This is a genomic window from Allobosea thiooxidans (assembly GCF_900168195.1).
In the GTDB taxonomy this organism is placed as follows: domain Bacteria; phylum Pseudomonadota; class Alphaproteobacteria; order Rhizobiales; family Beijerinckiaceae; genus Allobosea; species Allobosea thiooxidans.
In genome coordinates, this window is sequence record NZ_FUYX01000023.1 from 1 (window position 1) to 50,461 (window position 50,461).

Below are 50,461 nucleotides of genomic sequence, written 5' to 3' on the forward strand. Positions count from 1 at the left end.
TCTTGTTCACCGTCATGTGCGGGAACAGCGCGTAGTTCTGGAAGACCATGCCGAAGCCGCGCTCTTCCGGCCTCAAAGGGTCGATGCGCTTGTCGTCGAGCCAGATGCCGCCGCCGGTCGCCGGCAGCAGGCCGGCGATCAGGTTGAGCGTCGTCGACTTGCCGCAGCCCGAAGGCCCGAGCAGCGCGATGAACTCGCCCTTGCCGATCGTCAGCGAGACGTCCTTGAGCGCGTTGTGGGTGCCGAAGTCACGGCTCAGGTGATCGAGCCGAAGCTCGCGGAACGAGGCTGCGTTGATGGTCATGGCTTCCGGATTCTGCAGAACGGTGTCGAAACGGCAGGTGGCGGGCTTCGAAGTGAGACAAGCCTGCGATCACACGGCAATCAGCCGTACGACACATGATTTGTCAGACGGGTTTGCGGGCCTCGACGGGGCAGTCGATGTCGCGGCTGTCCAGCAAGCCGATCGGATCCCCACAGAACCTGGCATGCGCAAAGCGTATCCTCCCGAGAGGTCATCGTTCATGTGATCCGACTGGCGGCCGGAACGTGTTTCAGGGGCGGCTGGTCGTCAATGCGGCGCCTCTCTCCGAGGATCATATTATGAGACTTCATAAAGCCGCGGCCGAATGGCTCTCCCGGTACGCCAGGATGATTTCCTCCATGACGTTCGATATCGGGCGATCCCAGATGGCTATTCCTCCGCTCGTTCCAACAGAAGAGACACACCCCAGAATGTGAGACATGATCGTCGGACGCCGCCCCATGGCCTCCACTTATAATACGCGGCCATGGCAATCTTTGACACGCGCCCGATCTCCCGGCAGTGCGATGGCTATCCGGGGGGCACATGTTCTGCACCTTTCCGGCTCGCCCTCGCCAGGGAACCTCTCCGATTGTGCGAGGCCCGAAAATTCAAGCCCGGGTGGCGGCCACTCCCCCACGGCCTGGGTTGAGAATGTGGCGAGGGAGGGGTGCTTGAATAGCAAAAGACGTGAAAGGAACGGGCGACAGCGCGCGATAGGAGCCGCCTCGCATGCGACAGGTCAGCCTTTGCCCGTCTGCGCCACCAGCAAATGGCCGGATAGCGGCGCTTTTTCCAGGACCTCGCGGGCAAGGTCGATCCGGGCGGTGGCGACGTAGACCTTGCCCTCACCGCCGAAGGCAAGGCCGGTCGGGCGCGGAACCGGCAGCGGCAGCACCCGCTCGATCTCGCCATCGGGCGTCAGCCGCGCGATGCTCCAGCCGTCGTAGAGTCCGACCCAAAGCCGGTCATCGGTATCGACCGCGAGGCTGCGCGGCTCGCCCGAGACGGGTGGTATGCGGGTGAAAAGCCTGGGCGCCGCCGCCTCGCGCCCAAAGAGATAGATCGTGCCGTTCTGGGGGTCCGAAGCGAAGAGCGTGCCGCTCGCCTGCGACCAGGCAAGCGCGCCGATCCGTTTGCGCAGGGCCCAGGCGACTTCGAACGTCCCGTCGGCGCCGATCCTGCCGATCCGGGTCTCGTCGCCCTGGTACACGGCGACCCATGGCTGCCCCGCGGCATCGGTTGCCATCGCAGTGGCGCCGGCGAGCGTGGGGACGGTGCGATCCAGGACGCATTCTTGTTTGCTGATCTTCAGAACACGCCCGCCGAGCAGCAGGATGACGTCGCCTTCGGGCGTCACCGCGAGGCCATCGATCGGGGCGCCGGGCTCCGGTCGGATTGTCGCGGTCCGCCCCTCCGACGTGATGTAGAGGGTGGGTCCGAGCCGGTCCGCCCAGACGAGGGACGAGCGTTCCGGGTCCCAGACCGGGTGAGCGCCGTAGAAGACGGGCTTGCCGTGCGGGTCATGCGGCTGCCAGGGCATGCCGGCTTGCGATTGCCGCGCCGGCGCACCCTTGAGCCCCAGGCCGATATTGCGAGCCACGTTCGCAATCTCGGGGCCGAGCTGCGCCACCCTTTCGCTGGTCAATCGATAGACAGGCCCGGCAACGCTGATGGCCGCGATGGGCCGGCCACTGGAATCGAACACCGGCGCGCCGACGCAGCGGTTGCCTGGCAGGATTTCCTGGTCTTCGACCGAATAGCCGCGGGCCCGCACGATACGCAGTTGCGCCATCAGCGTTTTGGGATCGGTGATCGTCTGCGGGGTGAAGCGCTCCAGAGGCTCCTGGCCGAGCAGGGCCTCGGCCTCCGATTCCGGCAGAAAGGCCAGGATCGCTTTTCCCTGGCTGGTGCAGTGCAGAGGCTTGCGCACGCCCAGGCGTGCGGCTGAGCGGATATCGTGCGGGCTTTCGAACTTGCCGAGTGCCAGGACCGTGCCGTCATGGGGCACAGCGAGATAGGCGGTCTCTCCGGTCATGTCGCGGAGGCGCTGCAACTCGACGCTGGCGACGGTGGCGAGATCGGGCGCGACCCAGACATTCTGTGCCAGCTCGAGCAGGCGATAGCCGAGCGTATAGCCTTGGGATTGCGGATCGAGGCGAACGAAGCCATGCGCCGTGACGGAAGCGAGAATCCGGTAGAGCGTCGCCTTCGGCCACCCCGTCGCGACGGCAAGCTCGGCCGCCGAGATTTGCCCCGGGGCGGCGGCAATCAGATCGATCAGCCGAAAGGCCTTGCCGATCAGGGCCGTACCGGCGACGGCCGGCTGGTCGCTGCGATCGTCCGGCATCCATCGGATCGCGTCCGCTTGTGGCTCTACCATCGAGTGATTCCATATTGTGGGACTGATGGCGCGAGAATTCGGCCCCAAGGCTTCCCGAGGATCAATATGTAGGTCAGAAAGGTCAAGGCCGAGGCCGCGAACGACTGCGCCATCGGCTTGAAAGCGAAATTCCTTCGGCCGGACAGCGATTCATGATCTCACCCACGCAACATCCCGTCGCCGTCCCGCAGGAGGTGATCGACCGGCTGAAAGCGATCAGCAGCGGATCGCTCACCACCGAGCTGTTCCGCCGCGGCTTGCGCCAGTGCTTCCTGGTCGGGTTGAAGGCGCTGAACCCGAACGCCGCGAAATTCGCAGGCGAGGCCTTCACGATGCGCTTCATCCCGGCCCGCGAGGATATCGACACCTACGCGACCCTGACCCCGTATCCGAATCCGGACAACCTACAATGGGAGGCGGTCGAGCAGATCGGCCCAGGGCAGGTTCTCGTCATCGACAGTCGCGGCGACATTTCATCCGCATCGGCCGGCAACGTCCTGCTGACGCGCATGATGGTGAAGGGCGTGGCCGGGATCGTCACCGACGGCGCCTTCCGCGACGGCCAGGAGATCGCCGCGATGCCGTTCCCGGCCTATGCCCGCGATGTGGTCGCCTCGACCCGTCTCTCGACCCACCACGCCGCCGATCTCAACGTACCGGTCTCCTGCGCCGGCGTAGCCGTCTATCCCGGCGACATCCTCGTCGGCGACGGTGACGGCGTCACCGTGGTACCGCGCCGTTTGGCTGCCGAGATCGCCGATGCGGGCGAGAAGCGCGACATCCTCGAGGGCTATCTGGTCAAGCGCATAGCGTCCGGGGAAGGGCTCTACGGCGTCTATCCGCCGACGCCGCAAACCCGTGCCGATTTCGAGGCCTGGCAGAAGGCCGGTGCCCGCGAAGAGGACATTACGCGCATTCGTGCGGAGACCGCCAATGGCTGAGATCACCCCCGCCTTCATGGAAAAGGCGATCCGGCGCTATTTCGAAGCCTGTAACGCTGGCGACTACGCCATGCTCGTCTCCTGTTTCACGCCCGACGCCGTCCATTATTTCCCGCCCGGCCTGCCCGAAATTCCCTGGCGGACCGCCGATGTGATCGCCCGCAAATGGGTCTGGTGCGTCGAAAACCTCGGCTCGCGCTGGACCATCGAAAAGATCCTGTGCTCTTCGACCGCGCCCGAAGCCGTGATCGAATGGACGCATTGGAAGCCCCACGCCAAGACCGCGCTACGTGGCGACGAATGGTACGTCTTCGACGAGAAGAGCGGCCTGATCCGCGAAATCCGAGCTTATTACGCCTCGGCCGCCGACGGCAGCCTGCCGATCAGCGAACTGGTCGAGTTCGACTATGCCGGCCGCGGCTACCACCTCGGTCCGCGAGCCTAGAGCATTTTCGAGCGAAGTGGACACCGGTTCGCGTGAAGAAAATGCGACAAAACAAAGACCTGGAGCAATTCCGCGTTTCGGAGAATTGCGGAATTGCTCTCGCCAGCGAGATCGGCGGGAATGGCTGAAACCATGGAGCTTCTTCCGGTATCGCCTGAGGACACGAGGCCGGCGGTCCCGGGCAACGAGGCCGAAAGGCTGGTGCTGCGAGCCGGTGCCCTGGAGGCAACCCTCTCGCCCACCGAAGGCGGGCGCCTTGCCACGCTTCGCGACCTGTCCGGCACGCCTGCGCGGGATCTCGTCGTGCCCTTGCGCGCCTGGCCGGCCGAGCCTCGACGCTGGCCGAAGGGCGGGGCCTATCCGCTCATTCCCTATTCCAACCGCATCGCCGATGGCCGCCTGCGCCATGCCGGCCGCGTGTGGTCCGTCCGATCTCACCCTGACGCTGCTCCGCACAGCCTTCATGGCCCGGTGCATCTTCGCGAGTGGGAGGTCGAATCCCACGCCTCGACGAGAGCCGTTCTGACACTCGCCGCCGAGCCCGATGGCGACTGGCCCTGGCCCTATCTCGCTCGGCAATCCTTCGCGCTCACGCCGGAGACCTTGCGCATCGAGCTGAGCATCGAGAACCGCGGGGCGGAATCGGCCCCCGTGGGACTCGGCTGGCACCCCTATCTACCTTGGTCCCCCGGTGTGCAGATCCGTCACGACGCCCGACGGCGTTGGCTGCATGACAAGGATTATCTCGCGACCGGTGAGAGTGCTCCGGCCGACGCCGTCGAGGATCGGACCTGCTATCTTTCGAACTGGACCAGGCTGGAGGTCGGGTATGCCGACGGACACTGCGTCCATATCGCGGCGGCCCCGACACTCTCTCATCTGGTTCTGCATCGCCCGGACGACGACGCCTATCTCTGTGTCGAGCCGGTCTCCCATGTCGCGAACGGCTTCAACCTCGCGGCGGAAGGCGTCGTCGGCACCGGCACGCGCCTGCTCGAAGCCGGCGCGAGCTTCAGCGCCTGGGTCGAGATCGGCCTTGGGCGAAGAGGCGCATGGCCGGCCGCTGACCGGGAGATCGATCCGTGACGAAGACCATCCTGGTGACCGGTGCCGGCGGCGTCGTCGGCCGGGCCATCCGGCCCTTGCTGCGGGGTAGCTATCGCCTTCGCCTGTTCGATCGCAATGCCATCGCCGATCTCGGCGAGAATGAGGAAGCCATCCTCGGCGACATCGCGGACCGGAATGCCCTGGCCCGGGCCATGCACGGCGCTTCGGCCGTGGTGCATCTCGCCGGTTGTACCACCGAGGCCGGGATCGAGGAGCAGATCACCGGCAATGTGCAGGGCGCCTGGAATGTGTTCGACGCGGCGCGGGCTGCCGGGATCGAGCGCGTGGTCTTCACCAGCTCGCATCATGTCGTCGGTCACTATCCGCGCCACAGGCGGATTGGTTCCGATGTCCTGCTGCGCCCGGACAGCCGCTATGGCTTGACCAAGGCCTTCGGCGAGCAGGCGGGCGCCTTCTTTGCCGACCAGTTCGGGTTGCGAGTCCTAGCCATCCGGGTCGGCTTCATGGGGGATCGGCCGGTCGACCGCCGCCGCCTCGCCATCTGGACGAGCCCGCGCGATCTCGCGCAATTGGTCCGGATCGGCCTGGAGCACGAAGCCCTGCGCTTCGCCGTCGTCTACGGCGTCTCCGACAACGCCCGCAGCTTCTTCGACAACGCAACGGCGTGGCGCCTGGGCTATCGGCCGCAAGACAGCGCCGACGATTATGCGGAGGCCGTCATGGCAGCAGTCCCGCCGGAGGATCCCGACCGGCTCGCCAGCCGCGTCATCGGCGGCACGATGGCCGAAGCGAGCTTCGTCGGGGACATCGCACGCATCGAGGATTGGTGAGGCGGCGCCAGGCCGCATCAGCCGAGCAAGAACGATGGCGCACAAGACGCCGCGCAGCAGGGCCGCCCCGGCGGCAACCATTGGGAGGACGACAGAATGAAGATGACAGCCCCATCTCGACGCCAGTTCCTGGGCGGTGCGGCAGGCCTTGCCGCCATCGCACCCGGCCTCGCGCAGGCACAGCTCGCCCTGCCGAAGGCCCCGGTCAATCTCAATATCGTCGATGTCGCGGGCAATCTCGCGCTGACCCAGAAGGCTTTCGAGGCCTATCGCCGGGCGAAACCGGAGCTGGTGTCGCGGATGACCTTCACCAAGGCCCCCGCCCCCGAACTGCCGGGCAAGATCAAGGCGCAGCAGGCTGCCGGGCGCATCGACATCGATCTCGTGCTGACCGGCACGGACGCCCTCGCGGCCGGCATCGAGCAGAACCTCTGGGTGGACCTTCTCTCTGCCCACAAGGCGGCGCTGCCGAATCTCGACGAGATCTACGAAAAGGGCGCTGCCATGATGCAGGGCCTGGCACGCGGCCAGGGCGTGGTCGTCGCTTATTACCCCTCAGGGCCGCTGCTCGAATACCTGCCGGCCCACGTCCCGACTCCGCCCGGCTCGCTCGAGGAGCTGCTGGCCTGGGCCAAGGCCCACCCCAACAAGTTCATGTACGCCCGACCTGCCAATTCCGGCCCCGGCCGCACCTTCATCATGGGGCTGCCCTATATCCTCGGCGACAGCGACCCGAAGGACCCGATGAAAGGCTGGGACAAGACCTGGGCCTATCTGAAGGAACTCGGTCGCTACATCGAATATTACCCGACCGGCACCTCCGCGGTGATGAAGGAGCTCGGCGACGGCACCCGCCATATCATCGCCACCACGACGGGCTGGGACATCAACCCGCGCGTGCTCGGCGTGGTCCCGAAAGAAGCACGCATCGCCACCTTGAAGAATTTCCGCTGGGTCATCGACGGCCAGTACATGGCGATCCCGAAGGGGCTGCCCAACGAGAAGATCGCCGTCCTGCTCGACCTGATGTCGTTCATGCTGACCAAGCCGGCACAGGCCTTCACCTATGACGAGGGCTATCTCTATCCGGGGCCGGCGGTGAAGGACGTCCCGCTTTCGATGGCGCCGCCCGAGAGCCAGGCCGCGATCGCGGAATTCGGCCGCCCCGAATATGCGAAACTGATCGCGGAAACGCCCTTCGAGCTGCCGCTCGAACCCGACCAGATGGTCCTGGCCTTCCGCCGCTGGGACGAGGAAATCGGCCGGAAAGCCTGATCGCCTTTCGAGCCGGGCCGCGGGCACCGTGCCCGCCCCGTCCGATCGCGGCCGCCCATGCTCGTGCAGGGCGGCCGCACCCTGCCCACTTCACCGGGACGGCCGCATCGGCCGGCCTTCGACCTGATGAGAAGGCCATGTCCGATCCGATCACCAAGGTGGAGCCGATTGTCCTGCGCATTCCGTTCGACGACGGCGGCAAGGGACAGGGCATCACGCCGACCCGCTGGAGCAATCTCGACATCGTCCTGGTCCGGGTCGAAACGGGATCGGGTCTGATCGGCTGGGGTGAAGCCTTCGGTTACATGTGCCAGAACGCCACTGCCGTCGCGGTTCGCGACCTCGTCGCACCTGCCGTGATCGGGCGGGATTCGCGGGACCCGCAAGCCGTCAATCTGGCAGCCCAGCAGGCCCTGGCCCTCTTCGGCCGCTATGGCATCACCATGTTCGCGATCTCGGGGCTGGATATCGCGCTGTGGGATATCGCAGGCAAGCGCGCCGGCCTGCCGCTATCCCGCCTGATCGGATCGCCCCACCGCGACCGGATCCGCGCCTATGCGAGCCTCGTCCGCTATGGCGAGGCCGAGCGCGTCGAGCACTTCGCCGCCGAGGCGGCCGCGCTCGGATATGACGAGGTGAAGCTGCATGAAGTGCTGCCGGAGACGATCTGGGCCGGCCGCCGCGGCGCGGGGCCGAGGGCGCGCCTGACCGTCGACGTCAATTGCCAATGGTCGCTGGAGCAGGTGCGAGCCATGCTGCCCGTTCTCGCCGAAACCGAGGTGAACTGGCTCGAGGAGCCGACCTTTCCGCCCGAAGATCCCACGCCCTGGCGGGCGATCGCGGCCGAGGGGATCGCCATCGCAGCCGGCGAGAATGCCTGCACAGCGATGGAGTTCGGCCGCCTCGTGCCCGCGCTGGACGTTGTCCAGCCGAGCGTGACCAAAGTCGGCGGCGTCACTGAGTTCCTCAAGGTCGCGCAGGTCGTGCGCGCCGCGGGCAAGCGCCTTGCGCCGCACTCACCCTATTTCGGACCGGGCTATTGGGCGAGTTTACAGCTCGCGGCCGCCATCGGCGCCTTCGAGGTCTTCGAATTTCTTTATGTCCGGCCGGAAGCCTGGTGCGGCCTCGATCCGGTCTTGCCGGTCGATGGAGTCATCCGGATCCCCGATGCTCCAGGCATCGGTTTCGAGCCCGATATGTCCGCCATCGAACGTTATCGGATCTAGAGCGCTTCCAGTTTAATCCGGGTCATATCCTGCAGCTCTGAAGAAGTTTGCAGGCGCGCGTGGAGGCGATCCGTGCCCATCACGAGGCGCGGGAGTTTCGGCACGCAGCAGCAGAGACCTGTGCCCTTTGGTCGGCTGCGAACGACTACGTTCAGACTGCGGCTCCCTGGTCAGCGCTCAAACACCACCTCGGTGCGGCAGTTGCGACTCGTACCGCTCCGCCTCATCGAAATCTGCGCCACGGTGGCCTGGAGCCACATTCCGGATCTCGCGATCCTCGGCCATTGCCGCAGTAGGTGGAACGGCGAGCGCAAGCCCGCCCGTGTGGCCCGACGATGTCGAGGGCCAATTTCTCACTGGTTGAAGCTCAGGGACAGTTCTTCCGGCGTCATACGAAATGCGTCGGCTGCCCGCTTAGGGCGGGTTGGAATGTCTGGATTCGGGCACCGGGTTAATGTCCGGAATTGGCGCTGCGCGGTTTGGCGTCGCGGGCGCGGCCGCCTTTGGTCGCTCATGTGACCGATAGACAACACCAGAACCTCTGAAGCTTGACACTTCACGCATTCCACGTTTATCTCAATTAGAGACATTAACGGACATTTCTTTAAATCACATGTTCGAGCACAAGTTCATCAATGCCCGCATCATGGATGGCACGGGCGCGCCTTGGTTTCGGGGCGAAGTCGCGACGGTGGATGGCCGGATCGCCGAGGTCGGCCGCAGCATCACGGGCCAGGCGCGCGAAATCGTCGATGTCGGCGGCCGCGTGCTGGCGCCCGGCTTCATCGACGTCCACACCCATGACGATCTGGCGGTACTGCGCGACGCCACCCATGCTCCGAAGCTGCTGCAGGGGGTGACCTCGGTCGTGCTCGGGAATTGCGGCTTCGGCGGCAGCCCGTCGAGTCCGGCGCGCCGCGACGATCTGGTGCGCTATGCCGCGCCGGTGCTCGGCCCGATGCCCGGTCCCGGCGCGTGGGACGCGTTCGGCGACTATCTCGACGCGCTGTCGGGCGCGCCGAGCTCGGTCAATGCGGTCTCGCAGGTCGCCCATGGCGCCGTGCGCATCGCTGTGATGGGCTTCGAGAACCGCCCTGCCACGCCGGCCGAGATCGAGCGCATGTGCGCCCTCGTGCGGGAGGCCATGGAGGCGGGCGCCATCGGCCTGTCGTTCGGCCTGCTCTATGCACCGGGCTGCTACGCCGATCGCCGCGAGCTCGTCGCGGTCGCGGCGACGGCGGCGCGTGCCGGCGGCATGCTGAACTGCCATATCCGGACCGAGGGCGACACGCTGCTCGACTCGCTGACGGAGGTGATGGACATCGCTGAGGCGGCCGGAGCGCCGCTCCATGTCAGCCATCTGAAAGTCGTCGGCAAGCGCAACTGGGGCACGATCGGCCGGGCGCTCGACCTGATTGCCGGCCGCCGCGCGCGCGGCCTCGACGTCACCTGCGACATCTACACCTACACTGCCGGCAGCAGCACGCTGCTCTCGGTCCTGCCGCCCTGGGTCTCGGCCGGCGGCGCCAAGGAGGTGCTGGCGCGCCTCGCCGATCCGGCCGCGCGGGAACGCATCCGCCGCGACATGGAGGGCAACCTGCCTGGTTGGGACAACTTCGCCGGGATGCTCGGCTGGGACCGCGTCGTCATCTCGGGCGTCGATACCGAGGCCAATCGGAGCCTTGAAGGGCGCAATATCGAGGCGATCGCCTCGGAGCGCGGCCAGCACCCGGTCGACTGCATGCTCGACATCCTGCTGGAGGAGAACGGGCGGGTCACGATGATCCTGCACCAGATGTCGGATGAGGACGTCAAATCGGTGCTGCGCTCCGATTTCGCCATGGTAGGCTCCGACGGCATCCCGCTCGAGACCGGCAAGGTCCATCCCCGCCATTACGGGACCTTCCCGCGCATGATCGCCCATTATGTCCGGCAGGAGCGCATCATGCCGGTCGAGGAGGCGGTGCGGAAGATGACGGCGATCTCCGCTCTGCGCTTCGGCCTGGCCGAGCGCGGCCTGATCGCCAAGGGCGCCTTCGCCGACCTCATCGTCTTCGACGACGGCAAGATCGAGGACATCGCGACCTTCGAGGATCCGCGGCGCTATCCCGTCGGCCTCGACCGCATCTACGTCAACGGAAAGCTCGCTGCCGAGGAGGGGAAGCCCTCGGCCGAGCGGGCCGGCCGCCTGATCAGGCATCGCTGCGCCTGCTGCGGCCCGCAGACATCCCTGGCTTGCAACTGAAAAAATCATTCGGGAGGAAACGATGAAGTTCGGAGGGATCACCCGCCGCTCGGCCGTCGCCGGGCTGGCCGTTGCACTCGGCGGCGCCAATCTGCCCGCGCTTGCGAAGCCGAAATCCGGGGGCGTGCTCAATGTCGCGATCACCGGGGAACCGCCGACGCTCGACGCGCATCACTCGACCGCCTTCATCACGCAGTCTGTGGGCTGGCACATCTATGAGGGGCTGTTCACGCTCGACGGCAAGTTCAACGCCGTGCCTATGCTGGCCGAGAGCGCGACCTTCGACGAGAAGCGCAACACCTACGTTATCAGGCTGCGCGCCGACGTGCCGTTCCATGACGGCTCGATCCTGAGCGCCGACGACGTCGTCGCCTCGCTCGAGCGCTGGGGGCGCAAGTCCAATTACGGGCGGATGATGTTCGCCAATGTCAGCGCCCTGCGCAAGGTCGACGGGTTGACGGTCGAGATCGCCCTCAAGGAGGCCTCGCCGGTGGTGCCGATGATGCTGGCCTTCCCGAACCAGCAGGCGGCGATCTATCCGAAGAGCGTCATCGACAAGTTCGGCGACAACGAGATCCGCAGCTACATCGGCACCGGGCCCTTCCGCTTCAAGGAACATGTGCCGGACCGCCATCTGATCCTCGCCCGCTTCGACAAATATGCGGCCATCGCGGCCGAGCCGGACGGCATGGGCGGCCGTCGCGTCGCGCATTTCGATGAGCTGCGCCTGGTGCCGACGCCGGAGGTTTCGGTGCGACTCGAGGGCGTGCAGACCGGCCTCTACGACATTGCCGATCAGGTGAGCCAGGACATGCTCCCGATGATCAAGATGTACCCGACCATCGAGCCGCTGGTGACCAAGCCCTATTGGTGGACCATGGCCGTGTTCAACAAGAAGCGGGCGCCCTTCAACGACGCCCGCATCCGCCAGGCCTTCGTGCTCGGCCTCGCCAACAAGGAGGTGATGGGCGCCGCCTTCGCTTCCGAGGAGTTCTACCGGCTCGATCCCGGCATCCTCTTCCAGGAGCAGGCGCAGTGGTGGAGCAAGGCCGATGGCGGGCTCTACAACAAGCATGACGCCGCACGCGCCAAGGCCCTGCTGAAGGAGGCGGGCTATGCCGGCCAGCCGATCAAGTGGCTGACCACGCGCGAATACGACTTCATGTACAAGAATGCGCTCGTCGCCACCGAGCAGCTCAAGGCGGTCGGCTTCAACATCCAGCTCGAGGTCGTCGACTGGGCGACGATCGTCCAGCAGCGCAACAATCCGCAGGCCTACGACATCTTCAGCGGCGCGACGACCTTCACGCCGGATCCGGGGGTCTGGCCCTGCTTCGACGCAGCCTGGCCGGGCTTCTGGGAGGACGCCCGCAAGGACGAACTCGTTCGCAAGCTCAACACCGAGATGGACCCGAAGAAACGCTACGCGGTCTGGGAGGAGCTGCAGAATCATTTCTGGCAGCAGGCTCCGATGGCCAAGTTCGGCGATTTCTTCATCCTCGGCGTCAAGAACGCCGATCTGAAGAATGTATCGGCGACGCCGTTCCCGTTCTACTGGAATGCCTGGAAGCAATAGGCTCCGGGTCGAGGCGTACCTCATGGCAGTTCGGATCAAAGTCGGGCTCATCGCGAATACCGAGTTCAGCGAGCCGCTCGAACTCGCGTTGCGCGATGCGGGGTCGAACATCGACTTCGAGGTACGCTTCTACGATCATCAGGACGAGGCGGGCCGCCTCGCCCATGAGCTGGAGGGGATCGTCGACGCGATCCTCTTCTCCGGTCCGGTGCCTTATTACGTCGCCCTCGCGGAACGGCCGCTGACGGTCCCCGCTTCTCATGTCGTCTTCGACGAGGCCTCCCTGGTGAAGGCCTTCTTCGACCTCGTGCGGGCGGGCGTCGATCCTGCGACCATCAGCGTCGACACCGTTTCCGACGATGTTGTGGTCGACGTCTGCCGCGAGCTGGAAATCGACCCGAGCGGCATCAGGAACATGCCGCTCGTCGACGGCCGGATCCATGACGACTTCACCGGCTTCCATATCGAGCACTACCGCGCGGGACATACGCGCCATGCCCTGACCTGCCGCTCCATCGTCAAGCATGAACTCGCGGTGGCGGGCGTGCCCTGCCACTTCATGTTCTGGACGAAGCACACGATCCTGAAGGCGCTCGACCTGCTGGTCTCGAACCTGCTCCAGCAGCGCTATCGCGGTTCGCAGATCGCCATCGGCCTGCTGCGGGTCAATACGCCCCAGTTCAACGGCGCGATCGCCGATGTCCGCCGCCACGCGCTGGCGCTCGAGACCTATCTGCTGGCCTTCAGCGACAGGCTCGGCGTCAACCTGCTCGATATCGGCAGCGGGCTTCACCTGTTCTACACGACCTATGGCGCGCTCCGGCGGCAAACCGAGGAGTTCACGGTGGCGCCGGCGCTCGAGCCGATCCCGCTGCCGGGCTTCTCGCTGCAGATCGGCATCGGCACCGGGGCGAGCGCTGCCATCGCCGAGGACGGCGCGCGCAAGGCGCTGCACCAGGCCGAGCAGCGCAACGGCGACGGGCTCTACATCGTCTTCGACGGCGATCGCCTGGTCGGCCCTCTCGGCCAGGATCGGACGCGGCTGATCCGCGTCGAGGATGCGGCCATCGTCCAGCTCGCGGAACGCACCGGGGTCACCGCCGCCAACCTGGCGCGGATGCTGGAGACGGTCGGAGACGACAAGTCCCGCGCCTACAGCGCCGTCGAGCTCGCCGCCATTCTCGACTCCACCTCGCGGACCGCGCGCCGCGTCCTGACCCGGCTGACCGAAGCCGGATTCGCCGTGCCCGTGGGGGAGAGCACCCCGATCGGCCATGGACGGCCATCCACGCTCTACAGGATCGATCTGACCGTGCCCGGAAACCTTTCGTCATGAGCATGGCCGTACAGGAGCAGGCGGGCCGGACCGAGCCGCGCAAGCCGCATTTCCTCGCCAAGCTGTTCTCGCGCACCAATGTGATCATCGGGACGATATTGCTCGTCGTGGTGCTCGCCACGGCGCTGTCCGCCGATCTGCTCGCGCCGGCCGACCCCAATGCGCTTGCGGTGCAGAACCGGCTGAAGCCGCCGGGGCCGGTCCATCTTCTCGGTACGGACGAATTCGGCCGGGACGTGCTGTCGCGAGTGATGCACGGCGCCCGAACCTCGCTGATCATCGGCTGTGCCGTGGTCTTCGTCGCCGTCGGGCTGGGCTCGGTGCTCGGCCTGCTCACCGGCTTTTATTCACGCCTCGACGCCGTGCTGTCGCGTCTGCTCGACGGGCTGATGTCGTTCCCCGGACTGGTGCTGGCGATCGCCATGGCCGGCGTCCTCGGCGCCAGCAGCTCGACCGTCATCATCGCGCTCGGGACGGTCTACATGCCGCGGGTGGCGCGGGTGGTGAGAAGCTCGGTCCTCGTCGTCAAGGAACTGCCCTATGTCGAGGCCTGCATCGCTGTCGGCGGCAGCAGACTCTACGCCCTGTTCCGCCACGTCCTGCCCAATGTCCTGTCGCCGATCATCGTCCAGGCGTCCTTCATCTTCTCCTATGCCGTTCTCGGGGAGGCCGCATTGAGCTTCCTCGGCGCGGGCATCCCGCCGACCCAGCCGAGCTGGGGCAACATGCTGGCGGAAGCGCGCACCTTCGTGGTGATGGCGTGGTGGATGGCGTTCTTTCCGGGAGTTGCAATCATGATCACCGTCCTCGGCCTGAACCTGTTCGGTGATGGCCTGCGCGATGCGCTCGATCCGAAGATGCGGGAGCGTTGAGATGGCCGCGATGACCCTGACCTGCGTGGATTGCCGCGCCTCCTATCCGGCGACGCTGCTTTATGCCTGCGAGGCCTGTGGCGGTCTTCTCGAAGTCACCCGCCCCGGCACCGAGCCCCCGGGCCTCGACGCGCTGGTCTCGCCGGCCGTGACGCTGGGCGAATGCGGCACGCCCCTGCTGCCTGTACGGCCCGGCTCGCTGCCGACGCCGGCGCGCGCGCTCTGGTTCAAGGACGAGACCCGCAATCCGAGCGGCTCCTTCAAGGACCGGCTGGTGAGCGCGGCTCTGACGACCGCGCTCACCTTCGGATCGAAGGGGTTGGTCTGCGCATCGAGCGGCAATGCCGGCGCCTCTGCGGCCGCCTATGCCGCGCGGGCCGGGATTCCCGCCGTCATTCTCGTGCCGGAGCGGACGCCGACCGAAAAGATGGCCCAGATTGCCGCCTACGGCGCCCTGCTGGTCAAGGTCGCGGGGCATTACAGCAACTCCTACGCCATGGCGCTGGCGGTGGCGCGCGAGACCGGCTTCGTCAATGTCACCACCACCTTCCTCAACCCCTACGGCACCGATGCGCTGCGTCTGGTCGGACATGAGATCTACGACCAGCTCGGCGGCCAGGTCCCCGACTGGGTCTTCGTGCCGACCGGCTCCGGCCCGCTGGTCAAGGGCGTGTTCCAGGGTTTCGCCGACCGGGGCGGGCGCATGCCGAGGCTCGTCGCCGTCCAGGCCGAGGGCTGCGCACCGATCGTGAAGGCGTTCGAGGAGCGGGCCGGCGAGGTCCAGGCCTGGGGCGAACCGAAGACGATCGCCTCGGGCATCTCCGACCCGCTGATCGGCTATGCCCGCGACGGGACCTATACGCTGCGCCTGGTGCGCGAGAGCGGCGGGTGCGCGATCGCCGTCAGCGACGACGAGATCCGCCGGGCGATGCGCGTGCTGGCGGCGGGCAACGGCATCTTCGCCGAGCCGACCGGCGCGAGCTCGCTCGCCGCCGCGCAGAAGATGCTCGCGCGCGGTGATATCGGCCCGGACGAGCGCATCGTCTGCATGGTGACCGGGCACGGCTTCAAGGATTTCGGGATCTACCGGCAGATGCCGGTCCATGAAATCCGCGTCGAGGCAGACGCGTCCGCGAGCGTGATCATCCAAGCGCTGGAGGGGATGGGACCGCCGGAGAGGGTTGTCTGATGGCGCGCTTCATCCTGCAGCGGCTCGTGCTGCTGCTGCCGAGCCTGCTGGTTCCGCTGTTCCTGGTCTTCGTGCTGCTGCACCTGGCGCCGGGCGATCCCGCGGCGGTGATGCTCGGCGCCGACGCCACCGCGGAGCGGATCGCGGCTTTGCGCGAGCAGCTCGGGCTGAACGAGCCCTTTGTGGTCCAGCTCGTCGTCTGGCTGAAGCAGATGTCGACGCTCGATCTCGGAGAGTCGATCTTCCTGCGCATGCCGGTGACGCAGGCGATCCTGCAGCGGGTGGAGCCGACCCTGATCCTGACACTCTACGCTCTGATCATCGCGGTCGGCATCGGCATGATTTCGGGCGTGGTCTCGGCGGTCAACCGCAACGGGCCGGCCGACCAGGTGGCGATGGGCGTGGCGATGCTCGGCGTCTCGATGCCGGAATTCTGGTTCGGCCTGATGCTGATCCTGCTCTTCGCCGTGGAGTTCCGCCTGTTCCCAGTGGCCGGCTACATCCCGCTTGAGCGCGGCTTCTGGCAATGTCTGTGGTCACTCACCCTGCCGGCGCTGTCGGTCGGCCTGGTCCAGGCCGCCTTCATCGCCCGCATCACCCGCTCCAGCATGCTCGACGTGCTGGGGGAGGATTTCATCCGGACGGCGCGCGCCAAGGGCCTGCCGGGCCATACCGTCATTGCCCGCCACGCCCTGAAGAACGCCCTGATGCCGATCATCACGGCGATCGGCATCACCTTTGCCGTCCTGATGGGCGGCGCGATCGCAATCGAGATCGTCTTCAACATCCCAGGCGTCGGGCGGTTACTGATCAATGCGGTTTCGCGGCGCGACTATCCCGTGATCCAGGGCATCGTACTGTTCATGGCACTGACCTTCATCATCGTGAACCTGCTCGTCGATGTGCTCTACAGCCTGGTCGACCCTCGCGTCGGCAAGTAGGGAGGCGGCGCTCGACAATGACAGAGATGGCGAGCCCATAGAACGTATGGCCTGCTGCCACCTGCCGCGGCCGGGCGGCCCCAACTACGGTTGCGCGGTTCATTGCCAAATCGAGCGACCTGAGACCGGACGCTCTTAACGTCGGGAGGAGCCAGTCTCAGTCGCAATGCGGGCTCGCGGCCGATGTCTCACAAGGCAGCTCGCGCGCCTTCTGTCGGACCACTTCAAGCCCTTCGCGCCCCTTCGTTGTGGCGCGGTAAAGGCGTTGATCACGGGTCTCATGTGTCGGGCCAACGGATAGGTCAGCTGCGCTTCCGTCTATTTGATACTGTAGGAGACGGACGCCTGCTGAACGAGCCTGACACCCGGTCCGTTATATATCCGGTGACGCCCGCAATATGGTGCGCCGCTCGGCCCGGAGCATCTTTCGCCTAGGTTGACGAGTGTCCGCTGTGGGGCAAAGCGCCAGCTTCCGCTTATGACGCCCGCCGGGCAGAAACCGGGTGTCGGCCATCGTGCGCGTGAGCTCTATCGGCGGGCCAAGCCTCCCAGGAGATGCGCCATGGAACTCAAAGAGAAGACGATCATCGTAACGGGCGCGAGCAGCGGCATTGGCGCCGCTGGTGCGGAGCTGTTCTCGCGGGAGGGGGCCAACGTTGTATTGGGCGCTCGTCGCTCTCCTGAGCTTCGGGCGCTGACCGACAGGCTCAGGTCCGGTAACGGCAGGGCCGTTTTCCTCGCGGGTGACGTGCGGGACGAAGACTATGCCGAGGCGCTGGTCGAGCTGGCGGTCCGAGAGTTTGGCGGCCTCGATGGCGCATTCAACAATGTCGGCATCGTGGGGAAAATGGCACCGGTGCCCGATACGGATAAGGCGGACTGGGACGAGGTGATCGCCATCAACCTCACTTCGGCCTTCCTGGCGGCGAAAGCGCAGATCCCCGCCCTCAGGAAGCGTGGCGGCGGGTCGATTGTGTTCACGTCGTCATTTGTGGGCTTCAGCAATGGCGGGATGCCGGGCATGGGAGCGTATGCCGCGTCCAAGGCTGGTATGAACGGGCTCGCGCAGTCATTGGCATCGGATCATGCCGCCGAGGGCATCCGGGTGAATGCGCTGTTGCCTGGAGGCACGATCACGCCTGCGGGTGGCGAGGGCAATGCCGAGGTGCTGGGCTTCATTGCGAACCTGCATCCGATGAAGCGCATGGCCAGCGCGAGGGAGATCGCTCAGGCGGCGCTCTTCCTGCTGTCCGACCGCTCCAGCTTCGTGACGGGAAGCCCGATGATCGTCGACGGTGGCATGTCGGTGCGGTTGCTCTGATGTTTCGGCTCGCGCTCTGGAATCGAGATCGGTTTGAGCGGCCCCTGGTTGGCCTCAATGTCGGCTTTCAGGCGTGGACCTAAAGTCAGCGGCTGGCGACACACGAGCGGCGGAGCCGCTATAAGAGTTTCGGATGCGGCGTCCTCTGATGGCGATTTGCGTCAGCTCTCCCGGGACGGCGCGCCGGAATGCAGCGTGGTCACCCAGATCGCGCGAGCGACCGTCTGCTCGGGGTTGTCGAACATGTGCGGCACGATGCTGGGGAAGCAGACACTGTCCCCCGCATCGAGCAGATGAGGCTCATGCTCGAGCCAGATCCGGATCCGGCCGGCGAGCACATAGACCGCTTTCTCCCCGACATGCTGGACGAAGTCGGCGCCTGACGACGCGCCCGGATTGAGCGTCAGCTCGTAGATCTCGAGCGCTCCGCCCTGGGCCGGTGTCAGCGATTCCTTGAGCACGCCGCTCGCCGTCAGGCGCAGCAGGCGCCGGTCGTTCCGGCGCACGATGTATTGCGACGACGGGTCGGGTGCGTGCGGCTCGAAGAAATAGGAGATCGGCACGCCGAGCGCGATGCTGAGCAGCCGCAGGGTGCGGATGGAGGGCGAGGCGAGCGCCCGCTCCAGCTGGCTGATCATGCCATTGGAGAGCCCCGTGCGCTGCGCCAGCTCCTGGATCGAGAGCCCGGCGCGCTGGCGCAGCAGCCGGACCGTCTCGCCGAGCCGATGCTCGGCATCCTCGGGCACGACGATCGCCTCGCCCGTGCCCTTCCCCGAAGCGCCCGTTCCCGTGGCGTTTCTGCTCATCGATCGCCTCTCAAGCCAGTTTCCCGAAGCGCCCAGCACTACCGCTCCACCTTGGCGCGCACGGCAGCACATGTCAGCACGATTGACAGGCTATTTTAGCCGTGTTGAATTCATCATAACAAAAGTTAAGGGGATTGAAATCCCGCCTGCCCCGCGACGTGAGAACACGCCGCGGATCCGCGGTTTCATTGGGAGCGAGCACATCATGTCCGACGGATATTCTGGAGTCACGGGCCCCACGCGCCGCGGCGCTCTGGCGATGGGCATGGGTCTTGCCGCCGGCATCGGCCTGCCGGCCTCGCTGCGGGCGGCCCAGCCGCCTGCCGAGCCCAAGGGGCAGGTCGTCGCGGGCCTGTCGCAGGAGCCGACCGTCTTCCACCCGCTGATGCCCGGCATCGAGGTCGACCAGGGCGTCTGGTGGCAGCTCTTCAGCACGCTCTGGTACATCGACCCGCAGGGCCGCTTCCAGCCGGACCTCGCCAAGGAGGTGCCGACCCTCGAGAATGGCGGGCTGTCCGCCGACGGCCTGACCTGGAAGGTCAAGCTGCGCAACGACGCCAAATGGCATGACGGCACGCCCTTCACCGCCGAGGACGTCAAGTTCAGCATCGACCTGATCAACAACAGCGCCTTCCGCGCCCGTAACCGGGTCGGGCACAGCCTCGTCCACGACATCAAGGTGGTCGCGCCGGACGAGATCCACTGGCGCATGGAGAGCGCCTATTCGCCCTATATGTCGATCCTGTCGCTGTTCTTCATCGTGCCCAAGCACGCGCTGGAGAAGGCGTCCGATCCCAATGCCTCACCCTTCAACAACGCGCCGATCGGGACCGGCCCGTTCCGCTGGGGCGAGCGCGTGCCGGGCGACCACATCCAGCTCCTCGCCAACAAGGCCTATCACGGGCGCGGGCCGTTCCTGGAGCGCGTGATCTTCAAATACGTTCCCGACCTGACCGTGCTCTACACCCAGTTCCGCACCGGCCAGATCGACTACACCGGTATCCAGGGCGTGCTGCCGAACTTCGTGAAGGAAGCGAAGACCCTGCCGGGCCGCAAGATCTCGGTCTCGCCGATGGCGTCGATCGAGCACATTGCGCCCAATCTCGAGTTCGGGCCGCTCGCCGACCGGTCGGTGCGGGAGGCGCTCTATCTCGCCATCAACAAGAAGGGGCTGATCGACGCGCTCAACTACGGGCTGCCGACGCCGACGGAATCCTTCGTGCCGCAGCAGGCCTGGTCCTTCAACAAGGACCTGCCGGCCCATGCCTACGACCCGGCCAAGGCCAACTCCATTCTCGACGCAGCCGGCTGGAAGCGCGGCTCCGGCGGCGTCCGCGAGAAGAACGGCGTCCGGCTGGAGTTCAGCAACTCGACCACCAGCGGCAACGCCGTGCGCGAGCAGACCCAGCAGCTCCTGATGCAGGACTGGAAGGCGATCGGCGCCTCGCTGCGGATCAGCAACATGCCCGCCGCCGTGATCTGGGGCGAATTCTGGCAGCAGTCGAAGTTCCAGTCGGTGATCGTCGGCGTCAATTTCATGCTGGGCAGCGACCCGGACGTGACACCGCGCTTCGGCTCCGGCGCGATCCCGGCCAAGGGCGGGCGCGGCTACAACACCTATCAGTACCAGAACAAGGAAGCCGATCGGCTGCTGGCCGAGGGCGCGGCCCAGTTCGACCTCGCCGAGCGCAAGAAGAGCTATGGTGCGCTGCAGAAGCTGGTCCGCGACGACCTCGCGATCCTGCCGCTGTTCCAGTCGGCCATCGCCGAAGGCACCAAGGAGGGGCTGCAGGGCTTCGCGCCCAACATCAACACCTCCTCGAACTGCTGGAACATGCGGGAGTGGTACTGGGCCTGACGGCCGCAAGAGCGAGATCGCGCCGCGATGCTTCCCTATCTCATCCGCCGGCTCGGGCAGGCGCTGGTGCTCCTCCTCATCGTCTCGATGCTCGGCTTCGCCATTCTGCATCTGGCGCCGGGCGGGCCGCTGTCGCAGTTCGCCCTGTCGTCGCAGATGTCGCCGGAAGATATCGCGCGGATCTCGCGCCAGCTCGGCCTGGACCGGCCCCTGCCGGTCCAGTACGCGGACTGGCTCTGGCGCATGCTGCAAGGCGACTGGGGCACCTCCTATCGCGACGGCAGCGCCGTGCTCTCCGTCATCGGCTCGCATCTCCGGGCCACCTTCGAGCTGATGGCAACGGCGACGCTGATCGCCTGCCTGCTCGGCTGCTGGATCGGCATCCTCGGCGCGATCCGGCGCTATTCGCTGTTCGACACGCTCGCCACCGTGGGGGCGATGATCGCGCTCTCGATCCCCACCTTCTGGTTCGGTCTGGTCACGATCTACGTCTTCTCGGTCACGCTCGGCTGGCTGCCGGCCGGCAACCGCCACACGGTCGGCGACGATTCCGTGCTCGACCTGCTGCATCATCTGATCGCCCCCGCCCTCGTGCTCGCGCTGGTCGAGACGGCGATCTGGGCCCGTTTCATGCGCTCCTCCATGCTCGATGTCATCGGCCAGGACTATATCCGCACCGCCCGGGCCAAGGGCCTGCCGGAGTGGAACGTCCTGTCGCGGCATGCGCTGCGCAACGCGCTGCTGCCGATGATCACCGTCGCCGGCCTGCAGTTCCCGACCCTGCTCGGCGGTGCGCTCGTCGCCGAGACGGTATTCACCTGGCCCGGCATGGGCCGGCTCTTCCTCGATTCCATCGCCTATCGCGACTACCCCGTGGTGATGGGCATCCTGATGCTCTCGGCCACGATGGTGATGCTCGGCTCGCTCCTCGCCGACCTGCTCTATGCGGTGGTCGACCCGCGGATCCGGATGGAGTGAGGCGATGACCATGCAAGCCGCCTCCGTTTCGGCCGAACCGACGCCCGTCGCCTCCACGAACACAGCCTGGCGGCGCTTCCGCCGCCACCGGCTCGCCATGGCCGGCACGGCCACGATCCTCGTCCTGGCCTTGGGCTCGGTCTTCGGCCCGTTCCTGCTGCCCTTCGACGACACCCATATCGACATCCTGCAGCGCTTCGCGCCGCCGCTCTCTGGCGTCCATGTGCTGGGCACCGACGAGCTCGGCCGTGACATCCTCGCCCGGCTGATGATGGGCGGGCGCATCTCGCTCGCGATCGGCTTCCTTGCCATGGCAGTCGCGATGGCGATCGGCATCGCGGTCGGCGTGGTCGCCGGCTTCTATGGCGGCTGGCTCGGCTCCGCGCTGATGCGCTTCGTCGATGCGGTGCTGTGCTTCCCGGCGATCTTCCTGCTGCTGGCGCTGGCGGCGCTCACCGAACCGGGCATCGTCGCGACCACGCTGCTGATCGCCGCGACCTCCTGGATGAACGTCGCCCGCATCGTCGAGGCCCAGATCCGCTCCCTGCGCGAGCGCGACTTCGCCGTGGCGGCCCGGTCCGTGGGCGCAAGCAACCTCTACATCATGTTCCGCAGTCTGCTGCCGAACGCGATGGCGCCGATCGTGGTGGCGGCAACGCTCAACGTCGCCAAGGCGATCCTGCTCGAATCCTACATCAGCTTCCTCGGCTACGGCATCCAGCCGCCAGCCTCGAGCTGGGGCAACATGCTGAACAACGCCCAGATCTACCTGACGAGCGCACCCTGGCTCGCGCTCCTGCCGGGCATCGCGATCACGCTCGCCGTGACCAGCTTCAACTTCATCGGCGACGGCCTGCGCGACGCGCTCGATCCGCGCCTGGACATCAACTGACGCCACTTTTCACTGCCGCTGCGGCCGTCCAGGCCCGTCTCAGGAGCATCTCCATGTCCCCGCCGGTCAACCGCATTCCCAGCGACGAGCGCCTGCCGGAAGCCGTCGACGTCGTGGTCATCGGCGGCGGCGTGATTGGCGTCTCCAGCGCCTATCACCTCGCCCGCAAGGGGCTTTCCGTCGCGCTGGTCGAGAAGGGCCATGTCGCCGGCGAACAGTCGAGCCGCAACTGGGGCTGGTGCCGCCAGCAGGGGCGCGCCCGCGCCGAGATCCCGCTCGCCCGCGAAGCGCTGCGCCTCTGGGAGGAAATCCAGGAGGAGGCCGGCGCCGATACCGGCTTCCGCCGCACCGGTGTGCTCTTTCTGACCAAGGACCCCAAGGAAGCGGCCGACTGGGAGCGCTGGGCGGGCATCGCGCGCGAGCAGCAGGTCCATTCCACCTTGCTGACGCCGGCGCAGGTCGCCGAGACGCTGCCCACCAACGCCGAGAAATGGGTCGCCGGTCTCCATACCCCGAGCGATGGCCGGGCCGAGCCCTCGATGGCGGTGCCGGCGCTCGCGCTCGCGGCGCGCAAGCGGGGCGTGACCATCCATCAGGGCTGCGCGGCCCGCGGGCTGGAGACGACGGGCGGCGCGGTCAGCGCCGTCGTCACCGAAAAGGGCGCCATCCGCACCCAGGCCGTGCTGCTCGCGGGCGGCGCCTGGTCCTCGCTGTTCTGCCGGCGCCACGGCATCGACCTGCCGATCGGGCTGGTCGACGCCACCGCCTGTCGCACCACCCCGGCACCCGAATTCACAGACGGCGCGCTCGGCACGACGGCCTACTGCATCCGCCGCCGGCTCGATGGCGGCCTGACCCTGGCCCTGCGCGGGCGCGGTACCGTCAACCTGACGCCCGACATCCTGCGTTACGCCAAGGCATTCTGGCCGACCTTCAAGCAGCGTCGCGCCGGGTTGAAGCTGCGGCTGGGCACCGACTTCTTCAAGCAACTCTTCGGCAACGCGAACTGGCGCCTCGACCAGCCCTCGCCCTTCGAGGCCGTGCGCGTGCAGGACCCCGCCCCCGACATGGAGCTGGTCAACGCGGCGCTGGCCGCTCTGATCCAGGGCAATCCCGAGCTCAAGGACATCCGCATCGCGGAGGCCTGGGGCGGCACCATCGATTCCACGCCCGACACCGTGCCGGTGATCTCGGCCGTCCCAAGTCTGCAGGGCTTCTTCCTCGCCACCGGCTTCTCCGGGCACGGCTTCGGCATCGGCCCGGCGGCCGGCAAGCTCGCCGCCGACATCGTCCGGGGTGACACCCCGCTGGTCGACCCCGCCGCCTACAGCTACCAGCGGCTGGTCGACGGCCGCCCGCTGGCGCCCGTCGGGCTGTTCTAGAGTCGCCGGCATGACCATCCTCTACAAGGCCAGCGCCGAGCGGGCGGGGCAATGGGCCGCGGCCTTCGCCCGGCAGGCCCCCGGCGTTCCGTTCCGCATCTGGCCGGATATCGGCGACCCCGAAGCAGTCGAATATCTGCTGCTCTGGCAGCCGCCGGAGCGGATCGCCGAGACCTTCCCCAATCTGAAGATGGTGTTTTCGGTCGGGGCCGGCGTCGACCAGCTCGACTTCAGCAAGCTGCCGCCCGGGTTGCCGGTCGTGCGCATGCTTGAGCCCGGCATCGCCGAGAGCATGGCCGAGTTTGTCTGCATGGCGACCCTGATGCTGCACCGTGACATGGTCGCCTATCTCGACCAGCAGCGCCGGCGGCAATGGCGCGAGATCCAGGTCCAACCCGGCGCGCGCCGCCGCGTCGGCATCCTCGGGCTCGGGCAGCTCGGCCAGGCGAGCCTCGCGAAGCTGCGGCCCTTCGGCTTTCCCCTCTCCGGCTGGAACCGCTCGCCGCGCCAGATCGAGGGCGTCGCCTGCTTCACCGGAGCGGACGAACTGCCAGCCTTCCTGGCGCAGACGGACATCCTGATCTGCCTGCTGCCATTGACCGAGGCGACGCGCGGCATTCTCAACGCGCGGCTGTTCGCTGCGCTGCCGCCGGGCGCCGCCATCATCAATGTCGGGCGCGGCGGCCATCTCGTCGAGGCGGATCTCCTGGCGGCGCTGGAAACCGGGCAGCTTTCGGGCGCGATGATCGACGTTCTCGATCCCGAGCCGCCGCCGGCGGAGCATCCGTTCTGGCGGCATCCGCGCATCGTGATGACACCCCACATCGCCAGCATGACGCGACCGGAGGGCGGGGCCGCCTTCGTGCTCGAGACGATCGAGCGCCACCGCAGGGGGCTCCCGATCGAGGGCCTCGTTCCGCGCGGTCAGGAATACTGAACGCACGACTCCTGTTAACGGCCGACCGCCCGTCCGGGCCTTTCCGTACGGGCTTTGTCACGATAACTGCCGGCGGATGCGTAAAGGTGCCTATGGTTTGATGACAGGCTCCGACGTCGACTGACCCGTGGCGACTACCCGCCGTGCCCGTTTTGCCGTTCCGCCGACGGTGAGTTTGGATCGGGAGCCCGATGTCCCGTCTCGGAGTCGCTGGCGTCCGCTTCCGGGCAAAGCACCAAGGTCAGGTTGTGGCGCGTCGCGGCTGTGTTGAACCTGCTCGATAAGTTCTTACCGCGCAGCGGCGTGCTTGACCGCTTCAATGAACAAACGAGCCGTTCGAGATAGCGCGACGTGCCTTGCATGAATTACGCGCGGGAAGATCTTCACGCTTGGCAAGAATTGCTTTTGAACCGCGAGCGGAAATATCTCTGACACTCCCATCGGCTCGACGATGGCGACGCCGCACCCCTTCATCGCAAGCGCACAGGCACTGATCGTGTAATTGCTGCCGATCATGACGTGCTGATTCAGGTCGACCGACCGAAACGCCTGTCCGAGCAGCTCATGGATGGGCTCGCTCTGGATATTCGTGATGATCGCCTCGCCCGCGAGGTCGCTCGGCTCGATGACGGAGCGGCCCGCAAGCGGGTGATCGGGGGCCATGACGCAGACAAGCGCGGTTTCGAACAGAGGAAGCGTCGTGACGCCCGCATGGTCGCCCGGCGTGAAGATGACGCCGAGATCGATTTGCCCGCTGGCAGCCATCGCCAGAATCTCCTTCGTCTTGGCGACTTGAAGCCAGACGCGGACGCCGGGATGCCGCTGTCTGAACTGTGCGATCGCATCGGCGACGAAGCTGCAGGACAATGTCGGCGTGCAAGCCAGTGTCAGGACGCCCGAGCGGCTCTCCTTGAGATCCCGCGCATATTTTTCGACCACGCCGACCGAGTGAAAGACCTTCTCGACCTCGCGATAGAGATTGAGCGCCTCCGGGGTCGCCTGAACCCGGCCCCGGCCGCGCTGGAACAGGGCGAACCCGACCAGATCCTCCATGCGGCGTACGGTCTTCGAGATCGCGGGCTGTGACATCTGCAGATGACGGCCGGCGGCAGTGAGGCTGCCGGCCATCATGACGGCCCGGAACACTTCAAGTTGGCGCAGGTTGAACATCAGTCACCATAACCCACGGTTATCGGCTGCGCATCAATGAGCGCTCGACGTCGTGGCGGGGCTCCTCCAGTCTCAACTCACGAACAGCGCGATAAGGCGCGGCGCGGAGGAAATGTCCGACGGAACGGGCGGCATCAAGATGCCGTGCGTGCCCGCGCGTCCTCCCGCTCAAGGAGTTGGCGGGATGGCGCGATTTTCCACGCGGGCGATCGAAGTTCACAGCGGCTATGTCTGGAATTTCGACTGGGTCCGCAAGACGATCGAGTTTGCGCGGCGCCACGACATGACCTCGCTGGCGCTCCACCGCAACGACATCGTCGACATGGTGGTCTATCCCGGCAAGCTGTTCGGCGCATCCGGCGCCGGGACGAATATCTTCGAGCGCTATCGCGAGATTTTCCCCAAGCTGTACAAATACACGCCCACGCGGCGCAGCGGCCCCTATCAGCGCCGTGACTATCTGCGACGGGTGATCGATCTGGCCGCGCGCAACGGCATCGACGTGTGGTTCGAGAACAAGGAGCTGTCCTTCCCCGACATCCTGCTCGAGCTCAATCCGCAACTCGTCAAGAACGGCACGCTGTGCCCGAACGACCCTTTCTGGTGGGATTTCGTCGATACCAAGTACACCGAGCTCTTCCAGGACCTGCCTGGGATCGCCGGGATCATCACCGCCCCGGGCACCGGCGAAAGCCGCCTGGCGATCTCCTCCAACCGCTGCACCTGCGAGGCCTGCCGCGGCAGCACGCCGCAAGGCTGGTACCGCAAGCTGATCATGGCGATGCACAAGCCGATCCGCGCCGCCGGGCGGGAGCTGGTCGTGCGCGATTTCGTCTTCGACAAGAAGGCGCAGACGGAACTGGCCGAGACCATCGCCGGCCTGCCTTCCGACGTGATCGTCAGCCTGAAGAACACGCCGCACGACTACTATCCGACATTTCCCGACAATCCGCGCCTCGGCGATGTCGGCGACCATCGGCAATGGGTCGAGTTCGATACAATGGGCCAGTATTTCGGCTGGGGCATCGGGCCGGCGGTGATTACCGACGACTATCGCCGGCGCATGGAGACGGCACTGCGCCATGGCGTCGTAGGCATGATCCTGCGCACCGACTGGGAAAGCTTGGACGGCCACTCCTGCTTCCACACCCCGAACCGGCTCAACCTCCATGCAGCGGCGGCGTTGGCGCTCAACGCCGATGTCGGCGACCGTGAGATCCACCGATCGTGGCTGACTGAGACGGGCATGACGGAGCCCGGCGCCGCGAAAGACGAGCTCGACGCCGCGGCCGATTGGAACGTGCGCCTTTTCGCGAATTCGTGGGAAATCGTCTCGAAAAGCCTGTTCGTCAACGATTGCGTCTTCTCGGATTCCAGCAACTACCCGATCAGCCTCGATCACGCCTGGTGGCTTGCCGAGGAGAAGAACAGCCTGAAGGATTGGGACCCCTCGAAGGAGAACGCCCTCGAGACCTCGGAAGACAATATCCGCCGCATTCTGGCCGAGAAGGACGAGGCGTTGAGGCTGGTCGAATTGCAGCCTGGCCTCGCCCGTGAGCGGCCGGCGGCTTTGACCGAAGCCGCCCATCGCGATCTCGTCGGCCGCATGGAGACCTTCAGGCTCTACGTCGCCGGCTGGCGGGCGGCCGTCCGCGCCTGCATCTTCACCCGGTTCCTGCTCGATCACCCCGGCCGCGAGGATGCGTTCGGTATCGAGATGCGTGCCGCATCGGAGGAAGCGTTCGATCTGTTGCGGACGCTGGCCGACGAGATGAGGAGTTACGCTGCCGCCACCGACCAGCATTTCTCAGCCTACAACATGCTGGGTTGGGAGCGGCTTTTGACGCTCCGGGACGATCTGTCCGGGCGCCTCGCGGCCCTGTCAGAGCGCGCCCCGGATCCCGTCCCAGCGGAGTAAAGGCCTTGCAGAAGACTGATCGATCAGGACAGTCGCCGTTTCTCGTCCAACTCGTCGTGGCGGTCGCCCTTTTCGCAGGCTGCGCGCTCTACCTGTATGCGGCGCTCGGCTTCTCCTTCGGGACCTGGAGCAATCCGCGGGCCGGGTTCCTGCCGAGGATCGCCGGTTGCGTCGGCGTCGTGCTGGCCCTGGGCAATCTCCTCCGCGTCTGGCGTGCGCGGGACACGACATCCGCCGATCTGGGTCTGCAACCGAGCCGTGCGCTGGCATTTCTCGTGATTCTGGCGGGCTACGCCGCTCTGCTCGGTCGCCTCGGTTTCCTGCCGGCGACCTTCGGCGCCACATTGGCTCTGCTCATGGTCAGCAGGGGCATGCGCGGCCCGGCCGTCACTGTCGGGCTCGCGGCCGCGTTCTCGTTCGGCATCTGGTTGTTGTTCTCCCGCGCCCTCGATCTGCCATTGCCATGACCTCGCTCGACGCTCTCATCCAGGGTTTCCAACTCGCCGCCACCCCGACCAATCTCGTCGCTGCCGGGATCGGGGTCCTGCTCGGCACCTTCGCCGGCATGCTGCCGGGGCTCGGCATCTCGGGCACGATTGCCCTGCTGATCCCGATCAGCTTCGGCCTCGATCCCCTGACTGCGCTGGTCATCTTCGGCGGCATCTACTACGGCGCCGCTTATGGCGGCTCGACCACGTCGATCCTGCTCAACGTGCCGGGCGAAGGCGCATCGGTCGTCACCTGCGTCGAAGGCTATGCCATGGCCCGCCGTGGCCGCGCCGGTGCGGCGCTCTCCGTCGCCGCGCTAGGCTCGTTCTTCGCGGGAATGCTGGGGCTCGTCGTCCTCGTGCTCTTTGCGCCGACCATCGCGGGCTGGGCCCTCGCATTCGGCCCTCAGGAGTATTTCTGTATCGCGCTGCTCGCGCTCGTCGTGCTTTCCGGTATCAGCGGCCAGTCGATGGTGCAGTCCGGTCTGATGGTCGTCGTCGGCATCATGCTCGGCACCATCGGCATCGATCCGATGAGCGGGGTCGAACGGTTCACCCTGTCGAGCGACATCCTGCTCGACGGCATCTCCTTCATCATCGTCGTGATGGGCGTCTACGGCATGGCCGAAGTGCTGCAGACCGCCTCTGATGGCGATGCTGCGGTCTCGGCGCCGCGCGTCGCCTTCCGGGATCTCTACCCGACGCGCGAGGAACTTTCGCGCTCGCTGCCGGCGATCGGCCGCGGCAGCCTCATCGGGCTCCTGATCGGCCTCGTCCCCGGTCCGTCCGGCACGATCTCGACCTTTCTGTCCTATGCGATCGAGAAGCGTTTCAGCCGCGGTCGCGACCAGTTCGGCTCGGGCGCGATCGAGGGCGTGGCCGGGCCGGAGTCCGCCAACAACGGAGCCGATACCTCGACGCTGATCCCGCTGCTTTCGCTCGGCCTGCCGTTCAATGCCGGCGCAGCCCTCATGCTCAGCGGCTTTCTGATCCATGGCATCACGCCTGGTCCCAACCTCGTGAACACGCGCCCCGACCTGTTCTGGGGCCTCGTGGCGAGCCTTCTCATCGGCAATGTCATGCTCCTGGTGATCAATCTGCCATTCGTCGGATTGTTTGCTTCGCTGCTGCGCATCCCGCTCGGCATCCTGATGCCCCTGGTCGCTATCGTGGTGATGAGCGGGACCTATTTCATCAACAACAACCTGTCCGATCTCTGGCTGGCAGTCGCCTTCGGCCTGGCCGGCTGGCTCCTGAAAGGAGCGGGATACAGCGTCGCGCCGCTGATCATCGGGCTGTTCCTGGGCCCGCTCATCGAGAAGGGCTTCCTTCAATCGATGGTGCTCGCGGATGGCAGCTTGCTAGTGCTGATGTCGCGGCCGTTCAGCGGCCTCATGCTCGGAACCGCTGCCCTCTTTATCCTGGTTCGCATCGGTCTGGCCCTTCGCAGCCACTTCGCCCGTGCGCCACTGGTACCCGTCCCGCCTCGATGAGCGTGCGAACGATGAAAAAACTGAAAAAAGGGAGAGAAATCATGACCAACGCTGCCACACGCCGCCTCGCGCTCGCCGCTTTCGGTCTCACTTCGGTCGCGATGGCATTCCCTGCCTTCGCCCAGACCTATCCACAGAGGCCGATCCGCGTGATCGTGCCGTTTCCCGCCGGCGGCGCCACCGACATCATGGGCCGCATTGTCACGAAAGCCGTCGAAGCGCGCCTCGGCAAGCCCCTGATCATCGAGAACAAACCCGGAGCGGGTACGATGACCGGACTGAACGAATTGGTCGGCGCCCGGCCTGACGGCTACACGATCGGCATGGTCACCAGCACCATGGTGCTGCAGCCGCTCTATGGCGGGTCGCGCCACGACTATCCCACTGCCCTTCAGCCCATCGCGCAGATCACGGTGACGCCGCCTGTGCTGGTCACGGGTGCCGACACGCCCTGGAAGACGGCCAAGGTGCTGATCGACGACGCCAAGGCCAATCCCCGCAAGATCAAGTACGGCATCACCGGCTTCGGCAATTCGTCGCATATCGGCCCGACGCAGCTCGCCCGCGCCGCCGGGATCGAGATCGAGCCGGTCTCGTTCGATGGCGGCGGCACGCTGCTGACGGCGCTGCTCGGCGGTCATATCGCGGTCTCGGCAGGCAGCACCGTCGACTACAAGCCCCATATCGAGGCAGGCAAGTTGCGCCCATTGCTCAATTTCGGGCCGGAGCGCAGTCAGGATCCGCTCTACAAGGACGTCCCGACGGCCAAGGAGCTCGGCTACGATGCCGAGATCGTGTCCTGGACCGGCGTGGCGGCACCCAAGGGTGTGCCGGCCGACATTGCCGGCAAGCTCAACGAAGCGTTCGCGGCCGTGATGGCCGATCCCGAGGTCAAGGCCGCCATCGCGAAACTCGGGTCCGAACCCGTCCATCTCGATGCGGCCGGTTTCGGAGCCCGGTGGGGATCCGAAACGACGAAGCTGCGCCAGGTCGTCACCGAGACCGGCATCCTCGAACTCGTGAAAAGTCAAAAGCAGTAGGCGCAATCGTCGTCGACGACGAATGCCAGCCACGTGCGAGGTTCGGCGGCTCGAGCGGCTGCCTTCTGCACATGATCCAACGGCGCACAGTCAAAGCTAGCCCTTACCCCGGGAGGCTACAGGTGCCGTGCGCCCACGGACTTGGCAGCTTTTGTCATCGCGTCGAGCAGCCAAGTGTTCAGCCTCGTCCGCTGCCAATTTAACGGCACCGCGATCCGATGTCGTGGTTCAAGCTCAACCAATCGGCCGTCGGCAAGTAGCGGATAGCCCATGGCAACGGGGCCAACGACCAACCCAGGCCGGCGAGCGTCAACTCCAGCATCCCGCGGGCCGCCGGTTCGCATGCACCCCAATCTGGCCGGCTTGTGCCGCAGGCAGGTTGAAGCCCTGCGCGAGGTTTCGGCAGACGAGGAGACGCGCACGGAAGCGCCAGGGACTCTTCGATCGCTGATGGAGATCGTCCTCAACCATCCGATCGAGGGCGGTTACGAAATCAAGCTGGTCGGTGAGATCGCCAATATGGTCGACGTCACGGAAGACTCCGCCAACAAAAAAACCGCCCCTGGAAGGGCGGTTCTTGCTGCCGAGGATCGGCGTTCGGTAAAGTTGGTTGCGGGGGCCTGAAGCTACCGAGAGTTGTCCGGTGGTTGCCACCAGAGCGGCGCCATGCGTTTTGCAAGCGCCCACATCCGCGTCGCGCCGCAAGCAGAGCTTGAGATCCCGCCGAAAGCGGACGCTCACCCGTCGGCCCGATCGTGGGCTTCGACCGATTGGTATCAGAACGGCATAGCCCCGCTTGGAGTAGGCCGTCGATACGCGCAAAGAAGGGCCGGCGTCCCGCAGGGAGCCGGCCACGAGGAAGTGTGCGACGCTGTACCAAAAGCCTCGACAGGCGCTTAACTTGAGGCGGCTCGCGTGCAATGGGAAGCAGCATCATCTCACGAGAACAGTCGCGGCCTCACCCACTCTTCTGCTGCGTCTTCCATTCCTGGTATTCGGCTTCCGCGTCCTCGGCGAGAGGGTAGTAGCGACGAAGATCGCCGCCTTTCGAGAGCATGAGGCGGGAGAAGTCCTCCCATTCGGCATGATGACTGCCGACCTCGAGCAGCCTCTCGGCATAGGCGATCGGCACGCAGATGGCTCCGTCGTCATCGGCAATGATGATGTCGCCCGGTCTGACATAGGTGCCGCCACAGGCGATCGGCACGTTGACCGCGTGGGGCATCAGGGTCGTCTGAGTGTGAAAATTCGGCGTAACGCCACGCATCCAATAGCCGATATCGAGAGCGAACGCCTTCGCGGCATCGCGGATCACCCCGTCGATGACCATCCCCGCCCCGCCCTTGCCGGCGAAATAGGTCAGCATCATCTCTCCGAAGATTCCGCTCTGCATGTCGCCGCGGGCGTCGACAACGACAACGTCGCCGGCCTCGACGTGATACAGCGCGTGCCTGTGAAGCTGCTTCTCGCGATCGGCATATTCGTCGTCGCCGTAGAGGTCCTCACGCTTCGGCATGAACTGCAGGGTAAGGGCCGGTCCGGCGACCACCTTGCCGCGCTTGTGCGGTACCGCGCCCGCGATGAAGGGATTGCGAATGCCCATCTTGTAAAGCTCGCTCGACGCGGTGGCCGTGCCGATGCTGGCGAGCCCATCGAGAAGCGCCTTCGCCGGACGGGCGATCTTGGGGATGTCGAACATGGTTATTCCTGATGGTTGGCGGCGTGATCCGGAGATCGTGAACGCCTCTCCGGAGCGATGCGGTTGCGGGTTTTCAAACCCCGCCGACGACTGGATGCCAGTCCGGCCGGTACGGGTCCTGATGGAAGCGGGCGTAGTAGTCGCCCTTCTCCTCGTAGAGCGCGCCGTAGTGGCGCATCTTGTCCTCGTCGAGCGAGACGCCGAGACCCGGCCCGGTCGGCACGCGGATGGCGCCGTCCTCGTATTTCATCAGCCCGCCTTCGATGATGTCGTCTGTCAGGTAGTGGTAATGGGCGTCGCCAGCGAAGCTCATCTCGGGGATGGTCGCCGCGGTGTGCAGCATCGCGGCGAGCTCGATGCCGAACTCGGCCCCGGAATGCATCGCGACGCCGAGCCCGAAGGTGCGGCAGACCGCCGACAGGTCCTTCACCCCGCGCGGACCCTCCCAGTAGTGGATGTCGGTGAGCACGATATCGACGGCGCCGAGCCGGATCGCCGGGCCGAGATCGTCGAACTTGGCCGGATACATATTGGTCGCGATCGGGATGCGGACCGCCTTGCGTACGGCGGCGTTACCCTCGAGCCCCCAGGCCGGATCCTCGAAATACTCCAGGCCGACGGCTTCAAGCCGCTGGCCGATGCGGATGGCCGTCGGCACCGACCAGACGCCGTTGGGGTCGATCCGCAGGCCGAAATCCGGCCCCATTCGCTCGCGGCAGGCTTCGACGGCTGCCGCCTCGACCTCCGGCGACAGCACGCCCGCCTTGAGCTTCATTGATTTCACGCCGAGCGTTTCGTGAAGCTCCTGGCAAAGATCGGCCATGTCCTCGGCATGCTCGTCATGGCCGCCGCCCGGCCGGTCATAGCGCCAGAACAGATAGGCGATCATCGGAATGCGATCGCGGACCGGGCCGCCGATCAGGTCGCAGAGCGGCCGGCCGAGCGCCTTGCCCTGGATGTCGAGACAGGCCATCTCGATCGCGGCGTAAAGCCGGGCGTTGGAGAGATAGTAGATCGCCCGCAACGTCTTGAGCTTGATCAGCTCCAGATGGAACGGGTCCATGCCGATGATGCGCGGCTTGAGCCTCATCAGAGCGCCGCGCTGGTCGCCGCCGCCGACTTCGCCGAGCCCGATGATGCCCTCATCGGTCACGAGCTCGAGGATGGTGCGCAGAAAATAGCCCGGATGCACGCCGGTGTTGTGGCGAAGCTGCGCATTGAGCGGTATCGCCACGCAGCGCACCTTCATGTCGACAATCCTCATCGGCGTTGGTCTCCCTAGAGATGCATGCCGCCATCGACGAAGAGCGTCGTGCCGGTGATGTAACGAGCCGCGTCGGAGGCGAGGAACAGGGCGGCCTCGGCGCAGTCCTCGGGCGTGCCGAGGCGGTGGGCGGGAATGCGCGCCAACACCGCCGCGCGATAGGCAGGGTCGGCCAGCGTCTCGCGGTTCCGCGCCGTCGCGATGGCGCCGGGCGCCAGGACATTGCAGGTCACGCCGCTCGCCGCGACCTGGCGGGCGATGTTGCGCGTCATGCTTTCGAGCGCGGCCTTGCTCGCGGCATAGACCAGCATCTCGGGATGCTCCCGCACCTGCTGGATCGAGCCGATTGCGATCAGCCGGCCGAAGCCGCGCTCCGCCATCGCCGGCACGAAGGCCTGGACCAGCCGGTAGTTGGCAGCGAGGTTGATCTCCCATTGCCGGTCGAGTCCGGCGCGGTCGAAATCCTGCCAGGCCGCCCGTTCCTGCAGCGCAGCGTTGAGCACGAGGATATCGAGCCCGCCGAACCGCGCCGTTACCTCCCCGATCAGGCGTTCGACCTCGGCCGGCTGCCGGAGGTCGGCGGCGATGGCCGTTTCCGCCCCGGCAGCGCGGTGGGCAGTATCAAGATCGGTATCGGAAGCCGGGCCGTTGAGGGCCACTCGGGCGCCGCAACGCGCGAGCGACGCCGCGATGGCGAGCCCAATACCTTGCGTCGCGCCGGTGACGAGCGCCCGACGGCCGCCGAGATCGACGCTCAAGCCAGGCCTGTCAGTCATGGCTGCCGCCCAGGCGGGCGTCGAAGGCGTCGCGTACGGCGTCGCCGAGGAAATTCAGCGCGAGCACGGTGAGGAAGATGGCGAGGCCGGGGAAGAAGCTCATCCACCAGGACTGGTAGAACTGGATGCCGGTCGCGACCATGTAGCCCCAGCTCGGCGTCGGCGGCTGCACCCCGAGTCCGAGAAAGGAGAGAGCGCTTTCGGTGATGAGCGCCTGGGAGGCCGAAAGCGAGCCATAGACGATGACGTTGCCCGAGACGTTGGGCCAGATGTGCCGCAGCAGGATCCGCAGCGGGCGAGCGCCGGCGGCCTGTGCCGCGACGACATAGTCGGCCTCCCGCAGCGACAGCACCTCGGCCCGGACCAGCCGCGCGAAGCCCGGCATCTTGGTGATGGCGATCGCGAGCATGGCGTTGATGAGGTCGGGGCCGAGCACGGCGACGATCGAGAGCGCCAGCACCAGCAGCGGGAAGGCGAGGAAGGCGTCCATGATCCGCATGATCAGCGCATCCCAGAGGCCGCCCAGCCAGCCGGAGACCAGGCCGAGGATCGAGCCGGCGATCAGCGCGAGCCCGATCGCGAAGATGACGACCTGGAGTGAGACCGTGGCGCCGTGCAGAACCCTGGAGAGCACGTCGCGGCCGATCTCGTCGGTGCCGAACCAATGGGCCGCGCTGGGCGGCATCGAAAAGGCGTCCGGGTCGATATCGGTCGGCGAATAGGGAGAGAGCCAGGGGGCGGCAAGGCCCAGCCCGACGATGATGGCGAGCACCACCGTGCCGAACTGGCCCTGCCAGGACCCGAGGATGCGGCGCAGGATGAGCGCTCCGGGCGAACGCGGTGCACGCGTCGCCGATGAAGCGGCGGATGACATGGTTTCGGTCACGACCGCCATCACGCCTTCACCCGCGGGTCGAAGGCCCGGTACAGCATGTCGGTCAGCAGGTTCACCAGGAAGACGGCGATGACGATGAACAGGATCGCACCCTGGATGACCGGGAAATCGCGCTGGAAGATGCCGTCGACCAGCATCCGCCCGAGGCCCGGCAGCGCGAAGACCGTTTCGGTGACGACCGCGCCGCCGAGCAGCGCCCCGACCTGCAGGCCGATGACCGTGACGATCGGGATCAGCGCATTGCGCAGCGCGTGCCGGGTCAGCACGAGACGCTCGTTGAGGCCCTTGGCTCTGGCGGTCCGGACATAGTCCTGGGACAGGACCTGCAGCATCGAGGCGCGGGTCTGGCGCATGACGAGTGCCGCGAAGGCGGTTCCGATCGTCAGCGCCGGCATGATCATCAGCCGGAGGTTCTCCGCCGGGTCGTCGAAGAGGCGCACATGGCCGGAGGCAGGGAGCCAGCCGAGCTTGAGCGAGAACAGCATGATCAGCAGCACGCCCATCCAGAAATAGGGCACCGCGACCGAGGACATGGCCAGGAAGCTGGCGATTACGTCGATGAAGCTGCCACGAAAGCGCGCAGCCAGGATGCCGGCTGGCATACCGATCGCCACCGCGATCAGGATCGACAGGAAGCCGAGTTCGAGCGTCACCGGAACGCGCGCCGCCAGCATCTGGCCGACATCCTCCCGCGTGCGCAGCGAGCGGCCGAAATCGCCCTGGGCGACCCGCGCGAGCCAGGTGACGTATCGGATCGGCGCCGGCTGATCGAGCCCGTATTCGATGCGCACCGCGGCGCGCTGCTCCGGCGTCGCCTGCTCACCCAGGATCGTGACCGTCGGATCGCCGGGCAGCAGGTTGGTGAGCGCGAAGACGATGATCGTCACGAAGAACGCCACCGGCAGCATCTGCGCGAGCTTCTTGCCGAAATAGATCATAACGACGGCGGCCTTCAGTAGCGATCGAGACGGCGTTGGTCGCGCGTGATCTCGGCGAGGACGGCGCCTGAAACTGCGAAATGCGTCGTCATCGCGTTGCGCGCAGCCACAGGATCGCGCGCCTTGATCGCATCGATCACCGCCTGGTGCCGCGCGACGGTCGCCATGGGGTCGCGCAGGTCGCGCTGCATGCCGAGCGCCCGCTGCGTGAACTTGATTGTCTCCGCCAGCGCGTCGACGAGGTGCTCGAGCAGCGCATTGCCGGAGCAACGCGCGAGCGCGATATGGAAGGCAAGGTCACCCTGGAGCCAGCGCTCGAAGTCGCCGTCGACATTGGCGCGCATCTTGTCCAGCGCGGCTTCCACGGGCTCGAGTTGAAGGGGCGAGGCCCGCTCGGCCGCCAGCGCGGCCACTTCGACCTCGATCGCCCGGCGCAGCTCGACCGCCTCGCGCAGGCCGTTATCCGTCACGCGGACGGCCAGGCGCAGGAACTGGTCCAGAGGGGCGACCGAAAGCCCCTTTACTGTCGTCGGCTTGCCTTGCTGGATCTGGACGATGCCGAGCGCGGCGAGCCTTCCGAGTGCCTCGCGGACCACCGGCTTCGACACGTTGAGCCGCTTGGCGAGATCCGATTCCGACGGCAGCGAGTCGCCGGCGCGGTAAACGCGCTCGGCCACGCGGTCGATGACGAACTGCGTCACCGCCTCGGTGAGACGCTGCTTGTCGGGTTGAATGGCGGAAATCTCGCTCATGACATATCAGATATCTTGGAGGCCGAGAGTCGTCAACGCCTTTCGAATTCGACCCGCGAGAGCGGCGTATTCGTCGATTTTTGGTCGATATGCTGCATTGCGATGATGTTTTGCGCTCCTGCAGCAAGCGATTGCCTCGTTCAATTCGAAAAAATCGTTGCGGTTACCTCATAACATATCTTATAGGCTTGCCTCGGCTGGCGCCGCCAAGAGCGCCTTGGGAGGAGATTGCCTCGATGGCTTTGATTTCACGTCGCGGTTTGTTGCTGGGCGCCTCCGGCGCCGGCCTCATCGCCGGCCTGCCCGGCCTGGCCTTTGCGCAGACTTCTCCGGTCCGGAGCGGCGCCATCGTCGCCTCGATGGACCTGCAGCCGAAGAGCCTGGACCCGATCATGGGCGACGCGCCGACCTCGGATCGCTACGCCCTCATCCAGATGTTCGAGGGGCTGCTCAAATTCGACGTGCAGGGCAATCTCCAGCCGTCGCTGGCGACGAGCTGGGAATGGTCCGAAGACAAGAAGTCCGTCGTCTTCAAGCTGCGCGACGGCGTCGTCTTCCATGATGGCGAGCCGTTCAACGCCGAGGCGGTGGTGTTCAATATCGGGCGCGTCGTGGCGCCCGGCTCGACCGCCCCGCGCAGTCCGGATCTCGCCGACATCGCCGGCGCCGAGGCGCTCGCCCCGATGACGGTGAAGGTCAATCTCAAGCAGCCTTCAGGCGCCGCGCTGGCGTCGCTCGCCGTCGAGGCCGGGATGATGTGCTCGCCGGCAGCGCTGAAAAAGCTCGGCCAGGATTTCGGCCGGCAGCCCGTGGGGACGGGGCCGTACAAATTCGCCGAATGGGTCGGCGGCAGCCATATCCGCTTCGTGCGCAACGAGCGCTACTGGCGCGATGGTGCCGACGGCAAGAAGCTGCCCTATGCCGATGCGGTGACGCTGCGGATCATCCCGACCACGGCGGTCAAGATGGTCGAAGTCAAGTCGGGCGGGGTCCATCTGGTCGACGGCGTGACCCCGCGAGACTTCGAAGAGGTCGAGAAGAACGAGGCGTTGAAGCTCGTCGCCGTTCCGCCGGGCATTGCGCAATGGCTGACATTCAACGTCTCCAAGGGCATCTTCGCCAATCCCGCCCTGCGCGCCGCAGTCAACCACGGCATCGATCGAAACGTCCTGATGAAGGGCATCACCCGTGGCTTCGGCGCCGTGACGCCCACCTGGGTCCCGCCGACGGACTGGTCTTATGACGCCAGCGTGCCGTCACCGAAGCTGGATCCCGCAAAGGTGCAGGCTTTCCTCAAGGAAGGCGGGCAGCCGAACGGCTTCACCTGCAAGCTCTCGATCATCCAGCGCGATCCGGACACGCAGGTCGCGCAGATCGTCCAGGCCCAGCTCAAGCAGTTCCGCATCAACATGGAAATCGAGATCCTCGAGCGGCAGGCCTGGGTGCCTAAGGTGCTCGGGCTTCAGCACGAGCTGGCCATGGGGCGGGTGAATGTGCCGCGCGCCGACCCCGACCATGTCTTCGGGCCGTTTTTCGGACGCGCCGCTTCGCAGAATTGGTCCGGCATCAAGGACGAGGAGGTCTTCAAGCTGGTCGATCAGGGCCGCGAGGAGACCGATCAGGCCAAGCGCAAGGTGATCTACAAGGAACTTCAGACCGCCCTGAACAAGAACGACTACTATTCCTGGCTGTTCTTCCGCGAGGCGCGCCATGTCGCCCGCAAGGAACTCCAGAACATCGTGCTCGATTCGGGCGGCGCCTGGCAGCTCGCCGAGGCGTGGCTCGCCAAAGCCTGACGCGGGCGCCGACATCCGGCCCGATTGCGAGGATTGCCGTGAATGTGAATGCACCCGGCGGAACGCCTGGCAATCGGGAAGGGATCGAGAACGCGGGCGTCGTGAAGGATGTTCTCCAGCGACGAGCCACGGTTCTCGTCCTCTCCAAGAGCGTGCCCGCGGCCACGGTCGCGGCGCTGGCGCAGCGCTTCGAGATACTCGATCCGACGAAGCCCGAGGATATCGATGCGCTCGTCGCGGCCCATGGTGCTCGCATTCGCGGGATCGCGACAACGGGAAAGGCCAAGCTCGACAGAACCCTGCTGGAGCGCCTGCCAGCGCTCGAAATCGTGGCCTGTTACAGCGCGGGGCTCGACAATATCGATGCGGAAGCCCTGGCCGAGCGCGGCATCGTTCTGACCAATAGTTCGGCTGCGCTTGCGGAAGAGGTTGCCGATCTCGCCATCGCGCTCATGGTGATGGCCCGGCGCCGCCTCGTCGCGGCCGACTCTCATGTTCGCCGTGGCGCCTGGGCAGAAGGCGCCTTTCCGCTGGGCCAGTCGGTGAGAGGAGCGCGTATCGGCTTGCTCGGTCTCGGCCATATCGGCAGCGGCATCGCCCGCCGCGGCGAAGTGATGGGCATGCATCCGCGCTACTGCACCCGGCGGCCGGTGGCGGGCTGCTCGTATCCCTATTATCCCGATGCGCGGACACTTGCCGCCGACAGTGACGTCTTCGTCGTCGCCTGCCCGGGTGGACCAAGCAATCGTGGCCTCGTCGACAGGAGCGTCATTGCGGCGTTGGGACGAGAAAGCACGCTGATCAACATCGCCCGGGGCGAAATCGTTGACGAAGCTTCGCTGATCGAAGCTCTGACCACGGGACAGCTGGGCTCCGCCGGGCTTGATGTCTTCGCCGATGAGCCTCATGTCCCAGCCAGTCTTCGGGAGCTGCACAACGTCGTGCTGACGCCGCATCTCGGCAGCGCCACTATCGAGACGAGAGACGCGATGGGGGCAAGCGTCGTCCGGTCCTTGTTGCAAGCGCTCGACTGAGTCGTTGGACGGCAAGCCCCCGAGCCGGCCGCGATTGGGCTCGAGGCGCCGCTTGGCTTCTGGGATGCGCCAATAGCTGAACTTAGCGCCTTGCCCAAAAGCAGACCTTGGCGGCTCTAGCACAAAACTTTAGCTGAGACCCCAAGCTCCCGACGGCAGCTCGTGCATGGCTCGATCCAGCCTGGGAAGCGGACCAACTAGCAGTTTGCGGCCGCGGCCAAAGCGGGTACTTCCAGGCAAGGGTGACCCGCGATGAACAAAACACCTGAGCAAGCCATAGACCATGGTTTCCGAGCAACGGCAGCACGATTGCGAGCGCCCCAAGGTTCCGGACAGTTCTGCAGAACCCGGCGGCGCGCCCGGCGCTATAGCATCCTGGACAACTCTGCACTAATCAGTTGGGCGGTTTCACGCACGAGCCTTCCGCAAAGCTCGTGGCGCCGTTCGTCGTGCCGGTACACCGGCATACTGATGCTGACCGCTCCGATAGGCTCCCGCGAACGGTTGAAGATCGGGCTGCCGAAACAGCGGATGTCCGGCTCGTTTTCCTCGTCATCGAACGCGAACCCCTGCTCACGCGTCCGCTTCAATTCATCTAACAGCGCTGCGGGTGTCGTAAACGTCTTGGCGGTGTAGCGCTTCAGGTCCAGGCCCTTGATAACGTCCAGGAGTCGTTCGTCCGGCAGGCCGGACAGCCACGCCTTCCCTACGGACGTGGAGTGAAGTTCGACCTGGCCGCCAATGCTGGTTTTCATCTGCACCCTGTTGGAGCCCACCAGCTTGTCTATGTAGACCATCCGGTTATTGCTCGGCACAGCAAGATGCACGGTCTCGTCCGTTGCGTCGCGAAGCGACACCAGAAAATCCCTTGCGATCGTCCGCAGGTCGGAATCCTCCCAGGTCTTTGCAGCAAACTGGAGAAGGCGTGGCCCCAGCCGAAACGTTCCATTCTCTCCTGACTGCGTGACGAGCCCCTCCGCGATGAGCGCCGAAACGAGGCGGTATATCGTACCCCGGGGAAACGGCGCGCGCTTTGTCAGCTGGGCGATGTTCAGCATTCCAGGGGCATCGGCAATGATCTGCAGCACCGTCATGAACTTCGAGAACGACGCCGCTCCTTGTACGTGATGAAGCGCTCCACCATCGCCCTCATCCTGCTCATTCTTGGTCACGGGCATACCTCGCAAGCTTGACAACGAAACACCCCGGCTCTAAAAATTTGGGCAGATTGTCCACATTGTAGTCAATTCTCTTCGTCGGTTCTAGCCGCGTGATCGAGGGGGATCAACGGCGAACTCTAGAACGCCGAACGTGAACGAATCGAATCCCCACGCCTCCGCAAGAGAAGGCTCGGGAAGTCATGCTGGGAGGAAGCAGATGTCCAAAAAAGGCTACTGGGTTGCTTTGGTCGATATCGCAGACCATGAAGGGTACAAAGACTACATCGCGTTGAACAAGGCGGCTTTCGATAAATACGGGGCCGCCTTTGTCGTTCGCGCTGGACAAAGCCAGGTTATGGAAGGCCCCGCCGCGAACCGGCTGGCCGTCATCGAGTTCAAGGACTACGAGACCGCGCTCGCCTGCTACAGCTCTCCAGAATATCAGAAGGCCATCAAGGCCCGCGAGAAGCACGCCAAAGTGCATCTGGCCGTGGTGGAAGGTGTCTGACACCGGACGAATTGCCTGAGATCACCTGCAAGTCCGGCCGGAGGTATCCTCGCCTTTATCTCGCGCGCAATTCGACCGGATACGCAGACGGGGCCACCTGCCTAACCTGCTAGCGAGGCTCGGCTCAACGTCTCCGGGCTTTCGTCAGATTGCGGCGAAACCGCCGCATGCGCGCACAACCTTCGTGAGCGGTCATGTCCTCAGCGTTGCAGTGGCTATTCAAGGCTTTCGACGTCTTCGTCGTCATCGGCATGGCCGTCATCAGCCTGCTCATCTTTACGAATGTCGTACTGCGTTACGGCTTCAGCTCGGGCATTCCGTTTGCCGTCGAGGTCTCCCGCGTCGTCCTCGTCTGGGTCATCTTCATGGGATCGGTGGTGGCGCTCGCCAAGGGCGCCCATCTCGGCGTCGAGTCTCTGGTCGTCCGGCTGCCTCCAAGAGCGCGTCTGGTCTGCTTCTTCGTTTCATACGGTCTGATGTTGTGGTGCTGCTGGCTTCTGGGAGAAGGCAGCTGGGAGCTCACCGTCATCGAGTGGGGCAACGTTCAGGCACTGTCCGGCATTCCCGTCGGCGCCATCTACCTCGCGGGATTCGTCGCTGCGATCCTGATGGCCCTGGTTCTCCTTCTCGATCTGTGGCGCTCGCTGCGCGGCATCCTGCCCGCCCCCTGGTCGGGAGTGGAGCATGTCGAGCCGCTGCCGGTCGTGCCCTCCGCGCTGACTTCGGAGAAAACCCCGTGAGCGGTCTGGTCTTCATCGGTTCCCTCCTTGGCACGATGGCCATCGGGGTTCCCATCGCCTTCGCCCTGATGCTGTCGGGGATTGCGATGATGCTGCTGATGGGAAATCTGGACGCCAACATCCTGGCGCAACGCCTTGTCAACGGCGCGGACAGCTATCCCCTGATGGCGATCCCCTTCTTTCTCATCGCAGGCGAGCTCATGAATGCCGGCGGCCTCTCCCGCCGGATCGTGAACGTAGCCCTGGCGCTCGTCGGTCACATCCGTGGCGGCCTCGGCTACGTGGTCATCGGCACGGGGCTGATCCTTGCGAGCGTCTCCGGCTCCGCAATCGCGGACACGGCGACGCTCGCGGTCATGCTGGTCCCGCTGATGCGGGACGCCGGCTACCATATGGGCCGCGCCTCGGGCTTGATGGCGGCGACAGGCATTATCGCCCCCATCATTCCGCCGTCTGTCGGCTTCATCATTCTGGGCGTCACCGCGAATATTTCCATCGTCGGCCTGTTCTTCGCCGGTATCGTGCCCGGAATCATGATGGGGCTGAGCCTCATGATCGCGTGGTGGTTTCTCTCCAAGAAGGAGACAGCGACCGTCCGGCTTAAGACTCCGCGCAGGGATCTCCCGAAGACCATCGTGACCGCCGGTTGGGCGCTGATGATGCCGGTGATCATCCTCGCGGGACTGCGTTTTGGCATCTTCACGCCAACCGAGGCCGGCGTCGTGGCTGCCGCCTATGCTTTGTTCGTGGGGCTGTTCATCTATCGCGAGCTGACACCGCGGCTGCTCTATGACGCGTTGCTCGGGGCCGGACGCTTGACGGCCGTGATCATGCTGCTGGTCGCGGCCTCCATGATCTCCGGCTTCATGTTGACGATCTCCAATATGCCCGCCCAGCTCGTCAGTCTCCTAGGACCGTTCATCAAATCGCCGATCCTGCTGATGGGTATGATCGTTCTGGTGGTTTTCATCGTCGGCACGGCGCTCGACTTCGCACCTTGCATCACTATTCTGGTGCCCATTCTAATGCCGATCGTCAAAGCGGCCGGTATCGACCCGGTTTATTTCGGGGTCATCTTCATGATGGTCAACGCGGTCGGCTTGATCACACCTCCTGTCGGGACGGTCCTCAACACGGTATCGGGAATCAGCGGAGTTTCATTGGAAACGGCGACGAAGGGGGCCATGCCCTACCTCGTGGCCCAGATGCTTCTCATAATGCTGCTGGTTCTATTCCCGGCACTGGTGACCGTGCCAGCGCGCTGGCTCCATTGAAGCTCGGACTGTCGAGAAGCTGACCTGGACGGTGCCGACGGCTTTTCCGGGGGGCTACGACAAAGGACCCGCCAGGCACCCTGGCGGGTCCTGACGCGTGACCTGAGGTTGCGGGATCGATTGAGACTGCAGAGTCAGTCGCGGGACGCGACACGGTCTTGTTAGCCGTACCGGGATGAGCCCCGGCACTGCCCTACGGATTGCCAGACCGGACGATCAAAGCCCGCCAGCGACGGTGATCAAGGTGCCAGTCATGAACCCGGAGCTGGGAGACGCGAGCATCAGGGCAGCGCGCGCGATATCGTCGGGCTCCGCGATGCGCCCCATCGGCGTCAGCGCGGCAATCCTGGCCGGACGCTCGGGATTTCCGCCGTTCGTGTGGATCCGCGTGTTGGTGGTCCCGACGCGGATGGCGTTCACGCGAATGCCCTCCGGCGCCAGTTCCTTCCCCGCACCAAAGGTAATGGATTCTACGGCTCCCTTGGTGGCGGCGTAGTGAACATATTCGTTGGGACTGCCGAGGAAGGCCGCCAGTGATGACATGTTCACGATCGCCCCGCCTTGGCCGCCCTGGCGGGTGGACATGCGCTTCGCGGCCTCCTGGATACAGTACATGACGCCGAAGACATTTATCCTGAAGGCGGTTTCAAGCACCTCAGGCTGCAATTCCTCTATCCTGCCGGCTTTTCCGATGATCCCGGCATTGTTGACCAGGCATGTCACTCTTCCCAGTTCATCGTCGCAGGCTCTGAACAGAGCCTGTATGTCCTCTATCTTGCCCACGTCTCCCTGGACCGCGATGGCGCGTGCTCCCGCGGCCGTGCAAGCCTCGACGACCTCGGACGCTGCCTCGCTGTCCGAGAGGTAGTTTATGCAAACGTCGTAGCCTTCGGCGGCGAACAGCCTGGCCGTTGCTGCGCCGATGCCGTGGCTTGCGCCGGTCACGATCACGATCGGTCTCACGGAACTGCCTCCTCGGTCTTCTTCGGGGCGGTCTCAGCTTAGAACACGGCCTCGAGGATCGCGGCGTAGTCTGCCTTACTCAAGGGGCGTGGATTGGTCGGGTGACTATGGTCCGCAATGGCTCGCTCGCAGACCCAATCGATGACGTGACGGGGCACGCCAAGTTCGGACAATTTCGGTGTGATGCCCAATCGACTGTTCAGCGCGTCCAAGGCATCTGCGAGGGGTGTTCCGTCAAGTCCTGCCAGGCTTTCGAGGTGCCTGACCTTCTGGGCGACAGCCTCGATTTCCACATTCCACCGCAGAACGGTCGGCATCAGGATGGCGTTGAGCGTTCCATGATGCAGCTTCGCCTCCTTGAGACCGCCGAGCGCATGGCTCAGGGCGTGGACGGCTCCGAGACCCTTCTGGAAGGTCATGCCTCCTTCCAGGGCGCCTATCATGAGTTCGGTCCGCGCCTCGGCGTTCGCGCCATCCGCATACGCAACAGGCAATGCCTTCCAGATGCGCTTGAAGCCGTCCGTGGCGATTGCCTCGGCGGGCGGGTTGAAGCGGGGGGACAGGTACGTTTCGATACAGTGCGACAATGCGTCGAGGCCTGTCGAGGCTGTCAGACCCGGCGGAAGCCCCATCGTCAGGGCGGGGTCGCAGACCGCTCTGCGCGGGATCAGGAACGGGCTGATGAAGCCGAGCTTTCGGCCGTCGTCTAGCGTGATCAACGCCGCGCGCCCGACTTCCGACCCGGTGCCTGCTGTCGTCGGGATGGCCACGAGCGGCGCCACTGCGTTCGTGATGCGAGCCACGCCGCCCAGGATCGCCGCGTACCGCTCCAATTCGCCATCATGCGTCGCAAGCAGCGCCACGCCCTTGGCCAGGTCGATCGGAGATCCCCCGCCGATCGCCACGACGCCGTCGCAACTGCCTTGCCTGTATAGTTCGAGGCCAGCAGCAACCGCAGCTTCCGTCGGGTTGGTGGGAACATCCAGGAAGACTGGAGCCGACTTCAGGAACGCGAAGCCCGGGCGGTCGAGCAGACCGACGGCTTTGATGCCGTGATCACTGATCACCAAGGGGCGCGACACGCCGAGCTCGCGCACGATGTCCGCCAACGCGTCGGACGCGCCAATCCCGAAACTGATGTTCGTCAGATAGGTTATGGTGTGCACGCTGCCGCTCTCCCCTGATATCCCGCCCAGCTGCATTGCTGCAGCATCGTGTCATATGGCACGCCGTTGTTTAGCCAGCGCACAGAGAGGCGCAGCTACTAGCTAGCCCATATTATGGACGAATTGTCCATAATATGTGCGTGCGGAACTTCGGCCTTGTCAAGCGCCGGATTCTGGTTGTGCGATGCCGCTGCCGCTCAGCGTCCTGGCTGGACTTCAGCGGTCAAGAACGGGGTGACCGCGTCCTTCCGGCAGCACATCAGCATGAACCCGAATATGTTTCTGGTTTCAATCAAGCAGATCATGGCTCGCAAGCCCGCTTGGGACGTCGTCATGGAGCCACCCATTGGAGCGCAAAGAGCGGTGATCGAGCGTTGACAACCCAGGTTGTCTCTGCTCATCATGACTTATTGGACATACTGTCCATATTGTAGGCATCTACCTTGAGCGTAGTTTGAATCGGGTCTGAAGGATATTTGGGTTGCTCCTGCTCGTGGCCCGGCCCCGCGCGGGCAGGCCAAGGATCCTACCTATCTTGGTGGCGGAGGGGCGGCGTCGGCGAGTTTGTTCTGGGTTATGCCCATCGCGAATGCAGAAGTCTAAAGTTCAAACGAACGTCGGCCTCATCTTTAACGTAGAAATAAGCATAGATAATGGAGATCCGTCGCCTGACGTCAGTGGCATTCTCTTGTCGATGACCGATTATGCACTCTTGATCCTAATTATAATAAATTACTCTGGGAGGATAAACGATGAGAATGAGGTTTCTAACGGCCGCATTTTTGGGGGCTTTTCTGGTCACGGCTCCGGCCGTGGCTCAGAACACGCGCTTGGGATACGTGCCTGTCGACGATCATCCGGTCGGACAAGCTTCACGTCATTTCGCGAAGCTGGTGGAAGAGAAGACTGCTGGCCGCCTCAAGATCGAAACATTCGGCAACGGCGTGCTAGGCAGCGAGCCCGAGATGCAGGCGTCGGTTCAGGCCGGCTTCATCGACATCATGGTGGGCCCTACGCCGAACCTGGTCGGCGTAGTGCCCCAATTCATGATCTTCGACCTTCCCTTCTTCTATAAGGACTTCGCCGCGGTCGATGCCGTCATGGACGGCCCGGTCGGCGAAAAGCTCTTTGCACAGCTCAGGGAAAAGACCGGCATTGTGGGGTTGGCCTGGTGGGACAACGGCTTCCGTCACATGACCAACGCAAAACGTGCCGTCAACACGGTGCAGGATATGGCCGGGCTCAATATCCGGGTCATACCGAACCCGCTGTTCATCGCGACATGGACGGCGCTGGGAACCAACCCGACGCCTCTTCCCTGGCCCGAGCTTTACAGCGCGCTCGAAAATCGTGCCGTAGACGCTCAGGAGACGCCTTACGCTCTGATCTATACCGCAAGGTTCTATGAGGTGCAGAGCCATCTGGCCAAGACGGGGCACGTCTATACGCCGTTCGTCCTCCTTGCCAGTCGCAAATGGTTCGGCAGCCTTTCGGACAAGGACAAGGCGGTGGTCATGGAGGCGGCGAAGGAATCGGCAACCTTCCAACGCGACCTGTCTCGCAAAGCGGCAGAGCAGCTGGAAGGCGAACTGAAAGCGAAGGGCTTCAAGATTACCCAACCGACGCCTGAAGCGATGGCAGCCATGAGCGCGCGCGTCGCGCCTGTCGTGGCAGAGTACAGCAGGAAGATCGGCCTCGACCTCGTTGAACAGGCGCGCGCCGCAATGGCCGCGAGTGCCAAGCCGTAAGGGTGGTGTCATGGCGCCGGAGCCGGTTCGCCAGCTCCGGAGCTATCGGCAAGCGGAACCTCGAACCCGGGCTGCCGCCCGCCTAGCGCGGCCGCTCTACGCTTAGGGCGCAGCGCCGGGATCCTAAATCGATAGCGGAGGAATGCTCGAATGAATTCAATCGACAGACGCAGTGTGCTCAAGGGCGCGGCTGCCGGCGCAGCCGGCCTCATCGCCGCGCCTGCCATTGCCCAGGCCAAGTTCCCGTCCCGTCCCGTCACGCTCGTTTGCCCCTGGGGTGCCGGCGGCGGCACCGATGCGGTGGTCCGCATCATCGCCTCGTTGCTGGAAAAGAGCCTCGGCCAGCCCTTCAACGTGGTGAACCGCACCGGCGGCTCCGGCGTAGTCGGCCATTCGGCGATCGCGACGGCGGCGCCCGATGGCTACACGCTCGGCATCATCACCTCCGAGATCGCGATGATGCACCATCAGGGGCTGACGCAGCTGACCTACGCCAGCTACACGCCGCTGGCGCTGATGAACGATGACCCGCCGGGCGTCCAGGTGAAGTCGGATTCGCCCTACAAGGACGTCAGGCAGCTGGCGGACGCGATCAAGGCGGCGCCTCCCGGCAAGCTCAAGGCCTCCGGCACCGGCCAGGGCGGCATCTGGCATCTCGCGCTGGTCGGCTGGATGCAGGCGATGGGGCTGAAGCCCGACCATGTCGCGTGGGTTCCGTCCAATGGCGCAGCCCCCGCTATGCAGGATCTGGCCGCCGGCGGTCTCGACCTCGTGACCTGCTCGGTGCCGGAAGCGCGCGCCATGATCGATGCCGGCAAGGCCAAGTCGCTCGCCATCATGGCCGCGCAGCGCAACCCGCAGTTCAAGGACGTACCGACCCTCAGGGAGGCCATGGGGTTGGAGGTGCCGCTCGGCTCCTGGCGCGGCATCGGCGGGCCGAAGAACCTGCCGCCTGACGTCGCAAAGCTGCTCTCGGCCGAGCTCAAGAAGATCTACGACTCGCCGGAGTACAAGGACTTCATGAACTCGCGCGGCCTGACGATGAAGTATGCCGATGCGGACGCCTTCGGCTCGTTCATGGCCGACAGCGACAAGGCGATGGGTGCCTTCATGAAGGCCGGCGGGCTCGCCAAAGGCTGATCCGCGCAAACGCAAGGCAGCCGGGCGCGGCCGCGAAGGCAGCGCCCGGCCTCTTCCCGTCACCGAAAGCCGCTGCCTATGCTCCTGTCCGACAAGGTCACCGGAGGTGTCGTCGCCACTATTGGCGGGCTCGCCTTTGCCTATGGTTCCCAGCTGCCGCCGGTTCCCGGCCAGCAGGTCGGCCCCTCCGCCTTTCCCATGGTCGTCGGTGCGGGGCTCGTGCTCTGCGGCGGGCTGATCGTCTTCGGGATCGGGCGCCATTTCGAGGAGGTCGCCGAGGCCGATGTCGTGAGCCATGCGACGCCGGAGGAACTCGCGCCAGTGCCGGCTTGGCGCAACTGGCTGGCTTTGCTGCCGCCAGCTCTGCTCGCCTTCTACGCGCTGGCCTCGGAGACGCTCGGCTTCCTGCCGACGACGGCGATCATGGTGCTGATCTGCAGCCTCGCCTTCGGGGCGAAACCCAGGCTGGCGGTGCCGCTCGCGATCATCGCGCCCTTCACGATCAACCTGATCTTCCTGAAACTGCTGCGCGTGCCGCTGCCCGGCGGCATCCTGCCCTTCTCCTGGTGAGCGAGGCCTGACGATGGATACCGTCATCAAGGCCTTCGGGCTGGTTTTCCAATTCGACGTGATGATCGCGGTCGTCGCGTCGGCCTTCTACGGGCTGACGGTCGGGGCGCTGCCCGGGCTCTCCGCCACCATGGCGACGGCGCTGCTCGTGCCGGTCACCTTCTATCTCTCGCCGATCGCGGCGATCGCGACGATCATCACCGCCTCGGCGATGGCGATCTTCTCCGGCGACATTCCGGGCTGCCTGCTGCGCATCCCGGGCACGCCGGCCTCGGCCGCCTATACCGACGAAGCCTATGCGATGACGCGCAAGGGCCAGGCCGAGACAGCGCTCGGCATCTGCCTGTGGTTCTCGGCGCTCGGCGGCATCGCGGGCACGCTCTCGCTGATGCTCATCGCGCCGCTGCTGGCCGAGATGGCGCTGTCCTTCTCGACCTATGAGAACTTCTGGCTCGCCATGCTCGGTCTGATGTGCTCGACGCTGGTCGCGCGCTCCTCGCCGATCAAGGCGATCGCGGCGATGCTGCTCGGGCTCCTGATCACCTGCATCGGCATCGACAACCCCGGCGGCGTGCCGCGCTTCACCTTCGGCTCGACCGATCTGCTCGGCGGCATCGAGGTGATCCCGGCGCTGGTCGGCGTCTTCGCGCTGGCCGAGGTGATGCGCTCGCTGACCGAGCGCGACCCGCCGAAGATCGAGAACCGCCGCCTCGGCTCCATCCTCAAGGGCCAGTGGCAGCTGACCAAGGAATATCCGAAACAACAGACGCGCGGGAACATCGTCGGCATCATCATCGGCGTGCTGCCGGGCGCCGGCGCCGATATGGCGGCCTGGGTCAGCTACGCCATGGCCAAGCGCTTCTCGAAGACGCCGGAGAAGTTCGGCACCGGTCATCCGGAAGGGCTGATCGAGGCCGGCGCCTCCAACAACGCCTCGCTCGCCTCCGGCTGGGTGCCGGCGCTGCTCTTCGGCATCCCCGGCGACACCATCACCGCGATCGCCATCGGCGTGCTCTACATGAAGGGGCTGAACCCCGGGCCGACGCTGTTCACCAGCCAGGCCGAGAGCATGTACGCGCTCTACATCATCTTCATCCTCGGCAACATCATCATGATCCCCTTCG

At 65.4% G+C, this 50,461-nt stretch carries 46 protein-coding genes; 33 read left to right on the plus strand and 13 right to left on the minus strand.

Translation table 11 applies throughout. The annotated features are described in order from the left end of the window. Together B5Y19_RS24485 and B5Y19_RS24490 are read right to left on the minus strand one after the other, a co-directional pair. A partial coding sequence (locus tag B5Y19_RS24485) for an ATP-binding cassette domain-containing protein (protein ID WP_176168724.1) occupies positions 1 to 298 on the minus strand: 298 nt, incomplete at its 3' end. A 748-nt stretch (positions 299 to 1,046) separates the two neighbouring features. Then, entirely contained in the window at positions 1,047 to 2,654 is a 1,608-nt protein-coding gene (locus B5Y19_RS24490; RefSeq protein WP_055728242.1) for an IclR family transcriptional regulator domain-containing protein, read from the minus strand. 185 nt (positions 2,655 to 2,839) lie between these two features. Here B5Y19_RS24490 and B5Y19_RS24495 point away from each other — a divergent pair, with 185 nt between their 5' ends. From B5Y19_RS24495 to B5Y19_RS24555, 14 genes are all read left to right on the plus strand, one after another. Beyond that, positions 2,840 to 3,628 carry a ribonuclease activity regulator RraA gene (locus B5Y19_RS24495; protein ID WP_055728241.1) on the plus strand — a complete coding sequence of 263 codons (789 nt, stop codon included), beginning with the start codon at positions 2,840 to 2,842 and terminating at the stop codon, positions 3,626 to 3,628. Next, the gene (locus B5Y19_RS24500) at positions 3,621 to 4,073 is read left to right on the plus strand and encodes a nuclear transport factor 2 family protein (RefSeq protein ID WP_055728240.1); all 453 of its coding nucleotides are present in this window, start codon (positions 3,621 to 3,623) and stop codon (positions 4,071 to 4,073) included. The genes B5Y19_RS24495 and B5Y19_RS24500 overlap by 8 nt, the downstream gene beginning before the upstream one ends. Before the next feature lie 120 nt (positions 4,074 to 4,193). Then, a complete protein-coding gene (locus B5Y19_RS24505; protein ID WP_079592301.1) occupies positions 4,194 to 5,159 on the plus strand; it encodes an aldose epimerase family protein in 966 nt (321 codons plus the stop codon). After that, on the plus strand, positions 5,156 to 5,971 hold the full coding sequence (locus B5Y19_RS24510; protein ID WP_055728238.1) for an NAD-dependent epimerase/dehydratase family protein: 816 nt from the start codon (positions 5,156 to 5,158) through the stop codon (positions 5,969 to 5,971). The genes B5Y19_RS24505 and B5Y19_RS24510 overlap by 4 nt, the downstream gene beginning before the upstream one ends. A gap of 96 nt (positions 5,972 to 6,067) precedes the next feature. Continuing rightward, complete coding sequence (locus B5Y19_RS24515) at positions 6,068 to 7,246, plus strand: ABC transporter substrate-binding protein (RefSeq protein ID WP_055728237.1); 1,179 nt, start codon at positions 6,068 to 6,070, stop codon at positions 7,244 to 7,246. Between the two features lie 137 nt (positions 7,247 to 7,383). Next, positions 7,384 to 8,472, plus strand: coding sequence for a mandelate racemase/muconate lactonizing enzyme family protein (locus tag B5Y19_RS24520; protein WP_055728236.1), 1,089 nt, complete (start codon positions 7,384 to 7,386; stop codon positions 8,470 to 8,472). A gap of 47 nt (positions 8,473 to 8,519) precedes the next feature. Beyond that, positions 8,520 to 8,768, plus strand: a complete 249-nt coding sequence (locus B5Y19_RS26770) for a hypothetical protein (protein ID WP_411914173.1) — start codon at positions 8,520 to 8,522, stop codon at positions 8,766 to 8,768. Between the two features lie 317 nt (positions 8,769 to 9,085). Continuing rightward, the gene (locus B5Y19_RS24525) at positions 9,086 to 10,717 is read left to right on the plus strand and encodes an N-acyl-D-amino-acid deacylase family protein (protein ID WP_055728235.1); all 1,632 of its coding nucleotides are present in this window, start codon (positions 9,086 to 9,088) and stop codon (positions 10,715 to 10,717) included. A 22-nt stretch (positions 10,718 to 10,739) separates the two neighbouring features. Further along, positions 10,740 to 12,293: an ABC transporter substrate-binding protein gene (locus tag B5Y19_RS24530; protein WP_055728234.1), complete on the plus strand. Its 1,554-nt coding sequence runs from the start codon at positions 10,740 to 10,742 to the stop codon at positions 12,291 to 12,293. 22 nt (positions 12,294 to 12,315) lie between these two features. Beyond that, complete coding sequence (locus tag B5Y19_RS24535) at positions 12,316 to 13,629, plus strand: helix-turn-helix domain-containing protein (RefSeq protein WP_055728233.1); 1,314 nt, start codon at positions 12,316 to 12,318, stop codon at positions 13,627 to 13,629. A gap of 2 nt (positions 13,630 to 13,631) precedes the next feature. Further along, positions 13,632 to 14,501: an ABC transporter permease gene (locus B5Y19_RS24540; protein ID WP_055728232.1), complete on the plus strand. Its 870-nt coding sequence runs from the start codon at positions 13,632 to 13,634 to the stop codon at positions 14,499 to 14,501. Position 14,502: 1 nt separating this feature from the next. Continuing rightward, positions 14,503 to 15,690 (plus strand): threonine synthase, encoded by a 1,188-nt coding sequence (thrC, locus tag B5Y19_RS24545; protein WP_197282432.1) that lies wholly within the window; start codon positions 14,503 to 14,505, stop codon positions 15,688 to 15,690. Beyond that, positions 15,690 to 16,631, plus strand: a complete 942-nt coding sequence (locus tag B5Y19_RS24550; RefSeq protein ID WP_079592303.1) for an ABC transporter permease — start codon at positions 15,690 to 15,692, stop codon at positions 16,629 to 16,631. The genes thrC and B5Y19_RS24550 overlap by 1 nt, the downstream gene beginning before the upstream one ends. Positions 16,632 to 17,193: 562 nt before the next feature. Further along, the gene (locus tag B5Y19_RS24555; protein ID WP_055728230.1) at positions 17,194 to 17,952 is read left to right on the plus strand and encodes an SDR family oxidoreductase; all 759 of its coding nucleotides are present in this window, start codon (positions 17,194 to 17,196) and stop codon (positions 17,950 to 17,952) included. Positions 17,953 to 18,113: 161 nt separating this feature from the next. On the opposite strand, the gene B5Y19_RS24560 is transcribed toward B5Y19_RS24555, so the two are convergent. Further along, positions 18,114 to 18,758, minus strand: a complete 645-nt coding sequence (locus B5Y19_RS24560; protein WP_055728229.1) for a cupin domain-containing protein — start codon at positions 18,756 to 18,758, stop codon at positions 18,114 to 18,116. A gap of 205 nt (positions 18,759 to 18,963) precedes the next feature. Between B5Y19_RS24560 and B5Y19_RS24565 the strand changes: the two genes are divergently transcribed. The 5 genes from B5Y19_RS24565 to B5Y19_RS24585 are packed head-to-tail and all read left to right on the plus strand — an operon-like array spanning position 18,964 to position 24,805. Further along, positions 18,964 to 20,616, plus strand: coding sequence for a peptide ABC transporter substrate-binding protein (locus tag B5Y19_RS24565; RefSeq protein WP_055728228.1), 1,653 nt, complete (start codon positions 18,964 to 18,966; stop codon positions 20,614 to 20,616). A 27-nt stretch (positions 20,617 to 20,643) separates the two neighbouring features. Continuing rightward, entirely contained in the window at positions 20,644 to 21,594 is a 951-nt protein-coding gene (locus tag B5Y19_RS24570) for an ABC transporter permease (protein ID WP_055728227.1), read from the plus strand. 10 nt (positions 21,595 to 21,604) lie between these two features. Beyond that, the gene (locus B5Y19_RS24575; RefSeq protein WP_055728244.1) at positions 21,605 to 22,486 is read left to right on the plus strand and encodes an ABC transporter permease; all 882 of its coding nucleotides are present in this window, start codon (positions 21,605 to 21,607) and stop codon (positions 22,484 to 22,486) included. Positions 22,487 to 22,539: 53 nt separating this feature from the next. After that, entirely contained in the window at positions 22,540 to 23,868 is a 1,329-nt protein-coding gene (locus B5Y19_RS24580) for an NAD(P)/FAD-dependent oxidoreductase (RefSeq protein WP_055728226.1), read from the plus strand. Positions 23,869 to 23,878: 10 nt separating this feature from the next. Beyond that, positions 23,879 to 24,805, plus strand: a complete 927-nt coding sequence (locus B5Y19_RS24585; RefSeq protein ID WP_055728225.1) for a 2-hydroxyacid dehydrogenase — start codon at positions 23,879 to 23,881, stop codon at positions 24,803 to 24,805. Positions 24,806 to 25,093: 288 nt separating this feature from the next. Here B5Y19_RS24585 and B5Y19_RS24590 read toward each other — a convergent pair whose 3' ends face one another. Next, positions 25,094 to 25,975: a LysR family transcriptional regulator gene (locus tag B5Y19_RS24590; protein WP_055728224.1), complete on the minus strand. Its 882-nt coding sequence runs from the start codon at positions 25,973 to 25,975 to the stop codon at positions 25,094 to 25,096. A 184-nt stretch (positions 25,976 to 26,159) separates the two neighbouring features. Here B5Y19_RS24590 and B5Y19_RS26240 point away from each other — a divergent pair, with 184 nt between their 5' ends. From B5Y19_RS26240 to B5Y19_RS25920, 5 genes are all read left to right on the plus strand, one after another. Continuing rightward, positions 26,160 to 27,893, plus strand: a complete 1,734-nt coding sequence (locus tag B5Y19_RS26240; protein ID WP_055728223.1) for a hypothetical protein — start codon at positions 26,160 to 26,162, stop codon at positions 27,891 to 27,893. 5 nt (positions 27,894 to 27,898) lie between these two features. After that, complete coding sequence (locus B5Y19_RS26245) at positions 27,899 to 28,360, plus strand: tripartite tricarboxylate transporter TctB family protein (protein WP_176168721.1); 462 nt, start codon at positions 27,899 to 27,901, stop codon at positions 28,358 to 28,360. After that, positions 28,357 to 29,874, plus strand: coding sequence for a tripartite tricarboxylate transporter permease (locus B5Y19_RS24600; RefSeq protein ID WP_079592306.1), 1,518 nt, complete (start codon positions 28,357 to 28,359; stop codon positions 29,872 to 29,874). Before B5Y19_RS26245 ends, B5Y19_RS24600 begins: the two co-directional genes overlap by 4 nt. Before the next feature lie 41 nt (positions 29,875 to 29,915). Beyond that, positions 29,916 to 30,914 carry a Bug family tripartite tricarboxylate transporter substrate binding protein gene (locus B5Y19_RS24605; protein WP_055728220.1) on the plus strand — a complete coding sequence of 333 codons (999 nt, stop codon included), beginning with the start codon at positions 29,916 to 29,918 and terminating at the stop codon, positions 30,912 to 30,914. Positions 30,915 to 31,256: 342 nt separating this feature from the next. Next, entirely contained in the window at positions 31,257 to 31,538 is a 282-nt protein-coding gene (locus B5Y19_RS25920) for a hypothetical protein (RefSeq protein ID WP_055728219.1), read from the plus strand. A gap of 334 nt (positions 31,539 to 31,872) precedes the next feature. Here the strand turns inward: B5Y19_RS25920 and B5Y19_RS24610 are convergent, their stop codons facing one another. The 6 genes from B5Y19_RS24610 to B5Y19_RS24635 form a co-directional block, all read right to left on the minus strand. Beyond that, on the minus strand, positions 31,873 to 32,613 hold the full coding sequence (locus B5Y19_RS24610; protein WP_055728218.1) for a ribonuclease activity regulator RraA: 741 nt from the start codon (positions 32,611 to 32,613) through the stop codon (positions 31,873 to 31,875). A gap of 73 nt (positions 32,614 to 32,686) precedes the next feature. Next, positions 32,687 to 33,877, minus strand: a complete 1,191-nt coding sequence (locus tag B5Y19_RS24615) for an enolase C-terminal domain-like protein (RefSeq protein WP_079592309.1) — start codon at positions 33,875 to 33,877, stop codon at positions 32,687 to 32,689. 14 nt (positions 33,878 to 33,891) lie between these two features. Continuing rightward, entirely contained in the window at positions 33,892 to 34,653 is a 762-nt protein-coding gene (locus B5Y19_RS24620; protein WP_079592311.1) for an SDR family NAD(P)-dependent oxidoreductase, read from the minus strand. Next, a complete protein-coding gene (locus B5Y19_RS24625) occupies positions 34,646 to 35,548 on the minus strand; it encodes an ABC transporter permease (protein WP_139384553.1) in 903 nt (300 codons plus the stop codon). Before B5Y19_RS24625 ends, B5Y19_RS24620 begins: the two co-directional genes overlap by 8 nt. Further along, positions 35,548 to 36,486, minus strand: coding sequence for an ABC transporter permease (locus B5Y19_RS24630; RefSeq protein ID WP_055728215.1), 939 nt, complete (start codon positions 36,484 to 36,486; stop codon positions 35,548 to 35,550). Before B5Y19_RS24630 ends, B5Y19_RS24625 begins: the two co-directional genes overlap by 1 nt. Before the next feature lie 14 nt (positions 36,487 to 36,500). Beyond that, positions 36,501 to 37,238, minus strand: coding sequence for a FadR/GntR family transcriptional regulator (locus B5Y19_RS24635; protein ID WP_055728214.1), 738 nt, complete (start codon positions 37,236 to 37,238; stop codon positions 36,501 to 36,503). Positions 37,239 to 37,474: 236 nt separating this feature from the next. Here B5Y19_RS24635 and B5Y19_RS24640 point away from each other — a divergent pair, with 236 nt between their 5' ends. Together B5Y19_RS24640 and B5Y19_RS24645 are read left to right on the plus strand one after the other, a co-directional pair. Further along, positions 37,475 to 39,034 carry an ABC transporter substrate-binding protein gene (locus tag B5Y19_RS24640; protein WP_176168722.1) on the plus strand — a complete coding sequence of 520 codons (1,560 nt, stop codon included), beginning with the start codon at positions 37,475 to 37,477 and terminating at the stop codon, positions 39,032 to 39,034. Between the two features lie 38 nt (positions 39,035 to 39,072). Continuing rightward, a complete protein-coding gene (locus B5Y19_RS24645) occupies positions 39,073 to 40,068 on the plus strand; it encodes a 2-hydroxyacid dehydrogenase (RefSeq protein ID WP_055728212.1) in 996 nt (331 codons plus the stop codon). Between the two features lie 365 nt (positions 40,069 to 40,433). Here B5Y19_RS24645 and B5Y19_RS24650 read toward each other — a convergent pair whose 3' ends face one another. Further along, a complete protein-coding gene (locus B5Y19_RS24650) occupies positions 40,434 to 41,240 on the minus strand; it encodes an IclR family transcriptional regulator (RefSeq protein ID WP_176168723.1) in 807 nt (268 codons plus the stop codon). A 205-nt stretch (positions 41,241 to 41,445) separates the two neighbouring features. On the opposite strand from B5Y19_RS24650, the gene B5Y19_RS24655 reads away from it, so the two are divergent. The 3 genes from B5Y19_RS24655 to B5Y19_RS24665 all read left to right on the plus strand — a co-directional run bounded on the left by B5Y19_RS24655 (position 41,446) and on the right by B5Y19_RS24665 (position 43,750). Beyond that, positions 41,446 to 41,736: a DUF1330 domain-containing protein gene (locus B5Y19_RS24655; RefSeq protein ID WP_055728210.1), complete on the plus strand. Its 291-nt coding sequence runs from the start codon at positions 41,446 to 41,448 to the stop codon at positions 41,734 to 41,736. A gap of 194 nt (positions 41,737 to 41,930) precedes the next feature. Next, complete coding sequence (locus tag B5Y19_RS24660) at positions 41,931 to 42,476, plus strand: TRAP transporter small permease (RefSeq protein WP_055728209.1); 546 nt, start codon at positions 41,931 to 41,933, stop codon at positions 42,474 to 42,476. Next, positions 42,473 to 43,750 (plus strand): TRAP transporter large permease, encoded by a 1,278-nt coding sequence (locus B5Y19_RS24665; RefSeq protein ID WP_055728208.1) that lies wholly within the window; start codon positions 42,473 to 42,475, stop codon positions 43,748 to 43,750. The genes B5Y19_RS24660 and B5Y19_RS24665 overlap by 4 nt, the downstream gene beginning before the upstream one ends. A gap of 216 nt (positions 43,751 to 43,966) precedes the next feature. Here B5Y19_RS24665 and B5Y19_RS24670 read toward each other — a convergent pair whose 3' ends face one another. Beyond that, positions 43,967 to 44,713 (minus strand): SDR family oxidoreductase, encoded by a 747-nt coding sequence (locus B5Y19_RS24670; RefSeq protein ID WP_055728207.1) that lies wholly within the window; start codon positions 44,711 to 44,713, stop codon positions 43,967 to 43,969. 38 nt (positions 44,714 to 44,751) lie between these two features. Then, the gene (locus tag B5Y19_RS24675) at positions 44,752 to 45,879 is read right to left on the minus strand and encodes a 4-hydroxybutyrate dehydrogenase (RefSeq protein ID WP_139384554.1); all 1,128 of its coding nucleotides are present in this window, start codon (positions 45,877 to 45,879) and stop codon (positions 44,752 to 44,754) included. Between the two features lie 758 nt (positions 45,880 to 46,637). On the opposite strand from B5Y19_RS24675, the gene B5Y19_RS24680 reads away from it, so the two are divergent. The 4 genes from B5Y19_RS24680 to B5Y19_RS24695 form a co-directional block, all read left to right on the plus strand. Next, positions 46,638 to 47,627, plus strand: a complete 990-nt coding sequence (locus B5Y19_RS24680; protein ID WP_055728205.1) for a TRAP transporter substrate-binding protein — start codon at positions 46,638 to 46,640, stop codon at positions 47,625 to 47,627. A 150-nt stretch (positions 47,628 to 47,777) separates the two neighbouring features. After that, positions 47,778 to 48,767 (plus strand): tripartite tricarboxylate transporter substrate binding protein, encoded by a 990-nt coding sequence (locus B5Y19_RS24685; RefSeq protein WP_055728204.1) that lies wholly within the window; start codon positions 47,778 to 47,780, stop codon positions 48,765 to 48,767. A 78-nt stretch (positions 48,768 to 48,845) separates the two neighbouring features. Then, the gene (locus B5Y19_RS24690; RefSeq protein ID WP_079592317.1) at positions 48,846 to 49,337 is read left to right on the plus strand and encodes a tripartite tricarboxylate transporter TctB family protein; all 492 of its coding nucleotides are present in this window, start codon (positions 48,846 to 48,848) and stop codon (positions 49,335 to 49,337) included. Positions 49,338 to 49,350: 13 nt separating this feature from the next. Beyond that, positions 49,351 to 50,461 (plus strand): tripartite tricarboxylate transporter permease (locus B5Y19_RS24695; RefSeq protein ID WP_079592319.1); only part of this gene is annotated, 1,111 nt, incomplete at its 3' end.

Bases quoted from the DNA above. Each gene is read 5' to 3' on its own strand.
- B5Y19_RS24490 (WP_055728242.1), bottom strand. From the start codon at position 2,654: ATGCCGGACGATCGCAGCGACCAGCCGGCCGTCGCCGGTACGGCCCTG.
- B5Y19_RS24625 (WP_139384553.1), bottom strand. From the start codon at position 35,548: ATGGCGGTCGTGACCGAAACCATGTCATCCGCCGCTTCATCGGCGACG.
- B5Y19_RS24630 (WP_055728215.1), bottom strand. From the start codon at position 36,486: ATGATCTATTTCGGCAAGAAGCTCGCGCAGATGCTGCCGGTGGCGTTC.
- B5Y19_RS24605 (WP_055728220.1), top strand. From the start codon at position 29,916: ATGACCAACGCTGCCACACGCCGCCTCGCGCTCGCCGCTTTCGGTCTC.
- B5Y19_RS24550 (WP_079592303.1), top strand. From the start codon at position 15,690: ATGGCGCGCTTCATCCTGCAGCGGCTCGTGCTGCTGCTGCCGAGCCTG.
- B5Y19_RS24615 (WP_079592309.1), bottom strand. From the start codon at position 33,877: ATGAGGATTGTCGACATGAAGGTGCGCTGCGTGGCGATACCGCTCAAT.
- B5Y19_RS24580 (WP_055728226.1), top strand. From the start codon at position 22,540: ATGTCCCCGCCGGTCAACCGCATTCCCAGCGACGAGCGCCTGCCGGAA.
- B5Y19_RS24655 (WP_055728210.1), top strand. From the start codon at position 41,446: ATGTCCAAAAAAGGCTACTGGGTTGCTTTGGTCGATATCGCAGACCAT.
- B5Y19_RS24570 (WP_055728227.1), top strand. From the start codon at position 20,644: ATGCTTCCCTATCTCATCCGCCGGCTCGGGCAGGCGCTGGTGCTCCTC.
- B5Y19_RS24660 (WP_055728209.1), top strand. From the start codon at position 41,931: ATGTCCTCAGCGTTGCAGTGGCTATTCAAGGCTTTCGACGTCTTCGTC.
- B5Y19_RS26240 (WP_055728223.1), top strand. From the start codon at position 26,160: ATGGCGCGATTTTCCACGCGGGCGATCGAAGTTCACAGCGGCTATGTC.
- B5Y19_RS24560 (WP_055728229.1), bottom strand. From the start codon at position 18,758: ATGAGCAGAAACGCCACGGGAACGGGCGCTTCGGGGAAGGGCACGGGC.
- B5Y19_RS24535 (WP_055728233.1), top strand. From the start codon at position 12,316: ATGGCAGTTCGGATCAAAGTCGGGCTCATCGCGAATACCGAGTTCAGC.
- B5Y19_RS24500 (WP_055728240.1), top strand. From the start codon at position 3,621: ATGGCTGAGATCACCCCCGCCTTCATGGAAAAGGCGATCCGGCGCTAT.
- B5Y19_RS25920 (WP_055728219.1), top strand. From the start codon at position 31,257: ATGCACCCCAATCTGGCCGGCTTGTGCCGCAGGCAGGTTGAAGCCCTG.
- B5Y19_RS24505 (WP_079592301.1), top strand. From the start codon at position 4,194: ATGGCTGAAACCATGGAGCTTCTTCCGGTATCGCCTGAGGACACGAGG.
- B5Y19_RS24620 (WP_079592311.1), bottom strand. From the start codon at position 34,653: ATGACTGACAGGCCTGGCTTGAGCGTCGATCTCGGCGGCCGTCGGGCG.
- B5Y19_RS24565 (WP_055728228.1), top strand. From the start codon at position 18,964: ATGTCCGACGGATATTCTGGAGTCACGGGCCCCACGCGCCGCGGCGCT.
- B5Y19_RS24640 (WP_176168722.1), top strand. From the start codon at position 37,475: ATGGCTTTGATTTCACGTCGCGGTTTGTTGCTGGGCGCCTCCGGCGCC.
- B5Y19_RS24520 (WP_055728236.1), top strand. From the start codon at position 7,384: ATGTCCGATCCGATCACCAAGGTGGAGCCGATTGTCCTGCGCATTCCG.
- B5Y19_RS24555 (WP_055728230.1), top strand. From the start codon at position 17,194: ATGGAACTCAAAGAGAAGACGATCATCGTAACGGGCGCGAGCAGCGGC.
- B5Y19_RS24635 (WP_055728214.1), bottom strand. From the start codon at position 37,238: ATGAGCGAGATTTCCGCCATTCAACCCGACAAGCAGCGTCTCACCGAG.
- B5Y19_RS24690 (WP_079592317.1), top strand. From the start codon at position 48,846: ATGCTCCTGTCCGACAAGGTCACCGGAGGTGTCGTCGCCACTATTGGC.
- B5Y19_RS24575 (WP_055728244.1), top strand. From the start codon at position 21,605: ATGCAAGCCGCCTCCGTTTCGGCCGAACCGACGCCCGTCGCCTCCACG.
- B5Y19_RS24530 (WP_055728234.1), top strand. From the start codon at position 10,740: ATGAAGTTCGGAGGGATCACCCGCCGCTCGGCCGTCGCCGGGCTGGCC.
- B5Y19_RS24590 (WP_055728224.1), bottom strand. From the start codon at position 25,975: ATGTTCAACCTGCGCCAACTTGAAGTGTTCCGGGCCGTCATGATGGCC.
- B5Y19_RS24585 (WP_055728225.1), top strand. From the start codon at position 23,879: ATGACCATCCTCTACAAGGCCAGCGCCGAGCGGGCGGGGCAATGGGCC.
- B5Y19_RS24600 (WP_079592306.1), top strand. From the start codon at position 28,357: ATGACCTCGCTCGACGCTCTCATCCAGGGTTTCCAACTCGCCGCCACC.
- B5Y19_RS24495 (WP_055728241.1), top strand. From the start codon at position 2,840: ATGATCTCACCCACGCAACATCCCGTCGCCGTCCCGCAGGAGGTGATC.
- B5Y19_RS24685 (WP_055728204.1), top strand. From the start codon at position 47,778: ATGAATTCAATCGACAGACGCAGTGTGCTCAAGGGCGCGGCTGCCGGC.
- B5Y19_RS24525 (WP_055728235.1), top strand. From the start codon at position 9,086: ATGTTCGAGCACAAGTTCATCAATGCCCGCATCATGGATGGCACGGGC.
- B5Y19_RS24515 (WP_055728237.1), top strand. From the start codon at position 6,068: ATGAAGATGACAGCCCCATCTCGACGCCAGTTCCTGGGCGGTGCGGCA.
- B5Y19_RS24680 (WP_055728205.1), top strand. From the start codon at position 46,638: ATGAGGTTTCTAACGGCCGCATTTTTGGGGGCTTTTCTGGTCACGGCT.
- B5Y19_RS24610 (WP_055728218.1), bottom strand. From the start codon at position 32,613: ATGTTCGACATCCCCAAGATCGCCCGTCCGGCGAAGGCGCTTCTCGAT.
- B5Y19_RS24540 (WP_055728232.1), top strand. From the start codon at position 13,632: ATGGCCGTACAGGAGCAGGCGGGCCGGACCGAGCCGCGCAAGCCGCAT.
- thrC (WP_197282432.1), top strand. From the start codon at position 14,503: ATGGCCGCGATGACCCTGACCTGCGTGGATTGCCGCGCCTCCTATCCG.